This is a genomic window from Corynebacterium sp. MSK310 (genome assembly GCF_030227355.1).
Lineage (GTDB): Bacteria > Actinomycetota > Actinomycetes > Mycobacteriales > Mycobacteriaceae > Corynebacterium > Corynebacterium rhinophilum.
Genome location: NZ_JASPFZ010000003.1, coordinates 1 through 57,671 on the forward strand (window position 1 = coordinate 1; position 57,671 = coordinate 57,671).

The 57,671-nt window shown below is 58.8% G+C and carries 50 protein-coding genes, 4 tRNA genes and 1 pseudogene (1 of these 55 running past the window's edge); 34 read left to right on the top strand and 21 right to left on the bottom strand.

Annotated elements, in window-relative coordinates; genetic code table 11:
* Positions 1–132 precede the first annotated feature (132 nt).
* The 4 genes and pseudogenes from QP891_RS03580 to QP891_RS03595 all read right to left on the bottom strand — a co-directional run bounded on the left by QP891_RS03580 (position 133) and on the right by QP891_RS03595 (position 4,600).
* The gene (locus QP891_RS03580) at positions 133–267 is read right to left on the bottom strand and encodes a hypothetical protein (protein WP_023016690.1); all 135 of its coding nucleotides are present in this window, start codon (positions 265–267) and stop codon (positions 133–135) included.
* A 12-nt stretch (positions 268–279) separates the two neighbouring features.
* Positions 280–897, bottom strand: a complete 618-nt coding sequence (locus QP891_RS03585; protein ID WP_023028242.1) for a hypothetical protein — start codon at positions 895–897, stop codon at positions 280–282.
* 327 nt (positions 898–1,224) lie between these two features.
* Positions 1,225–2,442 (bottom strand): annotated as a pseudogene (locus tag QP891_RS03590) (IS3 family transposase).
* Between the two features lie 178 nt (positions 2,443–2,620).
* Positions 2,621–4,600, bottom strand: a complete 1,980-nt coding sequence (locus QP891_RS03595) for an FAD/NAD(P)-binding protein (RefSeq protein ID WP_237791547.1) — start codon at positions 4,598–4,600, stop codon at positions 2,621–2,623.
* Between the two features lie 262 nt (positions 4,601–4,862).
* On the opposite strand from QP891_RS03595, the gene QP891_RS03600 reads away from it, so the two are divergent.
* The 6 genes from QP891_RS03600 (at position 4,863) to QP891_RS03625 (ending at position 12,242) form a co-directional block, all read left to right on the top strand.
* Positions 4,863–7,277 carry an excinuclease ABC subunit UvrA gene (locus QP891_RS03600; protein WP_284770882.1) on the top strand — a complete coding sequence of 805 codons (2,415 nt, stop codon included), beginning with the start codon at positions 4,863–4,865 and terminating at the stop codon, positions 7,275–7,277.
* A gap of 76 nt (positions 7,278–7,353) precedes the next feature.
* On the top strand, positions 7,354–8,097 hold the full coding sequence (locus QP891_RS03605; RefSeq protein WP_284770883.1) for a hypothetical protein: 744 nt from the start codon (positions 7,354–7,356) through the stop codon (positions 8,095–8,097).
* A 95-nt stretch (positions 8,098–8,192) separates the two neighbouring features.
* Entirely contained in the window at positions 8,193–9,815 is a 1,623-nt protein-coding gene (gene menD, locus QP891_RS03610) for a 2-succinyl-5-enolpyruvyl-6-hydroxy-3-cyclohexene-1-carboxylic-acid synthase (protein WP_284770884.1), read from the top strand.
* Positions 9,816–10,259, top strand: coding sequence for a DUF3592 domain-containing protein (locus tag QP891_RS03615; protein WP_284770885.1), 444 nt, complete (start codon positions 9,816–9,818; stop codon positions 10,257–10,259). It abuts the gene before it with no gap.
* 67 nt (positions 10,260–10,326) lie between these two features.
* Entirely contained in the window at positions 10,327–11,526 is a 1,200-nt protein-coding gene (locus tag QP891_RS03620; RefSeq protein WP_284816955.1) for a glycosyltransferase family 4 protein, read from the top strand.
* 11 nt (positions 11,527–11,537) lie between these two features.
* Complete coding sequence (locus tag QP891_RS03625; RefSeq protein WP_023016699.1) at positions 11,538–12,242, top strand: demethylmenaquinone methyltransferase; 705 nt, start codon at positions 11,538–11,540, stop codon at positions 12,240–12,242.
* Positions 12,243–12,255: 13 nt separating this feature from the next.
* Here QP891_RS03625 and QP891_RS03630 read toward each other — a convergent pair whose 3' ends face one another.
* Complete coding sequence (locus QP891_RS03630) at positions 12,256–13,524, bottom strand: geranylgeranyl reductase family protein (RefSeq protein ID WP_284770887.1); 1,269 nt, start codon at positions 13,522–13,524, stop codon at positions 12,256–12,258.
* Between the two features lie 98 nt (positions 13,525–13,622).
* Between QP891_RS03630 and QP891_RS03635 the strand changes: the two genes are divergently transcribed.
* From QP891_RS03635 to QP891_RS03650, 4 genes are all read left to right on the top strand, one after another.
* A complete protein-coding gene (locus QP891_RS03635; RefSeq protein WP_284770888.1) occupies positions 13,623–14,627 on the top strand; it encodes a polyprenyl synthetase family protein in 1,005 nt (334 codons plus the stop codon).
* Positions 14,628–14,736: 109 nt separating this feature from the next.
* Positions 14,737–14,818 (top strand) — tRNA-Tyr (locus QP891_RS03640).
* A 170-nt stretch (positions 14,819–14,988) separates the two neighbouring features.
* The gene (locus QP891_RS03645) at positions 14,989–15,432 is read left to right on the top strand and encodes a hypothetical protein (protein WP_284770889.1); all 444 of its coding nucleotides are present in this window, start codon (positions 14,989–14,991) and stop codon (positions 15,430–15,432) included.
* 231 nt (positions 15,433–15,663) lie between these two features.
* Positions 15,664–15,960, top strand: a complete 297-nt coding sequence (locus QP891_RS03650; RefSeq protein WP_284770890.1) for a hypothetical protein — start codon at positions 15,664–15,666, stop codon at positions 15,958–15,960.
* A 1-nt stretch (position 15,961) separates the two neighbouring features.
* Here QP891_RS03650 and QP891_RS03655 read toward each other — a convergent pair whose 3' ends face one another.
* The 5 genes from QP891_RS03655 to QP891_RS03675 form a co-directional block, all read right to left on the bottom strand.
* Positions 15,962–17,539, bottom strand: a complete 1,578-nt coding sequence (locus QP891_RS03655) for a phospho-sugar mutase (RefSeq protein WP_284770891.1) — start codon at positions 17,537–17,539, stop codon at positions 15,962–15,964.
* A gap of 3 nt (positions 17,540–17,542) precedes the next feature.
* On the bottom strand, positions 17,543–18,202 hold the full coding sequence (deoC, locus tag QP891_RS03660; protein WP_284770892.1) for a deoxyribose-phosphate aldolase: 660 nt from the start codon (positions 18,200–18,202) through the stop codon (positions 17,543–17,545).
* An 11-nt stretch (positions 18,203–18,213) separates the two neighbouring features.
* The gene (locus QP891_RS03665) at positions 18,214–19,569 is read right to left on the bottom strand and encodes an MFS transporter (protein ID WP_284770893.1); all 1,356 of its coding nucleotides are present in this window, start codon (positions 19,567–19,569) and stop codon (positions 18,214–18,216) included.
* A 28-nt stretch (positions 19,570–19,597) separates the two neighbouring features.
* Entirely contained in the window at positions 19,598–20,323 is a 726-nt protein-coding gene (deoD, locus tag QP891_RS03670; protein WP_284770894.1) for a purine-nucleoside phosphorylase, read from the bottom strand.
* 92 nt (positions 20,324–20,415) lie between these two features.
* Complete coding sequence (locus QP891_RS03675) at positions 20,416–21,372, bottom strand: sugar-binding transcriptional regulator (RefSeq protein ID WP_284816957.1); 957 nt, start codon at positions 21,370–21,372, stop codon at positions 20,416–20,418.
* Between the two features lie 174 nt (positions 21,373–21,546).
* Here QP891_RS03675 and QP891_RS03680 point away from each other — a divergent pair.
* The 7 genes from QP891_RS03680 (at position 21,547) to rplA (ending at position 24,862) form a co-directional block, all read left to right on the top strand.
* Positions 21,547–21,622 (top strand) — tRNA-Thr (locus QP891_RS03680).
* 48 nt (positions 21,623–21,670) lie between these two features.
* A tRNA-Met gene (locus tag QP891_RS03685) sits at positions 21,671–21,742 on the top strand.
* Between the two features lie 137 nt (positions 21,743–21,879).
* Positions 21,880–21,952: transfer RNA gene (locus QP891_RS03690), tRNA-Trp, on the top strand.
* Positions 21,953–22,125: 173 nt separating this feature from the next.
* Complete coding sequence (secE, locus tag QP891_RS03695) at positions 22,126–22,458, top strand: preprotein translocase subunit SecE (protein ID WP_284770896.1); 333 nt, start codon at positions 22,126–22,128, stop codon at positions 22,456–22,458.
* 129 nt (positions 22,459–22,587) lie between these two features.
* Positions 22,588–23,475 carry a transcription termination/antitermination protein NusG gene (gene nusG, locus QP891_RS03700; RefSeq protein ID WP_284770897.1) on the top strand — a complete coding sequence of 296 codons (888 nt, stop codon included), beginning with the start codon at positions 22,588–22,590 and terminating at the stop codon, positions 23,473–23,475.
* A 170-nt stretch (positions 23,476–23,645) separates the two neighbouring features.
* A complete protein-coding gene (gene rplK / locus QP891_RS03705) occupies positions 23,646–24,089 on the top strand; it encodes a 50S ribosomal protein L11 (protein WP_023016714.1) in 444 nt (147 codons plus the stop codon).
* Between the two features lie 68 nt (positions 24,090–24,157).
* A complete protein-coding gene (gene rplA, locus QP891_RS03710; protein ID WP_284770898.1) occupies positions 24,158–24,862 on the top strand; it encodes a 50S ribosomal protein L1 in 705 nt (234 codons plus the stop codon).
* A 110-nt stretch (positions 24,863–24,972) separates the two neighbouring features.
* Here rplA and QP891_RS03715 read toward each other — a convergent pair whose 3' ends face one another.
* A complete protein-coding gene (locus tag QP891_RS03715) occupies positions 24,973–26,313 on the bottom strand; it encodes a cryptochrome/photolyase family protein (protein WP_284770899.1) in 1,341 nt (446 codons plus the stop codon).
* 286 nt (positions 26,314–26,599) lie between these two features.
* Here QP891_RS03715 and rplJ point away from each other — a divergent pair, with 286 nt between their 5' ends.
* The 15 genes from rplJ (at position 26,600) to tuf (ending at position 46,347) form a co-directional block, all read left to right on the top strand.
* Positions 26,600–27,121, top strand: a complete 522-nt coding sequence (gene rplJ / locus QP891_RS03720; protein WP_023025159.1) for a 50S ribosomal protein L10 — start codon at positions 26,600–26,602, stop codon at positions 27,119–27,121.
* Positions 27,122–27,209: 88 nt separating this feature from the next.
* The gene (gene rplL, locus QP891_RS03725; RefSeq protein ID WP_005276856.1) at positions 27,210–27,599 is read left to right on the top strand and encodes a 50S ribosomal protein L7/L12; all 390 of its coding nucleotides are present in this window, start codon (positions 27,210–27,212) and stop codon (positions 27,597–27,599) included.
* A gap of 173 nt (positions 27,600–27,772) precedes the next feature.
* Positions 27,773–28,051 (top strand): type II toxin-antitoxin system RelE/ParE family toxin, encoded by a 279-nt coding sequence (locus tag QP891_RS03730; RefSeq protein ID WP_284642670.1) that lies wholly within the window; start codon positions 27,773–27,775, stop codon positions 28,049–28,051.
* The gene (locus tag QP891_RS03735) at positions 28,026–28,361 is read left to right on the top strand and encodes a HigA family addiction module antitoxin (RefSeq protein WP_284770900.1); all 336 of its coding nucleotides are present in this window, start codon (positions 28,026–28,028) and stop codon (positions 28,359–28,361) included. Before QP891_RS03730 ends, QP891_RS03735 begins: the two co-directional genes overlap by 26 nt.
* Before the next feature lie 76 nt (positions 28,362–28,437).
* On the top strand, positions 28,438–29,451 hold the full coding sequence (pgfA, locus tag QP891_RS03740) for a cell envelope lipid trafficking protein PgfA (protein WP_284770901.1): 1,014 nt from the start codon (positions 28,438–28,440) through the stop codon (positions 29,449–29,451).
* 375 nt (positions 29,452–29,826) lie between these two features.
* Positions 29,827–33,321, top strand: a complete 3,495-nt coding sequence (gene rpoB / locus QP891_RS03745) for a DNA-directed RNA polymerase subunit beta (RefSeq protein ID WP_284816958.1) — start codon at positions 29,827–29,829, stop codon at positions 33,319–33,321.
* A 132-nt stretch (positions 33,322–33,453) separates the two neighbouring features.
* Positions 33,454–37,449 (top strand): DNA-directed RNA polymerase subunit beta', encoded by a 3,996-nt coding sequence (locus QP891_RS03750; protein ID WP_284770903.1) that lies wholly within the window; start codon positions 33,454–33,456, stop codon positions 37,447–37,449.
* 364 nt (positions 37,450–37,813) lie between these two features.
* Positions 37,814–38,428: an ECF transporter S component gene (locus QP891_RS03755; protein ID WP_284770904.1), complete on the top strand. Its 615-nt coding sequence runs from the start codon at positions 37,814–37,816 to the stop codon at positions 38,426–38,428.
* 13 nt (positions 38,429–38,441) lie between these two features.
* Positions 38,442–39,869, top strand: coding sequence for an ABC transporter ATP-binding protein (locus tag QP891_RS03760; protein ID WP_284770905.1), 1,428 nt, complete (start codon positions 38,442–38,444; stop codon positions 39,867–39,869).
* The gene (locus tag QP891_RS03765; protein WP_284770906.1) at positions 39,862–40,632 is read left to right on the top strand and encodes an energy-coupling factor transporter transmembrane component T family protein; all 771 of its coding nucleotides are present in this window, start codon (positions 39,862–39,864) and stop codon (positions 40,630–40,632) included. The genes QP891_RS03760 and QP891_RS03765 overlap by 8 nt, the downstream gene beginning before the upstream one ends.
* Positions 40,633–40,658: 26 nt before the next feature.
* On the top strand, positions 40,659–41,210 hold the full coding sequence (locus QP891_RS03770; RefSeq protein WP_284770907.1) for a nucleoside/nucleotide kinase family protein: 552 nt from the start codon (positions 40,659–40,661) through the stop codon (positions 41,208–41,210).
* Positions 41,211–41,473: 263 nt separating this feature from the next.
* The gene (gene rpsL, locus QP891_RS03775; protein ID WP_005276879.1) at positions 41,474–41,845 is read left to right on the top strand and encodes a 30S ribosomal protein S12; all 372 of its coding nucleotides are present in this window, start codon (positions 41,474–41,476) and stop codon (positions 41,843–41,845) included.
* Positions 41,846–41,851: 6 nt separating this feature from the next.
* Positions 41,852–42,319, top strand: coding sequence for a 30S ribosomal protein S7 (rpsG, locus tag QP891_RS03780; RefSeq protein WP_023025169.1), 468 nt, complete (start codon positions 41,852–41,854; stop codon positions 42,317–42,319).
* Between the two features lie 318 nt (positions 42,320–42,637).
* Positions 42,638–44,767, top strand: a complete 2,130-nt coding sequence (fusA, locus tag QP891_RS03785; RefSeq protein WP_023016729.1) for an elongation factor G — start codon at positions 42,638–42,640, stop codon at positions 44,765–44,767.
* Between the two features lie 389 nt (positions 44,768–45,156).
* Positions 45,157–46,347: an elongation factor Tu gene (gene tuf, locus QP891_RS03790; protein ID WP_005276884.1), complete on the top strand. Its 1,191-nt coding sequence runs from the start codon at positions 45,157–45,159 to the stop codon at positions 46,345–46,347.
* A gap of 541 nt (positions 46,348–46,888) precedes the next feature.
* On the opposite strand, the gene QP891_RS03795 is transcribed toward tuf, so the two are convergent.
* The 4 genes from QP891_RS03795 to QP891_RS03810 form a co-directional block, all read right to left on the bottom strand.
* The gene (locus tag QP891_RS03795; protein ID WP_284770908.1) at positions 46,889–48,589 is read right to left on the bottom strand and encodes an ABC transporter family substrate-binding protein; all 1,701 of its coding nucleotides are present in this window, start codon (positions 48,587–48,589) and stop codon (positions 46,889–46,891) included.
* Between the two features lie 146 nt (positions 48,590–48,735).
* A complete protein-coding gene (locus QP891_RS03800; RefSeq protein WP_284770909.1) occupies positions 48,736–50,619 on the bottom strand; it encodes an ABC transporter ATP-binding protein in 1,884 nt (627 codons plus the stop codon).
* Positions 50,616–51,608, bottom strand: a complete 993-nt coding sequence (locus tag QP891_RS03805) for an ABC transporter permease (RefSeq protein ID WP_284770910.1) — start codon at positions 51,606–51,608, stop codon at positions 50,616–50,618. Before QP891_RS03805 ends, QP891_RS03800 begins: the two co-directional genes overlap by 4 nt.
* Positions 51,609–52,592: an ABC transporter permease gene (locus QP891_RS03810; protein WP_284770911.1), complete on the bottom strand. Its 984-nt coding sequence runs from the start codon at positions 52,590–52,592 to the stop codon at positions 51,609–51,611.
* A gap of 347 nt (positions 52,593–52,939) precedes the next feature.
* Here QP891_RS03810 and QP891_RS03815 point away from each other — a divergent pair, with 347 nt between their 5' ends.
* Positions 52,940–53,638 (top strand): hypothetical protein, encoded by a 699-nt coding sequence (locus QP891_RS03815; RefSeq protein WP_284816961.1) that lies wholly within the window; start codon positions 52,940–52,942, stop codon positions 53,636–53,638.
* Here the strand turns inward: QP891_RS03815 and amaP are convergent.
* The 6 genes from amaP to QP891_RS03845 are packed head-to-tail and all read right to left on the bottom strand — an operon-like array spanning position 53,627 to position 56,913.
* Complete coding sequence (gene amaP / locus QP891_RS03820; protein WP_284770913.1) at positions 53,627–54,202, bottom strand: alkaline shock response membrane anchor protein AmaP; 576 nt, start codon at positions 54,200–54,202, stop codon at positions 53,627–53,629. The two genes, QP891_RS03815 and amaP, sit on opposite strands and share 12 nt — an antisense overlap.
* Positions 54,195–54,761 (bottom strand): DUF6286 domain-containing protein, encoded by a 567-nt coding sequence (locus QP891_RS03825; RefSeq protein ID WP_284770914.1) that lies wholly within the window; start codon positions 54,759–54,761, stop codon positions 54,195–54,197. Before QP891_RS03825 ends, amaP begins: the two co-directional genes overlap by 8 nt.
* Positions 54,754–55,884, bottom strand: a complete 1,131-nt coding sequence (locus tag QP891_RS03830; RefSeq protein ID WP_284770915.1) for an Asp23/Gls24 family envelope stress response protein — start codon at positions 55,882–55,884, stop codon at positions 54,754–54,756. Before QP891_RS03830 ends, QP891_RS03825 begins: the two co-directional genes overlap by 8 nt.
* Positions 55,884–56,078, bottom strand: a complete 195-nt coding sequence (locus QP891_RS03835) for a hypothetical protein (RefSeq protein WP_023025176.1) — start codon at positions 56,076–56,078, stop codon at positions 55,884–55,886. The genes QP891_RS03830 and QP891_RS03835 overlap by 1 nt, the downstream gene beginning before the upstream one ends.
* A 2-nt stretch (positions 56,079–56,080) precedes the next feature.
* Positions 56,081–56,428: a hypothetical protein gene (locus tag QP891_RS03840; RefSeq protein ID WP_284770916.1), complete on the bottom strand. Its 348-nt coding sequence runs from the start codon at positions 56,426–56,428 to the stop codon at positions 56,081–56,083.
* A gap of 5 nt (positions 56,429–56,433) precedes the next feature.
* Positions 56,434–56,913 (bottom strand): Asp23/Gls24 family envelope stress response protein, encoded by a 480-nt coding sequence (locus QP891_RS03845; protein ID WP_284816962.1) that lies wholly within the window; start codon positions 56,911–56,913, stop codon positions 56,434–56,436.
* A 711-nt stretch (positions 56,914–57,624) separates the two neighbouring features.
* Here QP891_RS03845 and rpsJ point away from each other — a divergent pair.
* On the top strand, positions 57,625–57,671 hold the start of the coding sequence (gene rpsJ / locus QP891_RS03850; protein ID WP_003848085.1) for a 30S ribosomal protein S10. 259 nt of this gene lie beyond the right edge of the window; the window shows 47 of its 306 coding nt (coding positions 1–47); it begins with the start codon at positions 57,625–57,627; the stop codon falls past the right edge of the window.

The window sequence follows — 57,671 nt, forward strand, 5'->3', positions numbered from 1 at the left end:
ATCCGCCCCCGTCCACCCCACCCGCGAGATTGACAAACTACATAGGAACACCCCCCTATTTGACGTGTTAAGTCTGATAAAAATCCGGTTCGCCTACTCGGATGAGTGACGAACCGGAGCGAATGTAATATTCTACTTATTTGAAAACAAAACTCGAAGGCCTTTTCCTTGGAGCTTTGGATTATCTTCCATTCGCTTTTTTAGACCAAGGGCATAGCCAATGCTGCCCCCAGCAAAAACTACAATTGCGATGATCCACAGTGGCATGAGGTTCTCCTTTTAGCAGTGGGTAGATACCCATGTCCAGAATACGGTTTCACCTGCAAATGCTAGTCCAGCAATCGCGGGGTTGACAGCTGCTAGAGCTAGTACTTTGCCCCAAGATGCAGCATGTCCTGCACCGACTAGGCCAACAACGTAAGGGCATACCTGTTCTTTGGAGATGCGCTCTTCCATGGAAGCCTGTAGGCCGGCGATCTGTTCTGGGCTTGCTTCATTAAGACGAGCTCGAAGTGCTTGTGCGCTTTCCTCTGCGGTGATTGTTTTGGCTGAACCGTCAGGGTAAGTAGTAGTCACTTCTCCGGTGTCATTATTGATGGTTGCGGTAACTTCACCGTATTCATCAACTGACAGTGTTTGAGTTGTGAGTCCATGAAGCTCGCCGCCGAGGAAAGCGGGAGTTTCGGCAGGATTTTGACTTACTGCACGTGTTTCTGTGAACGTTTGTGATGGTGGGGCTTGGACTGCCATCGCTGGTGTTTGAGCTGTCGACATAGATACAGCAATAAAAGCTGCCGCTAGGCCTTTCGCTACTTTATGCATTTTATACTCCTTGGGGAAAGATGATGTCGCTGTTTCCAGCACTTTTAGGATAGCGCGCTTTACACCTGGATACATAGATTAATGCCTATGTTAATTATCATAGTTTTGAAATTAATGAGTCAGGCTTGTGAAGAACAAGGTACACCCTATTGTTACGCCGGTTTGGGGCAGAATGTTTGCTGTAAAATAGGGCCACTTCGGCCATTGTTTTACACTTGCATAGTGGGATCTAGACTTTAGATTTGCAGAAAGTAGTGAGTGTGATGTCGGCGAGTAAAGATTCCGGTTCATGTGGGCAGCGGGTGGGCTATATCTATGTCTCGACGGGACCTGACCCCATTTGGTGGACACCTGATTGGGGTTGCCCGCAAATCGTGGACACGTAGTGGAGCTACCTAGTTGTTAGGCAGCGATTTTTTCTTCGTTTCTGGTTTGGGTGATGTGGTTTTCGAAATCGACAGGGCTGACCATCCCGAGGGCGGAGTGCCGGCGCCGACGGTTGTAGACCACCTCAATCCAGTAAGCCACAGCCTGACGCGCAGCAGCGCGGGTTGCCCAGCGCTTCCGGTCGTAGAACTCGGTTTTCAGCGTCGACCAGAACGACTCAGCCATCGCGTTATCGAAACACACCCCGGTACGCCCCACAGACTGGGCAACCCCTAGGTTGCGGCACACCTCCCAGAGCTGCTCGCTGGTAAATTGCGTTCCCCGGTCGGCGTGAAACACGAGACCGTCAGCAACGTCACCGCGCAGCGTATGCGCCATCCGAAGTGCTCGTTCGACCAGGGAAGTATCTTGCACGCTATCCATAGCCCAGCCCAGCACCCTGCGGGAATGACCATCGCGAACCACACATAAGTACAACCAGCCTTCACCAGTGCGCAGATAAGTAATATCTGACATCCGCACCCGGTTGAGCTCACCAGTATCAAACATGCGCTTGACCAGGTCAGGAAGCGTGGACTTGCGCTTGGCTTGGATCGTTGTCACTGGAACGAAAGCACGCGGTGAAATCCCTTCAATGCCCATCATGCGCATCCGCTTGGCTACAGTCTTGCGATTCACACTGATCTGGTAGCGCTCACCTAGTTCTGCGGTGATTCACAGGGCACCATAGACCTCGTCGGAGTCTTTTTCAGATCTGATGAATCTTGCGATCAACATCATCGTAAAATGATGCACGATCATCTTTACCGGATAAGCGTTTCTGCTGCATATGGGCCCATTTGTAATATCCAGACCGAGACACTTTTAACGGTCGTGCCATGCGCTTGATGCTGTAGCTAGCCTTCTTCTGCTGCATCAATTCGAACTTTTCTGCTCGCGTTGCTTCGCGGCGAAGAAGGCTGTCGCTTTTGACAAAAACTCGTTATCCATCTTGGCTTCTGCCAGCTCACGACGCAGACGAGCATTCTCAGCACGAAGATCCGCCTCGCTTAGCCCATCGGAGGATCCTCGGCGTTGACGCTCATTTTTCACCCATCGGCCTAAAAGGCCAGGTGCGACACCAATTTCTTTCGCTACATGAGCAATTGGGCGCTGCGATTCGATTACCAGGTTTGCGGCTTCACGTCGATACTCAGGTGTGTATTTCTGGCGTTGTTGACTCACAATGAACATCCTCTCTTACGGACACAAAATCCGCACTAATCGGGTGTCCACCAAATGGGGGTCAGGTCCGAACGCAGATAAACATAACCTGCCCCAGCATGGGGCTAGGAGTATGAATCCTGGGCTCCTCCGAACGGAACTGCTAACAGCGTAATGGGCAGGCGGTTGCCTGCCCCCTCGCTGATAGCTACGCTTGCCCCGCGAGGGCTACCTGGGCCGCGTGCACGGCGGCCTTATCGGCTTCCTGGATGAACCACGAATCCGTGCCCGGAATGGGCGGGGCCAGGGTGGTATCTGGGTACTCGGCGTGGGCGGGGATTCCTACGAGGTGTAGGCGCTCATCCACGGTGCCGTCGGCGTTGTGGACCTGGCGGGTATCGGGGTCCTCGGCAGGCGAGCCGGTAGGTACCTCGATGCCGTCGCTGGCGGTTTCCGTAAACGCGCGCACGCGGCCGGATTCCACGAGGGAGTGCATGAAGGAATCGTGCGGGGTGCGGCGGATATCGGGCTTGTGCACCCAGGCATCGAGAAGCGTCGTGCCCGGAATGCGCTTGCCGCCAGAGGCGCTGGAGCTGATGGTCCATTCGCCGGCGTCGGCATTCGTACCCAAGACGGGATTGCCGCCGACGAAGCTGACAATGCCGGCATCGACAAGCGCCAGCAATTGCTGCGTGCGGAAGGGCGGCGGGCCGGAGCACGTGGTCTGACCCAAGGAAATGGCCTTATCGAACATGTGGTGGCGCGACTCCAGGGTATAGCGGCCCTCGGCGCCCAGTACCTGGGTGGGTTTGCGGGAGAAACCGACCGACCACAAGGCGGCGCGCACCGGGCTATCCGGGCCCTTCTGGGCCTCTGCCAGGTCCTCGCACAGGCTCTGCACGATGTGCTCGGTGAGCTCCTGCTGGTTGGAAAAATCCTCCGTGAGCAGGTGCATCCAGCGCAACAGGCTGAAATCCTTGGTGGTGTGGTGCGCAATGACCTCATCGAGCTGAGCCAGGCCGTTATAGGCCACGCCCGCATCCACCGGAGTGGCATCGAGGGCAGCGATGATCTCCTCGCGGGAGGAGCGCAGGCTCTCCGGCTCGACGCGGGCGAGGGAATCGATATAGGCCTGGTAGGCATCGCGGGCAACCGCCGGCCACACCTCGGTGTCATAGTTGATGGAGCGCGCGCCCGTGCGGTGGGATAGCTCGGCGACGACCTTCTTCAGGCGCGGGATTTCCGCGGCCGGTGGCAGGGAGCCTTCATCGGATTGCGGCAGGAAGGGATAGCCGCGCCGGGAAGCAGCTGCAAAGGTGGGCTCGGTGCCGGTGGCCTCATAGCGCATGCCCCAAGGCTTGGAGGAATCCTCAACGAACTTACCGCCGCGGCCCACGGTAGACAGGATGAGGATATCGAAAAAGCCCATGCCAAGCCCGCGCACGAGGACTTTCTCATTGTCCTCGATGGAGTCAACGCCCTGGTCAATGGGATTATCAGCGCGAATCCAGCGCAGGCTGGGGTTATCTTCCAAGGTCTTAAGGATCCACCGCTCGTTTTCGGTATAACCCTGGTTTTGCCAGCCCGTGACCGCCAAGGTGGAGCCGGCCTCAACGGTGGTGTCGTTGTTGAGGTGCAAAATATCCGCGCCATCGCGGGATTCAATATCCACCACGCGGGCGTGGTGTTGCTTGACCTCAACCCACTCCGGCACGTCCTGCAGGACCGAGCGGAAGACCCACAGGATGTAGTGGCCGTAGAGCGCGCGCGGCAAATAGGATTCGGGACGCAATTTCTCCAGCTCTGCGCGGCCGAATTCCTCAAGCACCTGTGGATCGAGCGGGTGGGCAGCGGCGTAATCGCGGGCGCCGGCGGGCACGTTGGCATCGCCAAGCGTCAGGCGGATCCACTCGTAGATGGTGGGGCCTTCAACCACCGGAGCCTCCACAGTGGAGCCGGGTTCAGAAAACAGCGTCATGCCGTGTGCGAAGGTATTCATGCACAGGTACTTGGGCTGGTTGATATCCCAAATCTTGCCGCCGCCGTGCTGGGCATCATCGATGAGATGTAGCGTCAGCTTTTCTGGCGGGTGAGACACAGTATTGAGTTGTGCCACGAGGCGCTCGAGGACGGAAATGCCGCGGGGGCCAAGTCCAATCAGCGCGATGGATGAAGTGTTATCGGTCAACGCGGAGCCCTACCTTCTAGCTTATAGACCAAGCGGAATCGTCATAATAGACAATGAAGTCTATCAGTTGGGGCGCTGGCTAAATATGCACCGCCTGTGGCTCGGTGGCGGCAGGGCGCGCTCGCCAGCCGGAACACTCCGGGCGGGCGTGAAATTAATTCTTGGCAGGCGGAGCGGTAGACAGATCGGTAGGCAATGCGCGGCGAGGGTGGCGGGCCGAAGCGTTGCCTTAGGAAGCTGGTGCGCGGGTAGGATTGTGGTCATGACAATCAAGGTTCGCGATGCCCACTTACACAACCTGCGCAACGTCGATGTGGATATGCCGCGCGGCCAACTCGTGGCGGTGACGGGAGTCTCCGGTTCCGGAAAATCCTCTCTGGCCTTTGGCACGATCCACGGGGAAGGGCAGCGCCGCTACCTGGAATCGGTGGCGCCGTTTGCGCGCCGGCTCATTAGCTCCGCGGTGGACCCACAGGTAAGCCAGGTGGAGGGCTTGCCGCCCACGGTGGCGTTGCAGCAATCCACCTCCGGCGGCGGGGCGCGCTCCACGGTGGGCACGGTCTCCGCGCTATCTAATAGCGTGCGCTTGTTGTACTCGCGCGCCGGGGATAACCCTGAGGGGCTCTACTCGGATGCATTTTCGCCGAATACCCCAGAGGGCATGTGCCCGCAGTGCCAAGGTGCGGGCGTGGTGCACGAGCCCACCGAGCAATCGATGGTGCCCGATCCCACCTTGTCCATTGAGGAAGGCGCCATTAAGGCTTGGCCCGGTGCGTGGGCGGGCAAGAATTTTCACGATATCCTCATGAACTTGGGCTATGACCTGGATTCGCCCTGGCAAGACCTGCCGCAGGAAGACCGCGACTGGATCCTATTTACCGAAGAACGCCCCGTGGTCACCGTAAAACCGCTGCGCGGTGCGGACCAGATTCAGCGCAATTATGAAGGCACGTGGCGTTCGGTGGCCAGCTACCTCACCAAGACGCTGCAGGAGACCCAATCGGAATCGCTGCGCAAGCGCACGTTGTCCTTCATGGAATCCCGCGAGTGCGATACCTGCCACGGCCGGCGGTTGAACCCGCGGGCGCTCAAGGTGACGTATGCGGGAATGAGCATCGACAAGCTGGGCGCGCTGCCGCTGGACCAGTTCTATGAGGTGCTCAGCGCGCAGGAGCCGGAGGAGAATTCCGCGGAGGATCTGCTGCTCAAGCAGGTGCTTCCGGCGCTAACCTCCGCCCTGGAGCTGGGGCTGGCGCACCTGAGCCTAGACCGTCCCACCCAGAGCCTTTCGGCGGGTGAATTGCAGCGCATCCGGCTCGCCGCCCAGCTGCGTTCCGGCCTCTTCGGCGTGGCGTATGTGCTCGATGAGCCGTCTGCCGGCCTGCACCCCGATGAGCGCGGGGCGGTGTTGGAGATGTGCCGCCGGTTTATTGACGCCGGTAATTCGGTGCTGCTCGTGGAACACGATATGGACCTGGTGGCCCAGGCGGATTGGCTCGTGGACGTTGGCCCCTACGCCGGCGAGGGCGGCGGCAAGGTGGTCTATTCCGGCCCGGTCGAGGACTACGACGCCGATACCCCCACCGCCCGCGCCTTGGCGCAGCGAGAGCTCGCGCTTGCCGATGCCCCCCGTACCCCCTCCAACCACCTCCGCCTGCGCGGCATTTCCGCGCGCAGCATCGACGGGCTCGATGTTGATTTCGGGCTGGGGCAATTTACCGCTGTGGCCGGGGTCTCGGGGTCGGGCAAGTCGACGCTGGTGAGCACCGTGTTGGCAGAAACCCTCAAGGAATCTGCCACCGCCGTGGCCGATGAGGATAAAGATGACGCAGATGAGGGTGGCCACGAGTTCTCGCTTGCCGGGGTAGAGGGCCTGGATAAGGTCTCCCGGCTGGTGCAGATTTCCCAAAAGCCCATTGGCCGCACCCCGCGTTCCACGCTGGCCACCTATACCGGCCTTTTCGATAACGTGCGCAAGCTCTTTGCCTCCACCCCGGAGGCCAAGGTGCGCAAGTGGACGGTCTCGCGCTTTTCCTACAACGTCAAGCAGGGTCAGTGCCCCACCTGTGGTGGCGCCGGAAAAATCGAGGTAGAACTGGTCTTTTTGCCGGGTTCCTATACCACCTGCCCGCAATGTGGTGGTGCCCGCTTCAACGATGAGACCCTCGAGGTGACCTGGCACGGGCGCAGCATCGCAGAGGTGCTGGAGCTCACCGTGGACGAGGCCGCCGAGTTCTTTGCAGAGGAACCAAAGATCCACCGCGCCATCGCCACACTGCAGGCCGTGGGCCTGGGCTACCTCCGCTTGGGACAAGGCGCGCCTGAGCTTTCCGGCGGCGAGGCGCAGCGCATCAAGCTCGCCACGGAGCTGCAGCGCTCCCGCAATTCGCGGCGCGGGCACACGGTCTACATGCTGGACGAGCCCACCACCGGCCTGCACCCGGCCGATATTGCCCTGCTCAATGCGGAGCTGCACAAGCTTGTCGATGCCGGGCATACCGTGATCGTCATCGAGCACGATCTGAATGTTCTGGCGAGCGCGGACCGCATCATTGAGATGGGCCCTGGCGCCGGCGCAGACGGCGGGCAGATCATCGCCGATGCCACCCCAAGCCAGCTGGCCGCGGAAGATACCGCGACCGGCCGGGCGCTGCGGGCGCGTCAACGTCAGAGCTAGCATCCTCCCTGGTTCAACGCTGGCATCTGGGAGATTCCCTGGGATCTCACAGGAAAATGATGTACATCTGGTAGGCATGACAAATAATGGCTTTGGTGAAAACGGTTCCAATGGCCGAAAAGGCTCTCATAATGATGACCGCGGCACTGACGAGACCCGCCAGTGGTCTGGCCCGGCCGAGGATGCCACGCTCCAGATAGGCCGCGTCCCAGATAATGCGGGCGGTAATGCCCGCAACCAGCGCCCACAGCAGTATTTTCCGGGCGCGCAGCAGCCGCAGAATGAGACGCGGCAATTCGACGCGAACGCCGATTACCAGCAGAATTACCAACAAAACTACCAACAGCCCGGCGGGCAGTATGGCCAGCAGTACGGTCAACAACAGTATGGCCAGCAACAATACGCCCAGCAGCAGCATGAGCCGGTGCCGTCGGACTATGACCCAGATCAGCGCGGCAAGGGAAAGAAAAACAGCGGGATGGCCGGGGTCTTTGCCGCCATCGCCGTCGTTGCCATCCTGGCGGCGGGCGCCCTGTTCTTCATGTGGCGCAATGCCGCGAGCGATGCCGATAAGCCGGCGCCTGAACCGGTGACGGAAACCACGACTACGCAGGTGCCCACCACGGTGACCGAGACCGAGGATGCGGGCCCTGGCATTTCTGAGCGCCTGCGCAATCTGCCGAACCTGCAGGACGATCTCCCCGAAGATATTCCTACCGAGCTGCCACCGGAAATCCAGGACCGCCTGGAAGAAGGCGATGACCTCGACGTGGAGCGCCTCTTGCGGGATCTCTTTGGCAATAGCGGCAACCAGCAGTAGGGCTAGCACGTAGTAGCGGCGGCGCGGTACGGTGTGGCGGGATTGCCATTTGCCGATTGCCGGCCGCTGCGGCGCAGTAGGTAAAATCTGGCAGCATGAATGAATCGATGCAGCTGGCTGAACAGGTGGCCGCCCAATTGGCGCGCCACCTTACCGATGTGGTGTTGTGCCCGGGATCCCGCAACGCACCGCTGTCGCTCGCGCTCCTGGCGCGCGAGGATATCCGGGTGCATACGCGCATTGATGAGCGCGGCGCTGCGTTTACTGCCTTAGGAATGGCGCGCGTGCAGCACCGCCACGTCGGGGTGGTGATGACTTCCGGCACGGCCGTGGCCAATACGCTGCCCGCAGTGGTTGAAGCGCACTATTCGCATACCTCGCTCGCCATAATCAGCGCGGACCGCCCGGAGCGGCTAATCGGCACCGGTGCCTCCCAAACCATCGTGCAAGATGGCATCTTCGGCGTCTATGCGGATACCTCTCAGGTCAACGCGGAAGAGGATATCGCCGCTCTTGCGGAGCGATTTGAGCACGATCTTCAGGTGCACATCAATATCGCCTTTGACGCGCCGCTGGTAGGAGATAGCCTGCCGGAACCTGTAGGTGGCGATGGCACTCGCGCGGCTACCCCGCGGTTTTATGACCACGGCGAGGTCGCGGTGGACTTGAGCAAAAATACCCTCGTCATCGCCGGCGATGAGGCCTGGGAGGTCAAGGGCTTAGAAGACGTACCGACCATCGCGGAGCCCTCCGCGCCGGGACCGTTCCACCCCGTGCACCCGGCCGCGGCGCACATTTTCCGCAAAGCGCAGGTCTCTGCGAATGACTACGTGGTCAATACCAAGGTTGAGCAGGTCATCGTGGTGGGCCACCCCACGCTGCACCGCGGGGTGCTCGCGCTGATGAATGACCCGGATATCGAGCTCGTGGTGCTCTCGCGCACGGCGGACTTTACCAACCAGCGTGGGGATAACGCGCGGCTTGGCACCACCGTCAAGGTCACCGGGGAGCCAAGCCGCGAGTGGCTCAAGATTTGCCAAGGCGCGACCGACATGGCCGGCGAGGCCGTGCGCGCAACATTGGAGGAAGAAGAGCTCGGGTTTACCGGTCTGCACGTAGCGGCGGCTGTAGGCGATACGCTTGCGGTCAATGACACGGTGGTCCTCGGCGCCTCGAATCCGGTGCGCGATGCCTCCCTCATCGGTATGCCCTTCGATGGCGTGGATACCTACGCCCCGCGCGGGGTGGCGGGCATCGATGGCACCGTCTCCCAAGCCATTGGCGTCGCCCTAGCTACGCAATCGCTGGACCCCACCAATTGGCGCGCCCCACGCGTGATGGCCTTGGTAGGGGATGTGACCTTCCTGCACGATGCCAATGGGCTATTGATCCCGGAGGACCAGCCGCGGCCAGAAAACCTCACCATCGTGGTGGCCAATGACAATGGCGGTGGTATCTTTGAAACCCTGGAACAAGGCGCGCCCGCGCTTCGGGATGCCTTCGAGCCGGCCTTTGGAACGCCGCATGGGGTGGGCATCGACAAGCTGGCAGAGGCTTATGACGCAGACTACCGCCTGGTGACCACCCCGCAGGAGCTGCTGGATACCCTGGCAGAGCTCAAGGAATACTCCACGGGCATCACCATCGTGGAGGCGCAGACCACCCGTGCCACGCGCCGGACGCTGCAGGATAAGCTCACGCAGAAGGTGGGCCAGTAAGTGGCCCCGCGCTATACGCCCGCGGTTTTTCGGCGCCGGCTGCACCAGCTCGTGTTGGCCATTTATGTGGCGCTGATCGTGGGCTCGGTGGGCCTCGTGGTGGGGCCATTCCTCAATGACCGCGCCATTTCCGCACAGCCTAACCGGGCCTTGGCAACGGTCAAGGACGTCGGCGTGCTGCGCACCACCGTGGATTTTCAAGATAGTGACGGGATCTACCATGCCCCGCGGCAAGGATTGCTCTATCCCACCGACCTGGGCGAGGGACAGCAGGTATGGGTGCAGTACGCCGAAGATAACCCGGATTTGGTGAAGGTAGAAGGCCGCGAGTGGACCTTGGCGGTCATACCGGCGCTGTCCGTGGCCATCGTGTCGACGCTTGGCGCAGTGGGGTTGTGGCGGCTTATTAACCTGACCACCCGCCGCGCTGAAAAATCCCGCTGAAAAATAATTTACCTAGATTTTTCATTGGATTCACCAAAGGCCGAGAAAAATAAGCCATTATGGTGGCATGCGAGTTGCAATCGTGGCCGAATCGTTCCTTCCCAATGTCAATGGCGTGACAAACTCGGTGCTGCGCGTTTTGGAGCACCTGCACGAAACCGGACACGATGCGATTGTCATCGCCCCCGGTGCCCGCGAGGGCCAAGAAGAAATCCCCGATTATTTGGGCTTTCCCATCTACCGCGTGCCCACCGTGCGCGTGCCGCTGGTGGATTCGCTGCCGGTGGGCGTGCCTACCACGGCCGTGGATGACGCGCTGCGGAAGTTCAAGCCCGATATCATCCACCTAGCCAGCCCGTTTGTGTTGGGTGCAGCGGGCGCATTTTCGGCCCGCCAACAGCGCATTCCGGCAGTGGCGCTCTATCAAACCGATGTCGCCGGGTTCGCCACCAAGTACCACGCCTCCGCATTGGCCTATGGCGTGTGGGAGTGGCTGCGTACCATCCACAATTCCTGCCAGATGACCCTGGCACCGTCCTCGCTAACCATCCGGGACTTGGAAAAACACCACATCAAGCACGTGCGCCACTGGGGCCGCGGCGTCAATGCCGAGCTATTCCATCCCGAAAAGCGCTCTGCATCCCTGCGCCGCAGCTGGGACCGGAGCGGAAAGAAGAACATAGTCGGCTTCGTCGGCCGCTTGGCCGCGGAAAAGGGCGTGCACCGCCTATCGGCACTCAATGACCGCGAGGATATTCAGCTGGTTATTGTCGGTGACGGCCCCGAGCGCCCGCTATTGGAGGCGCAGCTTCCCAGCGCCGTGTTCACCGGCGCGCTGAGCGGTGAGGAGCTAGCGCAGGCCTATGCCTCGTTCGATGTCTTTGTGCACGCCGGCGAATTTGAAACCTTCTGTCAGTCCATCCAAGAGGCCCAAGCCTCTGGCGTGCCCACCATCGGCCCGCAGGCAGGCGGGCCCGTGGATCTTATCCAGGAAGGCTATAACGGCCTGCTTTTAGACGTGGATAGCTTTGTCGAGGACCTGCCCAATGCCGTCGATGCACTCTTAAACCCAGAGGTGCACGCGGAATTGCGGGATAATGCCCGCGCATCCATTTCTTCGAAGACGTGGACCGCGCTGTGCGAGCAGCTGGTGGGCTACTACGAAGAGGTGCTGGAAGATACCCGGCGGGTGCCGCTGACCATTTTGGGGCAGCGCCCGGAGCTGCCGCGGTGGGCGGCTCGTGCCCTTGGGGCCCGCGTAGCCTAGACTAGGCATTTGTGTCTAAGGCAGATCTGGATAAAAAGCCCTTCGACGTCGCGCGCATGTTTGACGCCGTCGGCGAAAAATACGACCTCACCAATACCGTCTTGTCCTTTGGGCAGGACAAGCGCTGGCGCAAGCGCACCCGCGAGCGCCTGAACCTGCAGCCGGGGGAGAAGGTCCTCGACCTCGCGGCCGGAACCGCGGTATCCACAGAAGAGCTGTCCAAATCCGGTGCATGGTGCGTAGCCTGCGACTTTTCGCGCGGCATGCTCGCCGCCGGAAGCGAGCGCGACGTGCCCAAGGTGGCTGGCGATGGCATGAAATTGCCTTTTGCGGATAATACGTTTGACGCCGTCACCATCTCCTATGGCCTGCGCAATATCCACGATTACGAGCTGGGGCTGCGGGAAATGGCGCGCGTGACCAAGCCGGGCGGGCGCCTGGCGGTGGCGGAATTTTCCACGCCCATCGTCCCGGTATTTGGCACCGTGTACAAGGAATACCTCATGCGCCTGCTGCCCCCGGTTGCGCGCGTGGTCTCCTCCAACCCGGATGCCTATATTTACCTCGCGGAATCCATCCGCGCTTGGCCTGGACAAGAGGAGTTGGCGGCGGCCATCAACCGCAATGGTTGGGCCAACGCGGGCTGGCAAAACCTCACCCTGGGTATCGTTGCCTTGCACTCGGCAACGAAGCCGCTTGCCGATGCCCCACAGTAACCCCTGAAGCTCCCTAGACCGCCGCAGTGGAGGCCCACAGGGGCGTATCGCGCCGGACGGTGCCAACGGTGCGGCCGGCCGTGCGCCACAGGCGGGCGATAAGGTCGCGGTCCTCCTCCGTGATGAGGTTGCCCATAAGGCGGGCTGCCGCGGGCATCAGCAAGCGGCCCACCGGACCGCGCAGCGCCAACGGGCCCGCCACGGGCAGGAATTGCGGGTAGGTCAACAGGCGGGCGGCCGTGCGCGCAAGCAGGAAGGATTCGCCGTAGTGCTCGCGCAGGGTAGCTGGCCACGCGAGGGTGAAATCTTTCGGCCCGAGCATGCCCACCGCGAGCGCTGCGGTCTCGAGGCCGTAGTCGATGCCCTCGCCGTTTAAGGGGTTGACGCAAGCGGCGGCATCGCCAATAAGCATCCAATTGGCCCCCGCCACATTAGAGACCGCCCCGCCCATGGGCAGCAGGGCAGAGGTGACGTGTTCGATGTCCCCAAGGCCCCACTCCGCGCGCTGCTGGGCGGCGTAGAATTCCAGCAACTTTTTGGTATTAATCTTGGCCGGCCGCTGCGCGGTCGAAAGCGCGCCGACGCCGATATTGACCTGCCCAAGCTCTGCTCCCAACGGGAAAATCCACCCGTAGCCGGGCTGGACGGAATCGTCTTCGTCTTTTAATTCCACGTGCGAGTGCATCCACGGCTCGGTTGCCTGAGGGGAGGCGGCATAGGAGCGCGCGGCGATGCCATAGACCTCATCGCGGTGCCAGGTGCGGCCCAATTGCTTGCCAAAGGCAGAACGCACGCCATCGGCCACGATGAGCCATTTCGGCCGAATAATCTGCTCGCCAATGCGAAACGAGGTCACCCGGTTGCCCTCCATCACCGGGGCGCTCGCGGGGGTACCGGATATGAGCGTGGCACCTGCGGCGGTGGCGGCCTCTACCAGCTGCGCATCAAGCCTAAAGCGCGGCAGGGCAGTGCCTGCCTGCGAAGGGTAGGTCTGCGGCCACGGGGCGGTGACGTCCCCGCCGTAGCCGTGCAGTTTAAGCCCGCGATTGCGGTAGGAGGCGTTAACGGTAATGCCGAGCTTATCTAGCTGGTGCATTGCCCGCGGGGTGAGGCCATCGCCGCAGGTTTTATCGCGGGGGAAGGCGGATGAATCAATGAGGACAGTCTCATAGCCAGCGCGGGCGGCGTGGGTGGCCGCGGCACTTCCTGCGGGTCCTGCACCGATGATGGCGACTTCGACAGGGCGGGGGGAATCGATCTGTTCCGACATAGGGACTATCATTGCACTAGTTCAACCCCTCAAGTGTGTTAAGGGGGCTGGTTTGGACTACGGTAGATAAACGATTATCTCTGGCTTTTAATTGCAAGGAACGCTATTTAATGACTCACGGCCACTCGCATGCCACTCACGTGGATCTTGGTGATCCACAGCTTAATGAACGCATTGGCGCGGGCATGGAAGCAGTAGAAGAAAAGCTGCGCAGTGAAACTGACCGCGGCCAGGACTTCTTGAAGGACAAGGTAAGCCATCTGTCCAAGGCAGGTGGCAAGCGCTTTCGTCCGATGATGGCACTGCTTGCCTCTGAGTACGGCACCAAACCGGGCTGTGAAGAGGTTATTAAGTCCGCCACCGTTGTGGAGATGGTGCACGTTGCCACCCTGTACCACGATGATGTGATGGATGAGGCGGACCGCCGCCGCGGCGTGGAATCCGCCAACTCCCGGTGGAATAACTCCGTAGCCATCCTTGCCGGCGATGCCCTCCTCGCACACGCCTCCCGCCTGATGAGCCAACTAGATACCCATACCGTAGGCCACTTCGCGGATACCTTTGAAGAGCTGGTGACCGGCCAGATGCGCGAGACCATTGGTGCTGGCGAAGCCAACCCCGTGGACCACTATATGGCCGTTATTCAGGAAAAGACCGCGGTGCTTATCGCCTCTGCCGGCTACCTCGGCGCGTACCACTCGGGCGCTTCTGCAGAATACGCTGCTGCGTTGAGCCGCATTGGCGGTGCCATCGGCATGATTTTCCAGATTGTGGACGATGTCATCGATATCTTCTCCGATCCAGAAGAGTCCGGAAAGACTCCGGGCACCGACCTGCGCGAGGGTGTCTTTACCCTCCCCGTCCTCTACGCCTTGGAAGAGGACGGCGAGGTGGGAGACCAGCTGCGTGAGCTGCTGACAGGCCCCCTAGAAACCGATGCTGAGGTCGAGCGTGCCATTGAGCTCCTGCGCCAGTCTGGCGGCCGTCAGCGGGCGCTAGAGGACATTAACGCCTACCTCCGCACGGTAGAAGAACAGCTTTCCGTACTGCCGGAAAATTCCGCTAGCCAAGCGCTGCGCCAGCTCGCGGATTACACCGTTCGCCGCGTGGGCTAGCTGCTTGCCTGCACCCCTCCTACACACCCCATTTCTCCCCGCTGCGCTGGCGATTTGGAGGTAGGTGGGTGCTTCATAGTAAAGTACATACACGCACCACAGAGTGCATGCCAGGTTGCCCGAGCGGCCAAAGGGAGCGGACTGTAAATCCGCCGGCATTGCCTTCAGAAGTTCGAATCTTCTACCTGGCACAACACAGAGCCCCACAAGCACAAGCTTGTGGGGCTTCGTCGTTTTCTCCTGCAAGGCGGATCTGAAAGCTCAATGGGACGCGGCACACCTTGAATAGGACTAACAGATGCTCGTGATAGCCCAGAATAAGGTTAGTTTTCAGTACGTGAACGATTGATAAGGTGTCTGCATGCGGTTGAATAAGCTTGCTATCAGTACTGTTTGCTTACCTTTAATGCTCGTAGGTTGTGGTGTGCAAGACCCTGAGCCCTCTGCAGAATCTGAGGCACCGAATAATGGCGATACTTCTCTGGAGGGTTTTGAGCCCCGTCCCTCAGACGCTCCAATACTTGGGAATGTTACGGCTGAAGGGGAGTGCGATCCGCAAGTGGTGAAAATGGATAACGAGAAGAATACGCCCCACATTCACTATGAAGGTCAACCCGGTGATGAATTAACCATCAAATATATGAATGGCGACGAAGTTGTGCAGGAGGATAGCGTTGAACTGTCCAGCACAACAACTAGTATCCAAACTGGATCCAGTACCTATAACGGGGATTTGGACCGTGCTGAAATCGTTGCCAAAGGTCGCTCTGGTACCGATGGCACGTGTCATATCACCATTAAATAGTTGATATTCGCTGTTGAGGGAATTCTCTACTCTTGATCTCTTAGCAATCGATAAACCCAGATCCCGGAGTATCGGAATATTGAACATCTCTTGTGCTTGTTCAAGTAGTCGGTTTGGCTCGTCTAATGCTTTTTGAATCGGCTTTTCGTGCCCATTGAGAAGTATCAGGCACCGTCTCATCTTGGGAGAGAGGAGTCTTCCAGCGTTTTATTTTCGCATACGATGAAGGGCATGGAAGAAAGGCGGCTAACAACACTATTTTTTGGCAATGTAGTGCTTGAATCCCAAATCTCGGGTACGTTTCCCAAAATGTACGCTGCGGATATGCGGTCTTATTGGATAAGGCCGAGCAGAGATGGTGCCATTGCTGTTCCACTAGATGATCTTCGCGGACAAATTACTGCGGATAGGGCTAAGGCACTTTCTGAGAAAATCTTTGAATCGGTTGCCTTAGAACTAGAGAAGAATTATGCAGGAGGCAAAAGCCAAGCAGTACAAGAGCTTACTGCTTGGCTTTTGCAAGAGTAGCTTAGAGCCCAAAGTAATCGCGCAGATCGGCCGCGATGGCATCGAGGCGACCGGCGTCGGGGGACTCTAGGTAGCACTTGAGCTTGGGCTCGGTGCCGGAGGGGCGAACGATGACGCGGTCATCGTTCTCGGTGAAGAGCTTCGAGCCTTGGGCGAACTTTTCCACCTTGGACACTGGGGAGCCGGCGAGCTCGGTCGGCGGGGTAGCAGAGACCTTGTCCATTGCTTGGGTAATCAGGCTCAAGTCCTCGACGCGGAAGGTCAGAGGCTGCGTGTGCAGGGCGCCGACCGTGGCGTAGATATCATCCAAGCGGTCCAGGAGGCTGCTTCCGGCTGCCTTGCATTCGGCGGCGAGGCTGGCAAGCACCACGGAGGTGGAGATGCCGTCCTTATCGCGCACTGCGTTGGGATCGGGGCAGAAACCAATAGCTTCTTCGTAGCCGAAGGCCAGTTCCGGGGTGCGGGCGATCCACTTGAAACCGGTCAGGGTTTCCTCGTGGCCGAGGCCGTAGTGCGCGGCGATGCGCCCGAGCAGGCGGGACGATACGAGGGAGTTGGCGAAGTTGCCGGTAGCGCCGCGGCGAGCGAGGTAATCGCCAAGCAAGGCACCGGTCTCATCGCCACTGAGCTGGCGCCAGGTGCCATCGGTGGGAACGGCGGCGGCGCAGCGATCGGCGTCAGGGTCATAAGCGATAAGGATATCGGCACCGATTTTCTCGGCATGCTGAATACCAAGGTCTAGGGCGCCGGGCTCTTCCGGGTTGGGGAAAGAAACCGTGGGGAAATCGGGGTCAGGAGCAGCCTGTTCCGGCACCAGCGAGACATTAAAGCCGCAGCGAGACAGCAGTTCCTTACCCAGTTCGGCACCCACGCCGTGCATGGCGGTCAAAGCGATGGTGATATCGGTATTTTCACCGACCAACGCGGCTGCACGGTCGAGGTACTCCGCGCGGGTATCGACGTCCTCGATGTGATCGGAGGTGAGCGGGACCTCATCGGCATAGGGGGCCTTAGCGATGACGGCGGCGATTTCCTTATCGGCCGGGGAGATGAGCTGCACGCCCTCGCCCGGGCCGGTGGCAACGCGGCCACCCAGGTACACCTTGTAGCCATTATCGGCGGGCGGGTTGTGGGAGGCGGTAACCATAATGCCGGCGTCCGCGCCCAAAGAACGCACCGTGAAGGCGGTCAGCGGGGTCGGATTCTGCGCAGGCAGGACTAAGGCCTTTCCGCCAGCGGCGGAGATAACCTGCGCGGCATCGCGCTGGAACTGCGCGGAGCCGTGGCGGGCATCGCAGCCGATGACAACGACCGGGGTATCGACCTGCTGCTTGAGCCAGGTAATAAGACCGTAGGTGGTGCGAATGACCACGGCGCGGTTCATGCGGGATTCGCCCGCGCCCACGGCAGCGCGCAGGCCCGCGGTACCAAAGTTCAGGGGGCCCGCGAAGGCGGCGGCGAGTTCTTCGGAGTTATCTTCCTCGATCCACGTGAGCACCTGACGGGCGGTGTCCGCATCCGGATCGTGTTCGGCCCAAGTGCGGGCGTAGTCGATATCGAAGGTCTTATCCACAGACATGGCTTAAAGCTCCTCGAGGATCTTGGCAGAGGAGGACAGCCCCAGGCGGCTGGCGCCGGCCTCGATCATGGCGAGGGCATCCTCGGCGGTACGGATGCCGCCGGAGGCCTTCACGCCCAGCTTGTCGCCTACGGTCTCGCGCATGAGCTTGACTGCGTGGGTGGAGGCACCGCCGGCGGGGTGGAAACCTGTGGAGGTCTTTACAAAGTCCGCCTGAGCGGCAGCGGCGGCCTGGCAGGCGAGGACAATGGCGGCATCGGAAAGCGCGGCAGACTCGATGATGACCTTGAGCACCTCGCCTGGGATGGCATCGCGCACGGCCTGGATTTCTGCCTGCAGCTCCTCGGCGCGGCCCTCGATGGCCAGCGGGATGTTGATGACCATGTCTACTTCCTCGGCGCCATCGGCAACCGCGCGGGCTGCCTCAGCAGCCTTGATTTCCGGCTTGACGGCGCCGGAAGGAAAGCCCACGACCGTGGCGACGTGGAGGGACTCTGGGGTCTCGAGCGGCAGGGCGGAAGGGGAGACGCACACGGCATAGGTGCCAAGCTCGGTGGCCTCTTCTACCAAGGTGCGGAACTGCTCCGGGGTGGCCTCTGGCTTGAGCAGGGTGTGGTCGATGTAGGAAGCAACGTCTGAGCGGGTGAGGTTCTGGGAAGTCATGATTTTCTCCTTTAGGAAACTGGGGCGGGTTCGTTTTTAGCCATCTTCAGATCTGAAATGATGTACAGCGCGGAACCGAAGAGGGCGATGACGGTGAGAATGAGCAGGGTGGTGGTGTAGCTGGTGGACTCCATCAGCTTGGCGGTGTACGCAATGCCCAGCGGGATGGCGATATTGATGGTGAGGTTATAAAAGCCGATGGCGATACCGGACTTGGCTGCGGTGATATTGCGCAGCGCAGTATTGACCAGTGGTGCATACATCAGGGAAAAGCCGCTGGCAAAGGCAATGATGGTGATAACAAGCACGGCCACGTGAACCTGTGCAAAGAGCGCGGCAATGAATAAGGAACCTGCAACCAAAGCAAAAGCGGTATAGATGGTGGATCGAGACGAGAGCACCGTGCCGATCTTGCCGGATAAAACACCGACGAGCACGGCGCAGGCATAGCCAGGAATGAGCAACAACGAAGCACGGTCAAGGCTCATGCCGTGCAGGTCTTGGGCTGCATAGGGAAGCAGGAAGATAAAGCCCAGCTGGGTGGAATAGACAAAGAGCACCATGACGATGGTCCACACGTAGCGTCCATTGGTAAAGAATTCCGGGGTGACCACGGGGTTCTTTGCGTTCTTGATGTGCACGATGAACAGGACTAAGCCAATGGCTGCCAAGACGAGCCAGTACCAGGCGTAATCCTGCATAAACATGATGAGAGCGCTGGCGAAGACGGCGACAAAGAACAGGCCAAGTGCGTCCAGGTGGCCCTCCACGGCCTCATCTTCCGGCACATTTTTAATGATGGGCGGAATGGTGAGCAGGAGGATAAGTGGGATGAGGAACATCGCCGTCCAGGACACGTAAGTGGAGATGACCCCAGAGGTCAGCGCACCAATGAGCAGGCCGGCCTGGAAGGCAGCGGTGGAAAAGCCGAGGTAGGTCTTTTGATCATCCTCACTCAAGTGCTTGGTCACGTAGATGACATAGAGCGTCTCAGCGGCGGCCAAACCGGTGGTCTGAATCAAACGCCCAGTCAACACCATGGCCCACGAACCGGAGAAAATGAAAGCCAGGATGGAACCCACGGCCACAAACCCGATACCGGTCAGCATGAGCTTCCGAATAGAGATGGAGTCCGCCAAGGCGGCGTAGACGACGGCACCGATACCAATGATGACGCCGGCCAGCGAGGCCTGCAGCGAAGCGGTCTTATCGGAGATCTCCAGCGCTTCCGCGATCGGCATGGTCATCGTCTTGAATCCATTGTCAATGATGAGAGAGAAGACGAAGACGAAAAGGAGGATAGGGACGGCCGCCTTGGGGTTAACCTGGGTGCGATCCCCCGGCATGGCCTTAACTTTTTTCAGCATGGAAGTTGTCCTTTGTGGGAAGAGGAGCTTAGTCGACTGCGTTAAGCGGCAAGGCGAGTTTCATCATGGTGTGGAATGCACTCTGGCGGTCCTCGGCAGAAAGCTGGGTGCCGTTGACCACATTGTCTGAGACGGTGAATAGGCCCAAGGCGTCGACACCGGCCTCGGCGGCGGTGGCATAGAGTGCGGCGGATTCCATTTCCACACCAAGCACGCCCATGTGCGCCCAGCGGCCGTTGACGGTCTTATCCATGTGGTAGAACATGTCAGAACTTAGGATATTGCCCACGTGGATCGGGGTCTCCTGGCGCTCGGCCTCATCTACCAGCGCCTTGAGTAGCTTCCAAGATGCGGTGGGGGCGTAGGTGCCCGGCAGGTCATACTGTGACAGGAAGTTGGAATCGGTAGAAGCAGAAGATGCCACGATGACATCGTGCAATTCGATGTCTTCTTGCATAGCACCGATGGAGCCGACGCGGATGAGCTTTTTCGCACCGAACTTATGGATCAATTCCCAGGAGTAGATACCGATAGAGGGAATTCCCATACCGGTGCCCATAACGGAGATGGGCTTGCCGTTGTAGGTGCCGGTAAAGCCCAGCATGTTGCGGATTTCATTGAATTGGACGACATCTTCCAAGAAGGTATCCGCGATGAATTTGGCGCGGAGGGGATCGCCGGGCAGCAAAACGGTCTCTGCGATGGGGGTGCCGTGCGGGTTGATGTGCGGGGTGGAAATCTCAGTCTGAGACATGGAGTACTCCTCAACGTGGACTGGTGGACTGTGTCACCAGTCAGTTTAGCCCCCGCGGCACCAATGTCAATGAAATAATTAACAAATGTGCATTAATGGTGAGGAAGGCGACTCTCTGTAGAGTTCACCAGTTTGTGCGCCGTGGTTTGATCCGTGACTAGGTGGGTGGCAAGGCCCATATCCAAGGCGACCTGTAGTGCCTCGGCCTTATGAGCACCGCCGGCTACTAAGACGCGGGTGGGACGCGTTGCTAAATCGCTCAGGCTAATGCCAACGGTGCGCTCATCCACCGCCTGGCTGGCAACGTCGCCTTGGGTGGTGAAAAAGCGCGAGCATACATCTCCCACAGCATTGGTGAGCAATTCTTCCTCTTCGCTTTCGGTGAGATATCCCAAATTAAGTGCGAGCGATTCTTTCTTCATCGCGCCGACGGTAAATACCGCCACGCTTACTGATGCCCCCATCTGCAAAATCTTGGCAATATGCCTATCGCGGGAGACCCACTCTTTGGCCTCGACGGAATCGAAGATCACCGGGAGGGGAAGCAGGTGGGCCTCGGCATTAAAGGCCTGGGTAAATGCCTGCATAGTCTGCAGATCCTTGGTGGAGCGCTCCGAGCGAGAATGCCCGCCCTTGAGCTGGATGATGTCCACACCCTCCAGTGGCCGCTTGCGCAAATGGGAGGCCACCGCGGACATGGTTTCGCCCCAGGACAAGCCCACCGAGGTGTGATCGGTAATGAGCTCTTCCAATAGGGCGGCGCCAGCGCTGCCTAAATCCGCGAGCAGGGATCCGCCGGGAGGGGTGGCGGTGACGCGGGCATCGGCAAGCGAAAAGCGCTCGCAGAGCGCAGAAACCAGCTCATCGGACTGCTCGCGGGGATCGGTAATACTCACGGTGACAAAGCCGCGCTCGGCGGCATGAGTGAGTAACTTGGAGACCGTCGGCCGGGAAATCCCCAGGTGAGCCGCCACCTCCGCCTGCGAGAACCCGGAGTTGTAGTAGAGCTTCGCGGCGTCGATAGAAAGACAGTCTTTATGATCCAGCATGTCTTTCATTCAAACACACCGGGTGGCGAGGACCAGCATCGAATAAGCCCCGGAAATTTCTTCACTTATGGGTGCTGACGTGGCGATTTGTGCAAAGTGGAGGTGTCAGGTTACATTATTGAAGTCCGCAACGGAGAGCACAACGAAATATTGATGTGCTTGATGCTGGGATGTGCCCCCTTAGCTCAGTCGGCAGAGCGTTTCCATGGTAAGGAAAAGGTCGACAGTTCGATTCTGTCAGGGGGCTCCATTCATGTCTGGAGGAAATATCTTCCTGCAGGATGAAGGTGTTCACCATGGCGGTGTAGCTCAGTGGTAGAGCAAGCGACTCATAATCGCTGTGTCGCGAGTTCAATTCTCGCCATCGCTACCGGGAAAGAAAAGCGCCATTACGGCGCTTTTTTACTACCGTGCCTATGGCCTTAGCGGTGTACTGGTTTCCGTGAGGAATTAGGTATCTGGTAAGGTCATCGGCGCGTGACGTTCTAGAGTCACGAAAAATAAAATAGGGGCGTGGCGCAATTGGTAGCGCAACGGTCTCCAAAACCGTAGGTTGCAGGTTCGAGTCCTGTCGCCCCTGCAAGGATCCCCGGCATCTGCTTTCCAGATGGCGGGGATATTTTTGTCACAGATGCGGCTCACCCGCCCTGGCATGCTTTCCTGCCCGTGCACCTTTTGCTAGGGTTGACAAAGTTATGTCTGGGCGGAGGTTCATGCCTAGAAAAAGATTTCACTTCCCAAGGAGGGTTAGCTGTGAGCGATGAGCAGCAGCCGAAGGACTCGGCGGCCCCGCGTCCTACCGGTAAGCGCCAGCTTTCTGGTGCGGCTTCCACGACCTCCACGGACTCGGCGAAGAAGAACGTGGTCCGCGTTGAGGATAAAAACAGCACCGAGAGCCCGGGTGGCGGCGTCGCCGCATTCCCCGGCGAGGTTGTCTCTGAAATGAAGAAGGTGGTCTGGCCCACCCGTGGAGAGATGCTGCAGTACACCCTCATCACGTTCGCCTTCTTGATCGTCATCACCGCGCTTGTTTGGGGCGTCGATACCCTGGCTGGCCTCGGAGTTGAGAAGATTCTGACTAATTAGCTAGAATGACCCCACAATCTTTTATCCCGCTGTTTCCGCACTCCGGAACGGCGGGATACTTTTTGCCCACACGCGCCGCGGGTAGGCTGGTTCTACAACACGCGCCGATGACATTTTGGAGTACCACTCATGAGCGACGAAAATAACGTCGAAAACCCAGGAACCTCCCTAGAGGAGGCCATGCAGTCCAACGTGCAGGAGCAGGCTGCAGAGCACGCCAGCGCAGTCGAGGACGCCCAAGAGGAGGCCGCAGCACCGGCTCAGGCTGACATCGCTGGCGCAGAAGACGCTGCGCTTGCCGATGCCCCCGCGGCGGAGGCCGAGTCCGCCGAAGAGAGCGCCGCCGAAACCGAGGAAGAAGCTGAGGACGCCGCTTACCGCAAGCGCCTGCGCGAATTCACCCGCGAGCTGAAGAAGCAGCCGGGCCAGTGGTACATCATCCAGTGCTACTCCGGCTACGAAAACAAGGTGCGCACAAACCTCGACATGCGTGCGCAGACCCTTGAGGTGGAAGACTCCATCTTCGAGGTCGTCGTCCCCATCGAGCAGATCATGGAAAACAAGGACGGCAAGAAGAAGATTGTAAAGCGCAAGCTGCTGCCGGGCTATGTTCTGGTACGTGCTGAGCTTAACGATGCCGCCTGGTCGGTCATCCGCGAAACCCCCGGCGTGACCTCCTTCGTGGGCAATGAAGGCAACGCGACGCCGGTGAAGACCCGCGACGTGGCTAAGTTCCTCATGCCGAATGAAGCTCCCGCCACCAAGGGCGAGGCCGCCCCGAACGAGCAAGAGGGCGAGCAGGTCGTTGAAATGCCGGAGAAGGAAGTGGCCAAGAAGTACGCCCACGACTTCGAGGTGGGCGAGGCCGTTACCATCCTGTCCGGCCCGCTGGCTGCCGTGTCCGCTACCATCTCCGAAATTGACCCGGAGACCGGCAAGATGCAGGGCCTAGTCTCCATCTTCGGCCGCGAAACCCCAGTGGAGTTGTCGCCGACGGAAATCGAGCGCATTTCTTAAAAAATGATTTTGTGCAGGGCGTACGGTGTTCTAGACTGGAACGCCGTGCGCCTTTTGCGTGCGCACACGTAAATCGTTTCATCCTCCGGTGGCCCACTGAGGTGAGCATCCGGACGGGCCGCGTTATTCATCGTGACGCAGGTTCGGTACCACAGGAAAGAGGTAATTCGATGGCTCCAAAGAAGAAGGTATCTGGCTTCATCAAGCTGCAGATCGAGGCTGGCGCCGCTAACCCGGCACCGCCAGTTGGCCCGGCACTGGGTGCCCACGGCGTCAACATCATGGAATTCTGCAAGGCTTATAACGCCGCTACCGAGAACCAGCGTGGCAACGTGGTTCCTGTTGAGATCACCGTCTACGAAGACCGCTCCTTCGACTTCAAGCTGAAGACCCCGCCGGCAGCCAAGCTGCTGCTGAAGGCCGCTGGCGTCCAGAAGGGTTCCGGTGTTCCGCACACCGATAAGGTCGGCACCGTCACCTGGGATCAGTGCAAGGAAATTGCACAGACCAAGTTCGAGGACCTCAACGCCCGCGACATCGAGGCCGGCGCACACATCATCGCTGGTACCGCCCGCTCCATGGGCCTTAACATCGATGGCGCACCGGAGAAGTAAAAACTTTATGTGGTAGGGCCAGCTTCGGCCCGCCAAATACCACGCCAATCCAGAAAAGGAATTGTTAAATGAGCACCAAGTCTAAGGCTTATAAGGCCGCTGCGGAACTTGTAGATAAGTCCCGCCTGTACCGTCCGATCGAGGCCGCAAAGCTGGCCAAGGAGACCTCCTCCAAGAACTTCGACGCCACCGTTGACGTCGTCTTCCGCTTGGGCGTTGACCCACGCAAGGCTGACCAGCTGGTGCGCGGCACCGTTTCCCTGCCTAACGGCACCGGTAAGGACGTTCGCGTCGCCGTTTTCGCAGAGGGCGAAAAGGCTACCGCAGCTCAGGAAGCTGGCGCTGACATCGTCGGCACCTCCGAGTTGATCGAGCAGATCAACGAGGGCAACCTGAACTTCGACGTTGCCATCGCTACCCCCGACCAGATGGCCAAGGTTGGCCGCGTCGCCCGCGTCTTGGGCCCACGTGGTCTGATGCCTAACCCGAAGACCGGTACCGTGACCAATGACGTTGCTAAGGCAATTAGCGAGGTTAAGGGCGGTAAGATCTCCTTCCGCGTGGACAAGGCTGCAAACCTGCACGCCATCCTTGGTAAGGCTTCCTTCGATGCTGAGAAGCTCGCTGAGAACTACGGCGCCCTCATGGATGAGATCCAGCGCCTGAAGCCCGCTTCCGCTAAGGGCATCTACATCAAGCGTGCCACCATCTCCACCACCTCCGGTCCAGGCATTCCTGTGGACGGCTCCGTGCAGAAGGGCTACACCGACTAAGACGGTGATAGCGCATAGCGCGTGAATGAAGACCCCGAGGATTTTCCTTGGGGTCTTTTGCATCGTTCAACAGGCCTTGCGGTGTGAACGAAAAGTCTAGGTATTGAGCGTTAGTCTGCGCCTTTGATCTCGGCGTAGGCATCTAGGGCCGCCTGTCGCGACTGCCTGAGATCCACGATGGGTGGGGCGGATAACGTGGGAGCCCAGCGGCGGATATAGGCGCCTTCGGGGTCGAAGCGCTGTGCCTGGGTTTCAGGGTTGAAGATGCGGAAGAAGGGCGCGGCATCATCGCCGCAGCCGGCCACCCATTGCCAGTTAAATGGGTTGGACGCGGCATCGGCATCCACCAGGGTGTCCCAAAACCATTCCTCGCCTAGGCGCCAATGGATTCCCAGGTTCTTGGTAAGAAACGAACCCACCACCATGCGCACGCGGTTGTGCATGTAGCCGGTGTGCCAGAGCTCGCGCATACCGGCATCGACAAGTGGGATGCCCGTCGTACCCTCCTGCCAATCCTTTAGCCGCGGGTCATCCCAGGACCAGTCGAAGCGGTTGAATTTTTTCCGCACGTTGCGGGTGGCCAGATCGGGCAGGTGGTAGAGCCGGTGCCAGGCAAAGTCGCGCCACAGCAACTCGGACTGAAATTTCTCCGCGTCGGGCTCCTCGGCGGCGGCCACCCAAACTTCGCGTGGGGATACCTCGCCAAAGCGCAGGTGCGGCGATAGCAGAGAGGTGGCGTTGTGCGCGGGTATATCGCGTTCTCTGGCATAGTGAGTTAAGTCGAGCTGGGCTAGGCGTTCGCGCGCACCTGCCTCCCCTGGCGTCCAATACTGGGCGAGCGACGCAGCCCACTGCGGTTCAGCGGCGCTGGGATCAGGCCAGCTGCTGCTTGCCGATGCCCCCATCTCCCGCCGCGACAGCAATTCCGGCACGGGCAGCGGTTCGTCATCAGCGAGTTGGGACCGCGCGGCGGCCCCAAAGGGAGTAAAGACCTTATAAGGCTTGCCCTGGCCATTAGTTACCTTCCATGGCTCCACGAGGGTGAAACCGGGGTAGGAGGTGGCGTTAATTCCGGAATCTGCGAGCGCTGCTTTTACTGTGGCGTCGACTTCGCGCAGCGGGCCGTGGTAGCGGCGGGTCCAGGTGACGGTATCGGCGCCAATCTCCCGGGCGGTGCGGGGAATGACGGCGCGGGCATCCCCGGTAGCGCGGAGAAGCTTCACTCCGCAGGTTGCGAGGTCCTGTGCAAGGGCATAAAGCGAGCGCTCCCGCCACCAATTGCTGGCACCACCGAGTGGTCGGGTCCCGGGGTAGGCGGGCTCATCGAGAACTATCGCCACTAACTCTGGCTTTGAACCATCTTTATCATCGGTGGCGGCTTGCGCTGCGCGGGTGAGAGCCTGGTTATCGGATAAGCGCAGGTCATCGCGAAACCACATGAGGGAAGTCATAGTAGATAGCCTACGTGGCTGGGCAATTTGGGAATACGAGGAAAGTACGGTAGTATCGATTGTGAAGTTTGAACGGCCTTGCGGCCGAGTCAAAGTTCACCGAAGACCGTTGGTCATCCATTAAGGATTGAAAGTTCTCCACCATGGAGGCGGCCCACGCAGGAGACACTTTGCGCATTCCGCGGCATTTCTCATGTCGCACGCCCTGTGCTCTTGCACGGGGCTTTTCTTTTTGGAAGGCCCCGGCGGAAAATAAAAGAGATGTTTTGGAAGGAGGCGAGAGACAATGGCAAACCCAAAGAACACTGCAGACTTGGCAGAGCTGAAGGAGAAGCTGGCCGATTCTAGCTCCGTCGTTTTGACTGAGTACCGCGGCCTGACCGTATCCCAGCTGCAGGAGCTGCGTAACAACCTGGGCTTTGACGTTGACTACTCCGTCGCCAAGAACACCCTCTTCAAGATCGCTGCCAACGAAGCTGGCATCGAAGGTCTTGATGATTTGCTGACTGGCCCGACCGCAATTGCGTTCATCAAGGGCGAGGCAGTAGATGCTGCGAAGGTCATCACCAAGTTTGCTGATGACAACAAGGCACTCGTCATCAAGGGTGGCTACATGGACGGCGACGCATTGTCTGCGGAGCAGGTTCAGGCCATCGCCAAGCTGGACAACCGCGAGACCACCCTCGCAAAGCTGGCTGGCGCTATGAAGGGTTCTATGGCGAAGGCAGCCGCTGTCTTCAACGCTCCTGCAACCAAGGCGGTTCGCACCGTTGTTGCTCTGCAGGACAAGAAGGAAGCAGAAGCTTAAGTCGTCACAAAAGACGCACACATAAAACACCGTGCCTGTTACCCCATCACCGGGGAACAAGCACACAACACAGAAAGGACTTGCCATCATGGCTAAGCTCACCAAGGACGAGCTCATTGAAGCTTTCAAGGAAATGACCCTCATCGAACTGTCTGAGTTCGTTAAGGAATTCGAGGACGTCTTCGACGTTGAGGCTGCTGCACCGGTTGCCGCTGCTGCACCGGGCGCCCCGGCTGAGGGCGGCGCTTCCGCTGCTGAGGAGCAGACCGAGTTCGACGTCGTTCTGACCGACGCTGGCGCTAAGAAGATCGGCGTTATTAAGGCTGTCCGCGAGCTCGTTTCCGGCCTGGGCCTGAAGGAAGCTAAGGAAATGGTTGAGGGTGCACCTAAGGCCATCATCGAAGGCGCTTCCAAGGACGACGCTGAGGCTGCTAAGACCAAGCTGGAAGAGGCTGGCGCTTCCGTCGAGCTCAAGTAATTTAACTGAGCTTCACGCTTTCGAAGCCCCCACTCTTACCGCGCTAAATGCGGTGGGAGATGGGGGTTTCTCCCGTTTTGCGGGTTCCTTGAGCTTAGTGGGTCGTTGCGACGACTCTAATAATGATTGTCTCAGCGGTAGACTCAAGTTTCAAAGTGTGACACTATAGGATTGTGGAATTTAGGAGAGATAGCTTAGAGCTGTTTCACATTAATGGTAAATCGCCCAAGTACGTACCTCCTGAATTGCGGAAAGTATTACGCCGGAAGTTGATCATGATTGATCGATCTGCGACAGTTTCTGATTTAAGAGTTCCGCCAGCGAATCACCTGGAAAAGCTTAGAGGTCAGTTCGAAGGCTTTTATTCGATTCGAGTAAATGCACAGTGGAGGATAATTTTCCGGTGGACAGAGAAGGGAGCTATCGATGTTGACTTCATCGATTACCACTAATGGGTCTGAAGGAGCACTGGACATAGTCCCTGTGCCGCACCCAGGTGAGGTATTAAGCGAAGAGTTTTTAACGCCTTTAGGTATTACTCAATATCGCTTGGCGAAGGACGTTTTTAGCAGCAAATCCCAGATTTCGAAGCTTGTCCGAGGGCGAATTGGATTGAGCGCGGATATGGCTTTGCGTCTTTCGGCATATTTTGGCAATTCCGCCGAATTCTGGTTGGGATTGCAAGAAGAATATGACCTTTGGTGCGCTCGGCGCACGACGGACACGAGCGGCATTATTGCCTGGGATAAGCACATGGCGTAGGAATCTTAGGTTTAGTCCGCTCGAGCCCGCCTGTAGAAACTAGGATTTGGGGGCTAGCGCTGTAGAATTAGCCCCCATGCTGCCCAAGTCCCGCATCTTTTCCGTCCTTTTACTTGGCCTCGGCGTAGCGCTGGTGGCCGCCGGAGTAGCGGCGCCGGCGTTTTTGGATTTCTCGCCGCGGTTGCCGTTGGAACTCAAAAACACCGCGTGGACCCTTAAGGATGACTCCGCGGATTCCCAAGTGGTCAATAAGGATGGCACGTCGCCTTATTCTGGGCCGATGACCTACCAGATTAATGCGAGCATCCAAGAGCCTTCAGATGAAGATACCGCGACGCTGCGCATAGGGGAGACGCGCCTGCGCGGCGATGGTCAGGGCATCGACGATTTAAGCCAGGCGCAGGTGTGGACCTATCCCATGGACCGCCTGAGCGGTGAGGCAGAGGCAGAAGCCAGCCTGAGCCACACTTTGGCTAGCCCCGAAGATCAGGTGGCCATCGACGGGTACTGGCTGAAATTCCCAGCGGATGCGGAGAAAACGAACTACCCGGTTTTTGACCCCACCCTGCGCAAGGCGGTGGACGCGGTCTTTGAAGAAGAAACTGACATAGAAGGCCGCACGGTGTATCGCTATCACCAGGAAATTGAACCAACGAACGTAGCGCAGCTGTATGCCGCCGATGGCAATACCACCTCCTTCCCCAAGGAAGATGGGGGTCAAGAACCTGGTTATTTGATGCACTCGGGCAGCCGAGACTTCTACGTCGACCAAGCCACCGGCTTGGTGGTGGGCATGGATATGGATATCGATGACTACTACGCGGATCGCGAGGGGGTAGGGCGCGAGCGAGCCTTTGTCTTTAATGGTTCCACTTCACAGGAAAGCCGTGCGGCGCTCATCGCGGAAGCAGAATCATTCCCACGCAACCACGTGGCGGAGATCGCGCGCTGGGTAGCCCTAGGAATCGGTATCTTGCTTACCTTTATTGGGGTCATTGGGGCACTTGGAATATATGACCGTAAAAACAAGCATGTACGCCGTCGCGGAAAGAAAAACGTCACCCAAATAGCTAGGCAAAGTTCCAGCTAAGAGCCTTAAGTGTGGTTCGGGTTGCGGTTGCATGAGTTTTTAGTGGTACGGTGCTTGTGGTTGCCGCGATAGACGCGGTGCAGCATTACTGCCGCGTTGGCGCAGCGGCGAGCGAGAGCTTGCCCCCGAACGCGGAATGAAAAAGCCTTAAGAGTGGTGTGTCTTTACATACCTGAGTTTTTCCTATACACTAATTCGTTGCGCTGGAATCTGGATCTTCGGTGCACATTTAGCCTTTCGGGTTGGTGATGGCAAAACCGACTTGACAAGGTGATTTTGTGCATTCTGAACCCAGACACTCCACAGCAGACCGAATGCTAAAATTACCAGCGGTTTTGCTGCTCGTCGGCCAGGGCGAGTAGCAATCCGCGTGAGGTGCTGGAAGGACCCATCTTGGCAGTCTCCCGCCAGACCAAGTCAGTGGCCAATATCCCCGGAGCCCCGAAGCGATACTCGTTTGCGAAAATTAGCGAGCCTATCGCCCTGCCGGGCCTCCTTGACGTACAACTCGATTCCTTTGCTTGGCTCGTCGGCTCGCCGGAATGGCGCGAGCGTGAGCAGGCTGAGCGCGGCGATGACGCACGCGTGACGAGTGGCCTTGAGGATATCCTCGAAGAGCTCTCGCCGATTCAGGACTACTCGGGCAATATGTCCCTGTCCTTGTCGGAGCCTCGCTTCGAGCCGGTGAAAAACACCGCCGATGAGTGTAAAGAAAAGGACATCAACTACTCCGCGCCGCTGTACGTGACCGCAGAGTTTATTAATAACGACACCCAAGAGATTAAGTCGCAGACCGTCTTCATCGGTGACTTCCCGATCATGACGGATATGGGTACCTTCATCGTGAACGGTACCGAGCGCGTCATCGTCTCCCAGCTGGTGCGTTCCCCGGGTGTGTACTTCGATCGTTCCATCGATAAGTCCACCGAACGCCCGCTGCACTCCGTGAAGATTATTCCTTCCCGCGGTGCTTGGCTGGAGTTCGACGTGGACAAGCGCGATACCGTCGGCGTGCGCATTGACCGCAAGCGCCGCCAGCCGGTAACCGTCCTGTTGAAGGCACTGGGTTGGACCGAGGAGCAGATCAGGGAGCGCTTCAGCTTCTCTGAGCTCATGATGTCCACCCTAGAATCTGACGGTGTATCCAACACCGATGAAGCGCTGCTGGAGATCTACCGCAAGCAGCGCCCGGGCGAGCAGCCTACCCGCGAGTTGGCGCAGTCCTTGTTGGATAACTCCTTCTTCCGCGCTAAGCGCTATGACCTTGCCAAGGTTGGCCGCTACAAGGCCAACCGCAAGCTGGGCCTTGGCGGCGACCACGACGGTCTGATGACCCTGACTGAAGAAGACATCGCCGTCACCCTGGAGTACTTGGTACGCCTGCACGTTGGCGAGCGTGAGATGAAGGCACCAAACGGCGAGATGATCTCGCTGAACACCGACGACATCGACCACTTTGGCAACCGTCGTCTGCGCACCGTGGGTGAGCTCATCCAGAACCAGGTCCGTGTTGGCCTGTCCCGCATGGAACGCGTCGTGCGCGAGCGCATGACCACCCAGGACGCCGAGTCCATCACGCCGACGTCCCTGATTAACGTGCGCCCGGTCTCTGCTGCTATCCGCGAGTTCTTTGGTACTTCGCAGCTCTCGCAGTTCATGGACCACAACAACTCCCTGTCTGGCCTGACCCACAAGCGTCGCTTGTCCGCACTGGGCCCAGGTGGTCTGTCCCGTGAGCGCGCCGGCATTGAGGTGCGAGACGTGCACGCTTCGCACTACGGCCGCATGTGCCCGATTGAGACCCCTGAGGGTCCAAACATTGGTCTGATTGGTGCGCTGGCGTCCTACGCCCGCGTGAACCCCTTCGGCTTCATCGAGACCCCGTACCGCAAGGTCGTTGACGGCAAGGTTACGGACCAAGTGGAATACCTCACCGCTGATGAGGAGGACCGCTTCGCCATTGCTCAGGCCGAGGTTGAGCAGGACGAGGAAGGCCGTTTGATTGGCGAGCGCATCGAGGTCCGCTTGAAGGAAGGTGACATCGGAGTGACCGATGCCTCCGGTGTGGACTACGTTGACGTTTCCCCGCGCCAGATGGTCTCCGTTGGTACCGCCATGATTCCGTTCTTGGAGCACGACGATGCTAACCGTGCCTTGATGGGTGCGAACATGCAGAAGCAGGCGGTTCCGCTGGTTCGTTCCGAGGCCCCACTGGTGGGTACCGGTATGGAGCAGCGCGCTGCCTACGACGCTGGTGACGTCGTCATCACGCCAAAGGCCGGTGTGGTTGAAAACGTTACCGCTGACGTCATTACCATTATGGACGATGAGGGTCAGCGCGATACCTACATCCTGCGTAAGTTCGAGCGCACCAACCAGGGCACCAACTACAACCAGACCCCGCTGGTGTCCATGGGACAGCGCGTAGAGGCCGGCCAGGTTTTGGCCGATGGCCCAGGTACCCATAATGGTGAGATGTCGCTCGGCCGCAACCTGCTGGTTGCGTTCATGCCGTGGGAAGGCCACAACTACGAGGACGCCATCATCCTTAACCAGCGCATCGTGGAGGAGGACATCCTGACCTCCGTCCACATCGAAGAGCACGAGATCGATGCTCGTGACACCAAGCTGGGCGCCGAGGAAATCACCCGCGAAATTCCAAACGTCGCTGAGGATGTCTTGAGCGACCTCGATGAGCGCGGCATCATCCGTATCGGTGCTGACGTTCGTGCCGGCGATATCCTAGTGGGTAAGGTCACCCCGAAGGGTGAGACCGAGCTGACTCCGGAAGAGCGCCTGCTGCGCGCCATCTTCGGTGAGAAGGCCCGCGAGGTGCGCGATACCTCCATGAAGGTTCCGCACGGTGAGGTGGGCAAGGTTATTGGCGTTGCTCGCTTCTCCCGCGATGATGACGACGACCTGGCACCTGGCGTCAACGAGATGATCCGCGTGTACGTGGCACAAAAGCGCAAGATCCAGGACGGCGATAAGATGGCCGGCCGCCACGGCAACAAGGGTGTTGTGGGCAAGATCCTGCCGCCAGAGGATATGCCGTTCATGGAGGATGGCACCCCGGTGGACATCCTGCTGAACACCCACGGTGTGCCGCGTCGTATGAACATCGGCCAGGTGCTTGAGTTGCACTTGGGCTGGCTGGCTCACGCTGGTTGGAAGGTCGACACCGAGGATCCGGCTAACGCCGAGCTCCTCAAGACCTTGCCGGAAGAGCTTTACGATGTCCCTGCGGACTCCCTGACCGCCACCCCGGTCTTCGATGGTGCTACCAACCACGAGATCGAGCGCCTGTTGGCATCGTCCCGCCCGAACCGCGACGGCGACGTACTGGTCAATGAGCACGGTAAGGCCACGCTTTTCGATGGCCGCTCGGGCGAGCCGTACAAGTACCCCATCTCCGTGGGCTACATGTACATGCTCAAGCTGCACCACCTGGTTGATGAGAAGATTCACGCTCGTTCCACTGGTCCTTACTCCATGATTACCCAGCAGCCACTGGGTGGTAAGGCTCAGTTCGGTGGCCAGCGCTTCGGTGAGATGGAGGTGTGGGCAATGCAGGCTTATGGCGCTGCCTACACCCTGCAGGAGCTCTTGACCATTAAGTCCGATGACGTGGTGGGCCGCGTGAAGGTCTACGAGGCCATCGTGAAGGGCGACAACATCCCAGATCCGGGCATCCCTGAGTCCTTCAAGGTGTTGCTCAAGGAGCTGCAGTCCCTGTGCCTGAACGTGGAAGTTCTTTCCACCGACGGCACTCCGATGGAGCTGTCTGGCTCTGATGACGATGACATGGATAGCCCATCGCTTGGCATTAACTTGTCCCGCGATGAGGGCTCTTCCGCAGACATCGCCTAAATAGATTCTCGGTCCACTGCGGAATGCATGGTTCCGGTGCCTAACACCGGGACCGCCGCGGGCGGGCAATAAAGATTAATTCATTAAAAGCCATCAATTCCTCAGATGACGAGGATGAAAGGGAGACATTACGTGTTTGACGTAAATCTCTTCGACGAGCTCCGCATCGGTCTGGCCACTGCTGACGATATCCGTCGCTGGTCTAAGGGCGAGGTTAAAAAGCCCGAGACCATTAACTACCGCACGCTGAAGCCGGAAAAGGACGGCTTGTTCTGCGAGCGCATTTTCGGACCTACCCGTGACTGGGAGTGTGCTTGTGGTAAGTACAAGCGCGTCCGTTACAAGGGCATCATCTGTGAGCGTTGCGGCGTAGAGGTCACCAAGTCCAAGGTGCGCCGTGAGCGCATGGGCCACATTGAACTGGCCGCTCCGGTAACCCACATCTGGTACTTCAAGGGCGTTCCTTCCCGCCTAGGCTACCTGCTGGACCTGGCTCCGAAGGACCTTGAGCGCATCATCTACTTCGCTGCCAACATCATCACCTCGGTTGATGAAGAGGCTCGCCACAACGACCAGTCCACTCTGGAAGCAGAAATGCTGCTGGAAAAGAAGGACGTTGAGGACGATACCGAGTCCGAGATCGCAGAGCGCGCTTCCAAGCTCGAGTCCGACTTGGCAGAACTGGAGGCAGCCGGTGCGCGTGCCGATGCCCGCAAGAAGGTACAGAACGCTGCCGATAAGGAAATGCAGCACATCCGCGAGCGCGGCGAGCGCGAGGTCGCGCGCTTGGATGAAATCTGGAACACCTTCCTGAAGCTTGCTCCGAAGCAGATGGTCATCGATGAGACCATTTACGAAGAGCTGGTTGACCGCTACGAGGATTACTTCACCGGCGGCATGGGTGCAGAAGCCATCCAGACCTTGGTACGCAATTTCGACCTCGAGGCAGAGGCCGAGGAGCTGCGTGAGATCATCAACAACGGCAAGGGCCAAAAGAAGATGCGCGCGCTTAAGCGCCTCAAGGTTGTTGCCGCATTCCTGAACTCCGGCAATGACCCGGCAGGCATGGTGCTGGACGCAATTCCGGTTATCCCGCCTGAGCTGCGCCCGATGGTGCAGCTGGACGGTGGCCGCTTCGCCACCTCGGACCTGAATGACCTGTACCGCCGCGTTATCAACCGCAATAACCGCCTGAAGCGCATGATCGACCTGGGTGCACCAGAGATCATCGTGAATAACGAGAAGCGCATGCTGCAGGAGTCTGTGGACGCGCTCTTCGATAACGGCCGCCGTGGCCGTCCGGTTACCGGCCCGGGCAACCGCCCGTTGAAGTCTCTGTCTGACTTGCTCAAGGGTAAGCAGGGGCGTTTCCGGCAGAACCTGCTGGGTAAGCGCGTGGACTACTCCGGTCGTTCCGTTATTATCGTCGGCCCCCAGCTGAAGCTGCACGAGTGTGGTCTGCCGAAGCTCATGGCACTCGAGCTGTTCAAGCCCTTCGTTATGAAGCGCTTGGTCGAAAACGACTACGCCCAGAACATCAAGTCTGCAAAGCGCATGGTGGAGCGCCAGCGCCCAGAGGTGTGGGACGTGCTGGAGCAGGCCATTTCTGAGCACCCTGTGATGCTCAACCGTGCGCCTACGCTGCACCGCCTGGGTATTCAGGCCTTCGAGCCGAAGCTGGTTGAGGGTAAGGCTATTCAGCTGCACCCGCTGGCCTGTGAGGCCTTCAACGCCGACTTCGACGGTGACCAGATGGCAGTTCACCTGCCGCTATCCGCAGAAGCACAGGCAGAGGCTCGCGTGCTGATGCTGGCTTCCAACAACATTCTGTCCCCGGCATCCGGTAAGCCGCTGGCTATGCCGCGTCTGGACATGGTGACCGGCCTGTACTACCTCACCATGGACAAGGCAGAGGACGAGATCGGCGGCAACGGTCGCTACCGCGAGGCTGGCGAGGACTACCCGGCAACCGGCGTCTACTCCTCCTACGCTGAGGCCCTGATGGCGTATGACCGTGGCACGGTTGGTCTGCAGGCGCCGATCAAGGTCCGCATCGATCACCTGCGTCCGCCAGAGGACATCGAGGCAGAGCTCTTCCCAGATGGATGGTCCAAGGGCCAGGCATGGTTGGGCTACACCACCATCGGCCGCATCATGTTCAACGAGCTGCTGCCGTGGAACTACCCGTACCTTGAGGGCATCATGGTCCGCAAGGGCGGCGGCACCGACGGCAAGGTGCTCATTGGTGACGTGGTCAATGACTTGGCCACCAAGTACCCAATGATCACCGTGGCCCAGGTTCTGGACAACATGAAGGACGCTGGCTTCTACTGGGCAACCCGTTCCGGTGTGACCATTACGATGTCTGACGTGCTGGTGCTGCCGAATAAGACCGAGATCCTCGAGTCTTATGAGAAGGAAGCAGAGCGCATCGAGCGTAAGTACTGGGAGCAGGGTGCTCTCACGGAGCGCGAGCGTTATGACCGCCTGGTTGAGCTGTGGAAGGATGCTACCGACACCGTTGGTGAGGCCGTCGAGAACATCTACCCGGATTACAACCCAATTCCGATGATTGTGAAGTCGGGTGCTGCCGGTAACATGCGTCAGATCTGGACGCTGGCCGGTATGAAGGGCATGGTTGTGAACTCGCACGGTGATTACATCACCCGTCCTATTAAGACCTCCTTCCGCGAAGGCCTGTCCGTGCTGGAGTACTTCAACAACTCCCACGGTTCCCGTAAGGGTCTGGCCGATACCGCGCTGCGTACCGCTGACTCGGGTTACCTCACCCGCCGTCTGGTGGACGTCGCTCAGGACGTCATCGTCCGCGAAGAGGACTGTGGCACCCGCCAGGGCGTGCGCGTTCCTATCGGCGAGGTTTCCGGCGACAAGGTCGTCCTCTCCGAGCTGTGGGAGACCTCCGCTTCCGGTCGCGTGCTTGCCACCGATGTCAAGGATGAGAACGGCGAAGTCGTCGCAGAGGCTGGTGCAGACTTGACCGAGGAGCTTACGCAGAAGCTTCTCGATGCCAAGGTCACCGACGTCAAGGTTCGCTCCGTGCTGACCTGCCAGACCCCGGCTGGTGTCTGTGCTAAGTGCTACGGCAAGTCCATGGCATCCGGCCAGTTGGTCGACATCGGCGAGGCCGTCGGCATCGTGGCTGCACAGTCCATTGGTGAGCCTGGTACCCAGCTGACCATGCGTACCTTCCACCAGGGTGGTGTCGGTGGCGACATTACCGGTGGTCTGCCGCGTGTGCAGGAGCTCTTCGAGGCCCGTAACCCGAAGAACCGCGCACCGATTGCCTCCGTGGACGGCACCGTGTCCTTGTCCGATGAAGGTAACTTCTGGACCATGACCATTACCCCGGATGACGGCTCTGATGACGTGGTTTACGAGAAGCTGTCCAAGCGCCAGGGTCTGGCCCAGGTGCGTCGCCCGATGGAGTCCAACCCGGATGCGATGATCGAGCGTTCCTTGCGGGACGGCGACCACGTTGAGACCGGTGACCGGTTGATGCGTGGTGCGGCTGACCCGCACGACGTGCTCGAGGTTCTGGGCCGTCGCGGCGTGGAGCAGCACCTCATCAACGAGGTGCAGGCCGTGTACCGCACCCAGGGTGTGGCTATCCACGACAAGCACATCGAGATCATCATCCGCCAGATGCTGCGCCGCGGTACCGTCATCGACGCCGGTACCACGGAGCTGCTGCCGGGTAACCTGATCGACCTTTCTGAGGCCAAGCAGATGAACGCTGCACAGGTCGCAGAAGGCGGCGAGCCGGCACAGCTGCGCTCGGAAATTATGGGTATTACCAAGGCCTCCTTGGCTACCGAGTCCTGGCTGTCCGCAGCTTCGTTCCAGGAGACCACGCGTGTGCTTACCGATGCCGCTATTAACAAGCGCTCCGATAAGCTCATCGGTCTCAAGGAGAACGTCATCATCGGTAAGCTGATCCCGGCCGGTACCGGTATCTCGCGCTACCGCAATATCTCCGTCAAGCCGACCGAGGCTGCGCGCAACGCCGCATACTCGATTCCGACTTACGGCGATTCCATCTACGGCGATGATGGCTTCGGTGAATTCACCGGCGCTTCCGTCCCGCTAGATGAGGACTTCACCTTCTAAGTCCTAGAGCGCGTGTGCCCCGCGGTACCGCGTCCAGTCAGAGCCCCCGCTTCCGTGCGTAACGGTAAGCGGGGGCTCGTGTCGTTGAGGTTCGTTGTCGCGGTTGCGTATGCCAATTCGGCCGCGGAATCGATTGCGGGGACTGGTATATGTGCCTGCTAGTATGAGTAAAGCCTGTGGCCCAGATAAGTAAAATATGGGCCTTGGACTACTTGATTTACACCATTACACGGGAGCTTTCAGAATCTGTGGGCCCGCGGGCGCACAAGCCGCACAGGCACAGAAATGAAGGCTGAGATACTGCGATATAACGCGGTGAACCGTTGAACCTGATCCGGGTAATTCCGGCGAGAGGGAGAAAACAATGACTGCTAATACTGCTGGGGCCGCAACACCAAAGCGCAACTTGGACTGGCGCGTGGTGGATATTGTGGTGGCATCCGTCTTGGGTGTTGCCTGTGGTTTCGTATTCTTGGGCTGGAATGCCGTGGGCTATGCCTGGTACGAGGCCATGGATGCGCTCACGCCGGGGCTTGGTGGCTTGGCCACCGGTATCTGGCTGCTTGGTGGCATTCTGGGCGGATTGGTCATCCGCAAGCCGGGTGCAGCGGTGTACGTGGAGGTTCTCGCCGCTACCGTGTCTGCCGTCTTGGGTTCGCAGTGGGGCATTAGCACCCTGTACTCGGGCCTGGCGCAGGGTATTGGTGTGGAAATCATCCTCGCTATCTTCATGTACCGCCAGTTCAACCTTGGCGTTACCATCCTGGCCGGTATGGCAGCAGGCTGGGGTGCCTTCGTCCTAGAGCTGTTTACCTCCGGTAACCTCGCGAAGTCCTTCGAGTTCAATGTGATCTACTTGGTCACGTTGACCATTTCCGGTGCCATCTTGGCCGGCGCCCTGGGCTTTTACCTGGTGAAGGCATTGGCTAAGACCGGTGCCCTTGACCGCTTTGCAGTAGGCCGCGAACAGCGCGCTTAGGGCTTAGACCGCTGTGACTGATTTTTCACACTTCACGGGAAATGCCACAAAAATCTCGGCTCGCGGCTATGGGTGTACCCACGCTGGGCGCTCCCAACCGGCGCTGCAGGACATAGACCTCGTCATCGATCCCGGTGAGAAGATCCTGCTTTGCGGGGACTCCGGTTCCGGAAAGTCCACGCTATTGGCGGCGATGGCAGGTGTCTTGGGCTCCGATGAGGAAGGCACGCGCACCGGCGAGATTACCTTGGAGGATTCTGCGGGCACGGTGGAAGAGCCGGGGCGGACCATTCCGGTGGGGTTGGTTCTCCAGGATCCGGATTCGCAGGTCATTTCCGCGCGCGTGGGCGATGATATCGCCTTTGGCTGCGAGAACCTGGCGTATCCGCGCGAGGAGATCTGGCGCAGGGTGCAACAGGCTCAAGACCTAGTTGGCCCCTATGTGGACCTGGATTTTCTCACCGAGCATCTGTCCGGCGGGCAAAAGCAACGCTTGGCGCTCGCCGGGGTTATCGCCATGGGCGCGGGCGTGGTCCTATTGGATGAGCCGACCGCTAACCTGGATCCGGAAGGCGCGCAGGACGTGGTGCGGGCCGTCGGCAAGCTAGTGGAGCACACCGGTGCCACCTTGGTGGTAGTCGAGCATCAGCATGCGGCGTGGGAAAGCGTGCTGGACCGCGCGGTAGAGCTGAAGGATGGGCGCATTATTTCTGATGGCCCCTTTGCTGACGTCGCCCGCAAGCGCCAGGTCACCGGTCTCCCGCGGGCGCGGTCGCTGGGAAGCGATGCGCTCGCAGAGTCCACTGCGGCGCTGTGGAGCAAGGACTTGGTCACCCGCTATGGGCCGCCGCGGTCTATCTCCCTGCCGGCGGGCGCCTCGACCGTCATCACTGGCCGCAATGGCGTGGGAAAATCCACGTGGCTGATGACAATGGCGGGGCTGTTGCCTGCCGAGTCCGGGGAAATCGGGGTTGCTGATTTCATCCGCCGCGGCGTGAAGGGCCCTCCTTCCCGGTGGAAATCCCGCGAATTGGCTGACCGCATTGGCTTCGTATTCCAAAATCCGGAACACCAATTTGTCTCGCGCACCGTGGAAGAAGAACTGCGGGTCGCTCCTAAGGTCATGCGCGTTGATCCCCCAGAAAAACGCATCGCGCAACTGGTGGAATCGTTGCGCTTGGGGCATTTGCTGAAGGCCAATCCCTTCACGCTTTCCGGGGGCGAAAAACGCCGGCTTTCGGTAGCAACGGCTCTGGTCACCGCGCCGGAGGTGCTGCTTTTGGACGAGCCGACCTTTGGCCAGGATCCCGGCACCTTTGTGGAATTGGTGGGCCTTTTGCGCCAATTGGCCGATGACGGCACCACCATTGCCTCCATTACCCATGACCCACAATTCATGGCGGCCTTGGGCGATTATCAGGTGGAGGTGCGCGGTGCCTAATCTCTTGCGCAATGTAAACCCGCTGACCCGCATCTTCTTGATGTTCGTCTGGGTCACGCCGCTGCTTGCCTCCATCGACTGGGTATCGGCGGCGATATCGCTAAGCCTGACGCTCATCTTGGCGCCGCTGTGTGGCGTTTCCTGGGTGCGCTTGTGGAAGGCCGGCTGGTTCTTATTCCTCATCGCCCCGCTCTCGGGCATTTCCATGCTGCTCTATGGCGCGCCCGGTGGAGAGGAGTACTTCAGCTGGTGGCTTATTACGGTGACGGAAAATTCGGTCACCTTGGCCATCGCGATCACGCTGCGTGTGCTCGCGGTCGCGCTACCAACGGTGGTGCTCGCACGCGATATCGATCCCACCGAGCTTGGCGATGCCCTCTCGCAGATCCTCCGCCTTCCCTCCCGCTTCGTCATCGGCGCCGTGGCCGGCGTGCGCATGATGACGCTCTTGAAATCGGATTGGCAATCGCTCAGCATGGCGCGCCGAGCCCGTGGGCTCACGGATGAAGGGCGCTTCAAGCACTTGCTCACGATGTCCTTTGGCCTGTTGGTGATTGCCCTGCGCCGCGGCGGCAAGCTCGCGACGGCGATGGAAGCGCGCGGTTTCGGGCGCACCCCACCCGGAGGAGGGGAGCGGACCTGGGCCCGAGAATCCAGGTTGCACGCCCGCGATGGGTGGGTGATGGCCTGCGGCCTCGCCCTTGCTTGTGTACCGGTGGTAACTTCGGTACTTACTGGGGCCTGGAGATTCTTTGGCCTTTAATCCGCGAAAGCAGTGATTCAAGCACTATGGACATTGATGCCGAACAAGAGCGCCTCTTGGAGGACATCGTTAAGCTAGCAGCCTCGCGAAAGCGTGCGTTTAAACCCATCACGGTGCTTATCGATGGCCCCTCGGGCTCCGGCAAAACCTGGACCTCCGCCGCCTTGGCGGATCGCACCAATTGGCGGGTGGTTCACCTCGATGAATTCTATCCCGGCTGGCATGGCCTGGAAAAGGGCTCCGAGATGGTGGGCGAGCAGGTCTTGCGCACCATGAACCCTGGCTATTGGCGCTGGGATTGGGAGGCCAATTGCCCCGGGGACTGGGCAAGCCTCGACGTTCGTGATGACCTCATTGTTGAAGGCGTTGGCTCCGTGACCGCGGATAATATCGCGGCGGCGAAAAAGCGCGGCGCGGTGGTGACCGTGCGCATCGATGGCCCCCGCGAGCAGCGCTATGAGCGCGCGATTGCGCGGGAGCCGGCCTACGAGAAGTGGTTTAGCACTTGGGAAGAGCAGGAGAAATCCTACTTTTATGATAAGGCCGCAGAGCCGGACCTGACGTGGGAGTGGGAGTAGCTCCTCCGCGCCGCCGGCAGGATACATTCCCTGTTTTGTATTCATAGCGCTGGCTTTGCTAGTCTTATCTCTAGTTCACTATGTATTGTGCACCCTGTGTGAATATGGCGCGCAAAGAACATAGTGAAAAGTCTGATCCTTAACAAGGCACCCGCCTTGGGAAGAGTTCTGGACATGCGGAAGCGCCCCGGGAAAGAGCGCCTATTTTTGCATGTTTGGTTCCCTTCTTAAGAAGTGGTGCAATTCGACAGAAAGACTGTTTAATGCCAACTATTCAACAGCTGGTCCGCAAGGGCCGCCAGACCAAGCGCAAAGAGGTTTCTACCGCTGCGCTGAAGGGTTCCCCGCAGCGTCGTGGCGTGTGCACCCGCGTGTACACCACCACCCCGAAGAAGCCGAACTCCGCTCTTCGTAAGGTTGCTCGTGTGCGCCTTACCAGCGGTATCGAGGTTTCGGCCTACATCCCAGGTGAGGGCCACAATCTGCAGGAGCACTCCATGGTCCTCGTTCGCGGCGGCCGTGTAAAGGACCTTCCAGGTGTTCGTTACAAGATCATCCGCGGCTCCCTGGATGCCCAGGGCGTCAAGGACCGTAAGCAGGCTCGTTCCCGTTACGGCGCAAAGAAGGGACAGTAATAAACAATGCGTAAGAATGCTGCTCCGAAGCGTCCTGTAGTAAAGGACCCGGTATACAACTCCGAGCAGGTAACCATGCTCGTCAACAAGATCCTCCAGGACGGCAAGAAGTCCACCGCAGAGCGCATCGTCTACGGCGCGCTTGAGGCTTGCCGCGAGAAGACCGGCACCGACCCGGTTGGCACCCTGGAAAAGGCCCTGGGCAACATCCGCCCAGACCTCGAGGTTCGCTCCCGCCGCGTGGGTGGCGCTACCTACCAGGTGCCGGTCGAGGTTCGCCCGGACCGTGCCAACACCCTGGCACTGCGTTGGATGGTGACTTTCACCCGCCAGCGTCGCGAGAACTCCATGATCGAGCGTCTCTCCAACGAGATCCTGGATGCCTCCAACGGCCTCGGCGCTTCCGTGAAGCGCCGCGAGGATACCCACAAGATGGCTGAGGCTAACCGCGCCTTCGCTCACTACCGCTGGTAATTTTCAGCACCTGCATCATTGGCCTAAGCAACGAGAAACGAGTTTCGCGCTGATTTCCGGGTTTCCCGGCGGCGACACAAAACTTCATATCTCTTGCTTGGGCCATTTTGGTGGCACCGGGTGTGATTTAGACCAGCGCAGCTGGCCTAGTCCAGCGCATTCGCTTTATGTCCAGTACACTGAAGCGATGGAAGTCTAGGAGCCACTGGGCACCTAGCACGGCCACTCAATGGCAAACTTTTCAAGAACTTATCCATGCAGGCGTCTTAGCCAGGTTTCTGGTCACGGCGTCGACGACTATTAAGTTGGGGTATAAACGTGGCACAAGAAGTGCTCAAGGATCTGAACAAGGTCCGCAACATTGGCATCATGGCCCACATCGATGCTGGTAAGACGACCACTACCGAGCGTATTCTCTTCTACACCGGTATCAACCGTAAGGTGGGCGAGACCCACGACGGTGCATCCACCACTGACTGGATGGCACAGGAGAAGGAACGCGGCATCACCATTACCTCCGCTGCTGTGACCTGTTTCTGGAACAACAACCAGATCAACATCATTGACACCCCGGGTCACGTTGACTTCACCGTTGAGGTTGAGCGCTCCCTGCGTGTCCTCGATGGCGCCGTCGCCGTCTTCGACGGTAAGGAAGGCGTGGAGCCACAGTCCGAGCAGGTGTGGCGCCAGGCTGCTAAGTACGACGTTCCGCGTATCTGCTTCGTCAACAAGATGGACAAGCTGGGCGCAGACTTCTACTACACCGTTGACACCATCGTTGAGCGCCTGGGCGCTAAGCCGCTCGTTATGCAGCTGCCTATCGGCGCTGAGGATGACTTCGACGGCGTTGTTGACCTGCTGAACATGCAGGCCATCACCTGGCGCGGCAAGGTCGAGACCGGTGCAGAGCCAACCTACGAGGAGATCCCCGAGGACCTCAAGGAAAAGGCTGAGCAGTACCGCGAGCAGCTGGTTGAGGCCGTTGCAGAGTCTGACGAAGAACTCATGGAGAAGTACTTCGGCGGCGAAGAGCTTTCCATCGACGAGCTGAAGGCCGGCATCCGCAAGCTGACCATCAACTCTGAGATTTACCCGGTCTACTGTGGTACCGCTTACCGCAACAAGGGTGTCCAGCCACTGCTGGATGCTGTTGTGGACTTCCTGCCTAACCCGCTGGACGTGGGCGAGGTTATCGGCCACGCTGTGGGCGATGAGGACCAGCAGCTTACCCGTAAGCCTTCCGTTGAGTCTTCCTTCTCCGCACTGTCCTTCAAGATTGCAGCTCACCCGTTCTTCGGTCAGCTCAACTTCGTGCGCGTGTACTCCGGCCAGGTCACCCCTGGTACCGAGGTCATGAACTCCACCAAGGGCAAGAAGGAGCGCATCGGTAAGCTCTTCCAGATGCACGCCAACAAGGAGAACCCGGTGGAGCAGGCTGACGCCGGCAACATCTACGCCGTTGTTGGTCTGAAGGAAACCACCACCGGTGACACCCTGTGTGACAAGAATGACCAGATCATTCTTGAGTCCATGGACTTCCCGGACCCGGTTATCAAGGTCTCCATCGAGCCGAAGACCAAGGCCGACCAGGAGAAGCTGGGTAACGCCATCCAGAAGCTCGCTGCCGAGGACCCAACCTTCACTGTTGAGTTGGATGATGAGACCGGCCAGACCGTCATCGGTGGTATGGGCGAGCTCCACCTCGACGTGTTGGTTGACCGCATGAAGCGCGAGTTCAAGGTCGAGGCAAACATCGGTAACCCACAGGTTGCTTACCGCGAGACCATCCGCCGCAAGGTGGAGTCCATCGACTACACCCACAAGAAGCAGACCGGTGGTTCCGGCCAGTTCGCAAAGGTTATCTGCACCATCGAGCCGTACAACCCGGACCCAGAGACCTTGGAAGAGGGCGAGTCTGCAACCTACGCGTTCGAGAACGCCGTTACCGGTGGCCGCGTGCCGAAGGAATACATTCCTTCCGTCGATGCTGGTATCCAGGACGCTATGCAATACGGCTACCTGGCTGGCTTCCCGATGGTCAACATCAAGGCAACGCTCGAAGACGGCGCTTACCACGACGTTGACTCCTCGGAGATGGCCTTCAAGCTGGCCGGCTCCCAGGTATTCAAGGAAGCTATGGCCAAGGCAAAGCCGGTTCTGCTGGAGCCAATGATGGCCGTTGAGGTTGTTACCCCTGAGGAGTACATGGGTACCGTTAACGGTGACATCTCCTCCCGGCGTGGCCAGGTCTTCGCCATGGAAGACCGCTCCGGCGCCAAGGTCGTCAAGGCCAAGGTTCCGCTGTCTGAGATGTTCGGCTACATCGGGGACCTGCGTTCTTCCACCGCAGGCCGCGCTAACTTCACCATGGTCTTCGACTCCTACGCTGAGGTTCCTTCCTCCGTGGCTCAGGAGATCATCGAAGAGCGCACCGGCGGCGCGAACTAATAGCGACGCCCCGCCCGTTCAGCGGTGGTTAAGGGCTGGTAGTCTCTGCCAGTAGATGCCAGCCTCACCGCTGAATGTGGCAACTGGGCTGGGTAGCGGCGGGCTGAGTTTGCAGCTAACACCATTGGTTGTGAATTGAGCCGGCCGTTACCCTCCCAGGATCCTTTATTTGAGACTCTTGTTGAGGGAAATGGCCGCGAAGATACGCGGGGTTACCTCCTATAATGGCGGTTTGAAAAAACCGCGGGATAAATCTAGGATCGTGTAACTGGCACGTAAAGAAAGCGTCATTAGCGCTTTGTCCCAGACAATGGGTCAGGTGCCAATGACAACTGTCAACCACGTGGCTGCGAAGGTCGTAGCCACCATATAGTCCAGGAGGACATACAGTGGCAAAGGAGAAGTTCGAGCGTACGAAGCCGCATGTGAACATCGGCACCATCGGACACGTCGACCACGGCAAGACCACCACCACCGCAGCGATCACCAAGGTTCTGGCTGACCAGTACCCTGAGGAGAACCAGGCATTCGCGTTCGACATGATCGACAAGGCTCCTGAGGAGAAGGAGCGCGGTATTACCATTAACATCTCCCACGTGGAGTACTCCACCCCGAAGCGTCACTACGCACACGTTGACGCCCCGGGCCACGCCGACTACATCAAGAACATGATTACCGGCGCAGCTCAGATGGACGGCGCTATCCTGGTTGTTGCTGCAACAGATGGCCCGATGCCGCAGACCCGTGAGCACGTTCTGCTTGCTCGCCAGGTTGGCGTTCCTTACATCCTCGTTGCACTGAACAAGTGCGACATGGTTGACGATGAGGAAATCATCGAGCTCGTGGAGATGGAAATCTCCGAGCTGCTCGCAGAGCAGGACTACGATGAGGAAGCTCCTATCGTTCACATCTCCGCTCTGAAGGCACTCGAGGGTGACGAGAAGTGGGTACAGTCCATCGTTGACCTGATGGATGCCTGCGACAACTCCATCCCTGACCCGGAGCGCGCTACCGACCAGCCGTTCCTGATGCCTATCGAGGACATCTTCACCATTACCGGCCGCGGTACCGTTGTTACCGGCCGTGTTGAGCGCGGTCGTCTGAACGTCAACGAGGACGTTGAGATCATCGGTATCCAGGAGAAGTCCCAGAACACCACCGTTACCGGTATCGAGATGTTCCGCAAGATGATGGACTACACCGAGGCTGGCGACAACTGTGGTCTGCTTCTGCGTGGTACCAAGCGTGAGGACGTTGAGCGTGGCCAGGTTGTTATCAAGCCGGGCGCTTACACCCCTCACACCAAGTTCGAGGGTTCCGTCTACGTCCTGAAGAAGGAAGAGGGCGGCCGCCACACCCCGTTCATGAACAACTACCGTCCTCAGTTCTACTTCCGCACCACCGACGTTACCGGTGTTGTGAACCTGCCTGAGGGCACCGAGATGGTTATGCCTGGCGACAACGTTGAGATGTCCGTTGAGCTCATCCAGCCTGTTGCTATGGACGAGGGCCTGCGCTTCGCTATCCGCGAGGGCTCCCGCACCGTCGGCGCTGGCCGCGTTACCAAGGTTCTCGACTAATCGAGGCTTCGTAACCGCTCAGTAGAGCATTAAGAGTCCGCTGCACCGCATGCCGGTGTGGCGGACTTTTTTGATTTCTACGCGCGCCTTGAGTTGGAGAGGTCGTTGGCTACAGGCAGTGCTGTACGTTAGTGGCTTTTTCTGCTCTCCGAGGGAACTGTAGGCCCAGCTTAAGACCTGTTCACGCAGTTAGAGGCCTGAATGCAGCGATATGGCTGTGCCAGGGTAGAGGCCATCTCGGAGGCTTTTAGCTGGAGCCGCCATTGGCGCGGGCCGCTCCTAGGTAGGAGTCGCAATGTGTTGGCTCTAGGGCATCCGTGTAGTGGCGAGTCCGATAAGCTGCCGGACGGTCTGCGCAAACGGCTAATGGGCCGCCATCGCGAGCCTGTCTCGCTGCCCTCGCCTGGGCAGCGAGTTTGCCCCCTTAAGTTGGGTTCTGTTGGGGGTTTGCAGGGTCCAAACACACCCAAACACAAAGGAAGGCCTTCCACTACCTGCAGGCAGGTAGTGGAAGGCCTTTACCTGGTGAGAGAAGTAGTTATTACTTCTCCCAGCCGATGTTTTCCTTAGGGATGACGGCGAATCCAGGGGCGCCCATGTTGGCGATGCCCTTCTTCAGACCGACCATCTGGGGGCCGTTGGCGAACGGAAGCAGTCCGTATTCCGCGAAGGCTTCGGACTCGAGCTCGTTGATGCGCTCGATCTGCTCATCGCGGGTCGGCAGCTTCTGCATCTCTTCAATCTTCTTATCGAATTCCTCGGTACCAGTGCCGGACTTGTTGAGGGTGGAGTCGCTGGCGTAGGTCTGACCGAAGAATGCCGGGCCGAATGGGTCACTTGCGGCGATACCGGAGAGGAAGAGGTCAAAGTCGCGCTCGTTGCTGATCTTGGAGAAGTCAGAGCTTGGGTGCTCCTCAATCTTCAGCTCAATGCCAGCGTCCTTCAGCATCTTCTGGACGGCGGTAGCGGTGGACTTGGAGACCTCGTCATCGCCGATAAGAACGTAGCGCAGAGACAGCTTGTCGCCGTCCTTGGCGTAGTAGCCATCATCGCCCTCAGAGTAGCCGGCGTCCTCCAGCAGGCTCTTGGCCTCTTCAACGTCGTACTCGAGAACCTCAGAAAGGTTGTCCTTGTAGTCTTCCTGGGTTGGGTACAGGGTCAGGGAGCCAGGCATTTCCTCTTCATAGCCCAGGCCGTTGTAGCGGATCTCTGCGAGCTGGTCGCGGTCGATGGCTGCAAATACTGCGTGGCGAACATCTTTATCAGCCAGCTGTGGGGCCTTGGAATTCAAGGTGAATAGGACGTTGGCCGGGCGGGTGGCTGCGCGGACGTCGATGGAATCGCCCATGTCGGCGGCGATGGTGAGGTTGTTCTTGCTGCCCACGCCGGCGGCGTCGATTTCGCCAGCCTGGAAAGCGTTGATGGTTGCCTGGGACTCCATCGCGCGGTAGCTGACCTTGTCCAGCTTCGGCTCATCACCCCACCACTTTTCGTTAGGCACGAAGGACACGGTGCCGCCGCGGAAGTCGGAGTTTTCCACCTTGAATGGGCCCGCGCCGTACTGTGGGTTGAGCTTGCCCAAGTATTCCTGGTCAAATTTCTCGGCGGTATCGATCGCTGGGTGCAGGATGTCGTTGAAAAGTCCCTGCCACCATGGGTATGGGCTCTCGAAGGTGACCACGGCTTCCTTGTCGTTCTCACCCTTCTCCACGGATTCGATTAGCTCGTAACCGTCGGTGGAATTGACCTGGACGTCCATGTCCTTGCCGTTGTTGAAGCGCCAGGTGTTCTCGAAAGCGGTCCAGTCAATGGGGGTGCCATCGTTGAAGGTGGCGTCATCGTTGATGTCGTAGGTCACGACGGTCTTATCGCCCTCGGTGGACTCGTCTACCGAATCCAGGTACGCGGGGTTTGGGGTGTAGTTACCCTCGCCGTCATAAAGCGCCATTTGCGGGTTGTACCAGCCCCATACGGTGCTGGTATCGGTGGTCATGTTGGCGTGTAAACGGTTCTGCTGCTCGGTCAGCTCCCCAAGGGAGAGGGTGAGCTCACCGCCGTCCTTAATCTCATCGCGTTCTTTTTCGTTGTAGTCACCGGACGGTTTGACGTCGATTTCGAGACCGCCGACAGCCTTGTTGGAGGAGTCGCCACCGTCACCAGAACCCGAGCAGGCGGTGAGTGCGAGCGCGGTGGCGGAGAGAGTGGCAACCGTTGCTATACGGAAGCGACCGAACTTTTTCATGGGGATTACTCCTTGCGTGAGATGAAGACGAAGTTGGCATAGACGGTCGAATAGGTAACCGTCTACTGCAACCATGTGAATTACTTTACAATATTTATATTTGTGTCCGCAATCACTTTATGGAAAGAGTGCGGGGCTCGAGGGAGCTAGGCCCGGGACTTTTCCCTGCGTGCGCGGGCAACCTTGGGATCCGGATTCGGGATGGCATCCAGAAGCTTCTTGGTGTAGTCATCCTGCGGGTTATCGAAAATCTCATCCGTCGAGCCGGACTCGACGAACTTGCCCTTGTACATCACCGCAACGCGGTCCGAAAGGTGGCGCACGACGGAAAGATCGTGGGCGACGAAGAGATAGGACAGGCCCAGCTTTCGCTTGAGGTCCTCGAGGAGGTTAATGACACCCGCTTGGATGGACACGTCCAAGGCGGAGACTGGCTCATCCAGCACAAGGACCGAAGGGCGCGTGGCCAGGGCGCGTGCCAAGCCGATGCGCTGGCGCTGGCCGCCGGAGAAGTGGCTAGGGAAGCGGTCCAGCTGCGAGGAGTCGAGGCCGACCAGGTTCATGAGCTCGTTCACGCGGGCATCGACATCGCCATCAAAGCCCAGCGAGTTGAGCGGCTCCGCAATGACTTCGCGTACGGTCAGGCGGGGGTTCAGCGAGCTCATTGGGTCCTGGAAGACGATCTGGATGTCTTTGCGGGCCTCGCGGCGCTCGGACCCACTCATGCCATTGGCATCCTTGCCATTGAGGACAACGGCACCGTTTTCAGGGTCCAGATCCATGATCTCCAGCAACGTGGTGGTCTTACCGCAGCCAGATTCGCCGACGATGGCCATGCACTCGCCTTCGCGGATATCGAAGGTGAGGCCGTCAACGGCCTTGACGGTGCCTACCTTGCGCTTAATCAACGCGCCCTTGGTTAGCGGGAACTGCTTACGCAAGTCGTTCACGGCGAGGGTGGTCTTGCGATCCCCGCGGGGAACGTCGGCCAAGATGTCATCGGCAAGCTGCGGCGGCTTGAACATCAGCTCGCCGTCGATCTTGCGGTCGTGGATCTCCGGCGCGCGGAGGCAAGCGCTGCGGTGGGATACGGATTCATCCTTGAGCGGAAGCAGCTTCGGCTCGCCGGACAGGCAAGCCTCCTGCGCTACGGGGCAGCGCGGGGCGAATTGGCAGCGATCCTTTAGGTTCACCAAGACCGGTGGGTTGCCCTCAATGGGGGTCAGGGGCTCCGAGGCCGAGGAATCAGGGCGCGGCGTAGAACCAAGTAGTCCTACAGTGTAGGGCATGCGGGGGTTGGAGAAGATGGTATCGACATCGCCGTGTTCTACCGGTTGGCCGGCGTACATGACCATGACATCGTCAGCGGTTTCTGCCACCACGCCCATATCGTGGGTAATCATGATGGTGGCGGCGCCGGTTTCGCGCTGCGCCAGACGGATGACGTCCAGGATTTGCGCCTGGATGGTGACGTCGAGGGCCGTCGTCGGCTCATCCGCGATGAGCACGCGCGGGTTATTCGCAATCGCAATGGCGATGACCACGCGCTGGCGCATACCGCCGGAAAACTCGTGCGGGAAGGACTTCAGGCGCAGGTGGGGCTCGGGGATGCCCACCAGATCCAGCAGCTCGGTGGCTTGCTTCAGGGCTTCTTTCTTGCCGATGTCCTGGTGGGCCTGAATGGCCTCTACCAGCTGCGATCCAATATCGAAGACTGGGGTCAGCGCGGAGAGCGGATCCTGGAAGATCATGCCGATGCCATTGCCGCGGATGCTCGACATTTCCTTATCAGAAAGCCCGAGGAGCTCGCGGCCATCGAATTTCACGGAGCCTTCAACCTTGGCGTATTCCGGCAGCAGACCCATGATGGACATGGAAGTCACGGACTTACCGGAACCGGATTCGCCGACGATGCCCAGGGTGCGGCCGGGGTGCAAATCAAAGCTCACACCGCGCACCGCAGAGACGGTACCTGCTTCAGAAGGAAAGCTGACGCGTAAGTCATTGACGGACAAGATAGGCGAAGTCATAGTTTACCTCCGGAATTGGAGTTGGGATCGAGTGCGTCGCGCAGACCATCGCCAATAAATGCCATGGAGACGGTCAGCAGCGTCAAGGTAGCGGCGGGGAAGTAGAACTGCCATGGGGCGGATTGCAGGGAGGCAGTACCGCCCTGCAGCAAGGTACCGAGGGAGACATCGGGAAGCTTCACGCCCAAGCCCAGGAAGGACAGTGCGGTCTCAGAGCCCACGGTGCCCACAACGCCGAAGACGAACTGGATGATAAGCAGCGAACCAATATTTGGAATGACGTGGCGGACGATGGTGCGCATCTTGGATACGCCCATGTAGCTTGCAGCGCGGACATAGTCCTGCTCGCGGACGGTAAGTGCTAGGGACCAAATCACGCGGGCCTGGTACATCCAGCCGAAGGCGATAAGGACGACCATCAGAAGCTTCCAGTCACCGCCGGAGTCTGCCACCACAAGGGCGATGAGCAGGAAGGTTGGGATGGAAAGCAGGAAGTGGATAACCGCGAGGACGGCCTTTTCTGCAAGTCCGCCCCACAGGGCTGCGGCGCAGCCGACGAAGGCCGAAATGACCAGCGTGGCGAAGGACACCACGATTGCAATGGTCAGGGACCTGCCCAGGCCGTGGATGGTTTGGGCATAGAGGTCATTGCCGGAATCGTTGGTACCAAACCAGTGCTCGGGGCTCGGTGGCTCAGATAGGGCGAGGAAGTCCGGTTCCGTGTAGTCCCACTGGGCAAAGAAATTGCCAAAAAGGGCGGCAAAGATGAGAAAGCCCAGGATGATGACGCCAACGGTGGCTAGCTTGTTGCGGAAGAAGCGGCGAATATACAGCTTGTACCGGGAAGTACCGCGGGGGACCTCCGGCAACGTGGCCATGCGCTCGGCTTCCTCATTGCTTAACGGATCCTCAGAGACGACCTCGGTGCGCGTAGAAACCTCGCCGCGGGGCTGTTTCTTGGACATCTTTGGTTCTTTGGGATTTGTCATTTAGCTCACCCTTACTCGTGGATCCAAGGCGACAACAACGAGGTCTGCCAGAACGGCAGACACGGCCGTCATCGCGGCGCCGAATGCCGCTACGGCTACCGCGCCATTGATGTCGTTCTTACTAATGGTCTGGATGAAGTACTGGCCCATACCGTTCCAGCCGAAGATGCGCTCCGTCATCACGGCACCGGTGAAAATGCCGGGTACGGAGAATGCGACGGAGGTGGCCACCGGGATGATGGAGGTGCGCAGTGCGTGCTTGCGGATGGCCTGCTGGCGGGTAAGTCCCTTTGCGCGTGCGGTGCGGACATAATCCGCATCGAGGTTATCGAGCAATAGCGTGCGCTGGGTCATGTGGTAGCTGGCGTAGCTGATGATCACCAGGGAAATCGTGGGCAGGACGAGGTGCTGTGCGGAATCTAGGAGCTTGGGGAAGAATCCCTCGACCCCTAGGGACTTGGAACCGACGACGTAGAAGATCTTTTTGCCGGTCAGATCGTTGATTTCCAGCGCGGCCCACACGACGGCGATGGAAGCAACAACCACGTGGGTATTCATCGCAATGATGGAAATTCCCTGCCACACGCGGTCACCGGTCTTGTACTGGCGGGAGGCGGTGTATACACCAACCGCTACACCAATAACGATGGACAGGATGGTCGCAAGCAAGAGTAGCTGCGCGGACACCCAAATGCGGTAGCTGATCTCCTCGTTCACCATCTCACCTACCGGAGACTGACCCCAATCCCACTTCGTGATGATGTTGGTCAGCCAGGTCCACCAGCGCTCCAAAAGTGGGGTTTCTGGGCTGAGGTTATAGGGCTCGAGGAGGTTATTGATTTCCTCATCTGAAAGTGGTGGACGGCGCTCGGTGTAGTTCGAACGCGGGTCCAAAAACGAGGCTGCCAAGAAATAAGCCAAGTTAGTGGCTAAAAAGATCATGAGTAACCAGCCCAAGATCTTTTTGATCAAATACTTTGTCATGGGGAAATTCTCCGTGCGCGGTTAAGCAGGAAACAGTGCGAATAAATATGAAGCCAACGATGGAGTCGTTGTATGTGACCAATCTAATAAGATATAAGCAAGGGCACAATTCACATAGCCCCGTGATGTACATCGCCAATCAACCAATAGGTATTTTTTCAGTGTAGACACTTAAGGCGCTAAAAAGAAAAATGGGATTCAGCTGCAGATTTAAAAACCTAAATTGTTCAACAGTTATAAGAAACGATTAACTGAAAATAAGTGACAACGGGGGTAACCAATCAGCCCGAGTGGGGTGATCCTCCGCGGCTGTATTAGGGCGGAAGGGCTCGGTAGGCTAGTTGCTTATGGAAGATCCCACTCGCATTGACCCGACCTTGGCAGCGCTGCGCAAGGCGTGGGAGGGGCAACCCGATTTGAGCCTGCCTACGCTTTTTGCCTTATTGGCCAACCGGGGCATCGGCTGGGGCGTGAGCGACGCGGAGTTGGTCGCTGAGTTGGAGCGACAGGCCGAAGTTCATCCGCCGTTATTGCCCCTTGAGGATGGTCGCGTGGGCACAGGTGAGTGGCTCGTGCTTAGCGATGCCCCCACCTGCCGCATCACCGCCGATGCCTCCCGCATCATTGTTCGCCGCGCGAATACACAGCCGGTTGTGTGGGCATATAGTGCGATTAGGCCAACAGGGCCTGGCCGGCCCTTCGTGGTTACGGATACTGAGGGCTTTGAACACCGCCTTGGAATCGTCTCCAGTATCATGCGTCTGTCTGAACAGCTACCAGAACTCAGCGGTCTTAAACGCTACGAGTTGGGAGACTTTGTCTATGTTCTTCGATTCGAGGACGAGATTGCAGTTCTAGACCACGGATTGCATCTCTTTCATAAGGGAAATCGGCGGGTGGTGGCCCACGATTATGCGTGGAAAAGGATAGAAAAATGCCGCCCTGGCGAGGAGCTGAAAGTACTCCTCGAGGGCGGCGATTATGCGTGGCTCGGTAAGGTGGTTGAGGTCCTTGCTGCAGAGACCCCAAACCCCTTATTCAGCTAAATCCTTCATCGGCTTAACCTTGGTGAAGTGCAGCTTATAGCTGGTATCCAGGTCAGCATTCGGGAATGCCTCACGGAAGTCGCGTTCATTAGTTTCCACAGCGTTGGTCAAGCGCTCCAGCGGCGTATCTGGGTTAGCAACCACCGTGTACTGCAGCGTTGGGCGGGCGCGGTCGTACGCAACCAAGCGGTCCACGCGTTCCACACCATCTCGCGAGTCCAGATCCTTGGCCACCGCGGTGGCGATGGCGTTCATGGATGCAGAGATTGCGCCTTGTTCATTGGAGGCTGCGGAGTCCACATTATTAAACCGGCGGTGACGCAGGTTCACGACGATGAGCCACAAGCCAATGATGAGCAGCAGGGCAGAGGCACCAGCCAAGACCCAGACCCACCAACTATTTTCGCTTAAAGTGCGCCACGTATCGTGGTCTACCCACTCGGCCAAGTACTCAGCAAATTCCACATTGAAGTTAATGAGGATTGGCCATACGCCTAGCGCGATGAGGATAATTCCGAGCAGGCCGAGGAGGATTCGGTCAAAGGTAGCAAGCTTTTTAGACATGATTATCCATCTCCGGAATCTTCTCTACGGCTACGGTGACCTTTGGTGGGTCTGCAAGGACCTCTAAAGCGCTGTTGACAGCCTTTTCCACGCGCCCAGGCAAATCGGAGTCTTGCTCATCGCCATTGACGGTGACCTTCGCGCTCTTGGTATCAGCCGAAGTCTGCGCGGAAGCGACTCCCGGAACACGGCGTGCTGCAGCAGAGCTCAATCGTGCGACATCAACTGGCCGCATCCACATGGAAGCGGACTCAGAAGTGATCTGAGTGTGGGTATTGCGACGGGTCTTTACCGCAGCGAATACAAAGATGAGACCAACCACGATGGAACCCACGCCCGCCCAGATCATCCACGTCTCTAATTGCTCGGTGGCAATAAGATCGAGGACCGGCTGGACCCACGATTGGGCATTAGCGTCCGCGCCGACAAGCCAGGTTTCGCGTACCCCCACAACGCCAATGACAAGCAGCACAAAACCCAGGATTACGGTCCACGTGCGAACTGCAGGAGACGCCTTGGGCTGCTGCCCGAAATGCTCAGGCAAATTCATTTCAGCCATTATTGCCTCCTTGCTCGTGGTACGGGGTAATGGAAATAGCACGCAGCGGCTCGGGCCGTGGCGCATAGACGTGCAACGGGCGCTGGCTAGCTGGCGATACCTCGATGCGCTTTAGCGATTCCTGGCGCGGGGCCTGAACCTTGCGCAGTGACGCGGGTCTAGCGGTTCGCACGCGCTGCTCGCTACGGGAATTATCGATCTCGATCTTGCGCAGTGGCTGCGGGCGCGGCGGCTGCACTTTACGAAGGGGAGCCGGGCGGGCAACGCGAACGCGCTTTTTCTGTTCAGTATTGTCGATCTCGATTTTGCGCAAAGGCTGCGGACGGGGGACAGAGACCTTTGCCTTTTTGACAAAGGGGCGTACCTGTCCGCTCGGAAGCAACCTGCCAGGGCGCGGAGCGCGAACGCTTCGTACGTGCTCTGGGCGCGGTTCGACGATACGGCGTAGTTCGTGATCTTCTGGAGCGCTAATTTCTAGCAGCTGATGGTCCGGAAGATCAGCGGAAATACTGCGCACCGGTGCCTCCCGCGGCGTATCGACGGAGCGCACTGGCGTGTCACCAGAGGGCACCGATACTCCGCGAACCGCAACTTCCTTTCCAGAAGAAATTTCGCGGATTTCCGCCTCTTGCGGGGTGTCGACATTGCGGACTGCGGCTTCTTCCGGAGTCTCGATGCTTCGCACTTCGACCGAGTCCTGAGTAACAGGCTGGGTCACGGTAGAAGGTGTGACCTCAGGGGTAAAAGCTGAAGCGGCAGGACGCTGCGCAAGCTGTTCTGCGGTAACGCGAGTACCCGGAATCGATTCACCGACGGTGACATTAACGCGGGTGGTGGAATAGCCGGTATGGGCAGCAATAGCCTCTGAAATGGCGGCACGCGTACTTTCCGCGACTGCGGTAACCGGAGATGGCCACACCACAGCGATGGTCGCGCTCACGGCGGCGACCTCACGCTCTGGATCCATCTGTACCGAAACCCGTGGATAACCGCGTCCGCCAATGCCAGCAAGCTTGGCATCTAAATCTTTTGTGCCAGGCACGCTAGCAATTGCGGCGGTCACGATTCGTTCCATGGTCCGCAGCGAGAAACGCGTGTGGCCCTGAGTGGAACCTTCTGACATTAGCCTTGGCCTTTCTCCTTGCCAATGAGGCCATTCCACACGGCGCTGAGGTCGATCCGGCCATCAAAGTGGGAACCCAAGAGGCCACCGACGGCAGCAAGCAGCACGGCGAGCAGCGTCCAACCCCAACCTAAGTACAAAAAGAAGGCAAGTAGCAGGCCGATAACAATGCCCAATGTGGTGTAATTTTTCATATCTAATCCTTCGAGGGAGCAGCGGATAAGCCATCTACGGCGTCAGAAAACTCAACGTCGACGCGTTCTAGCTCCGTACATGCCTTGCGGGCTGCCGAGCGGATTTCTTCCGCTAGGCGGTACAGATCAGGCTGCGCACTGATATCAACACGGACGTTGATTTGCAGGTGGCGATCGTCGCGGGGATCGGGCCGGCGCATGCCGGTAACCCTTTCGCCCGGGAAGAGTAGGCTCACCGAGCCGTAGGATCCGCCGTCAAGGCCCGCGACACCGTTGAGCTTTTGCACCGCTTCCGCAATTGCGTGAGCGTGGCTTACCTCGAGCTCAAATTGTGCTCGGGGTTCAGGCATTGTTCTTATGCCTGGCCCTGGTTCAGTGCAGCCTGCTCCTCAGACTCGGAGTCTTCCTTCGGCAGCTTGACGTTGTGAACAACAACGTCAACGCGCTCTACGGTCAGGCCGGTCATGCGCTCGACAGCGTTCATGATGTTGCGGCGGATTGCCTCAGCCAGCTCGTGGATAGCAACACCGTACTCAGCGGTGATGGCAATCTCGATCTTTGCGGAGCCGTTTTCTACCTCTACGTCAACACCCTGGCGTACGTCCTCGGATGCACCGAAGGACTCGCGGATGGTGCCCATCATGCGAGCGCCGCCGCCACCGAGGGAGTCAACGCCGGAAACCTCGCGGGCTGCAATGCCGGCGATCTTGGAAACAACGACGTCATCAATGGTGGTGGTGCCGTACTGAGTCTCCAGGTTGTTGTTTACCTCGCGCTCTTCAGAAGCGGCAACGTTGTTCTCAGAGCGCTTTGCAGGAGTGTTGTTCTCAGACATGGTCTTTAAGGCCTTTCCCTAAATATTGACTTGCATGGTCGCAATACGAAATTGAAGGACCAAGAACCAACGGTTCAAAATCCTTCCTTGAGCATACCTACCGCCCAAGCTGAAGTGGGGTCTGTGACAACAATATTTACCAAAACGTGATTATTGGCACTATTGCCAGGTTGGTTTGAAAAACACCAGCCCATCGTGCTTAAATACTTAGGTTGCTTTAACAGGGCAGCGCGAACCGATAACGGACCGTCTTAAATACGGTGCGCATCGGGGAGACGCTGAGCTGGTAAAGCGAACATGACACCTTCGTTGTCACCGTGACTCAGGGCTTTCCTGAAACACAGACTGGAAGGTCATCCGATCGGGCTAGGTCCGCGCTAGAGCAGAGGCACCCCGAGACGATGGACCGGAGAAGGGGCATGGCAAATAAACAGCGGCAGTTAGCGAATAGGACACTCTCCACGTGTAATGCGTGAAAACCGTCCTCTTCACAATACTTTGACTACGGGTCTTGTACCCCGTCAGGAGCACTGCAGACTGGCATTTGCCATGTGCTGTATCTCTTGGTTGTCATGACAGTCAGACCACTGGCGTTGTGTCAGGCCCCAGGCCCGGACAACGTTATAGAGAAATCGAGAAGCAATTTCCCACCGCTTCACGCCCCGGAAACGCCGGGAATGTGAAAGTGGGGAAGCGAGGAAGAGGATAAGCGTGGCGGGACAAAAGATCCGCATTCGGCTGAAGGCCTATGACCACGA

Coding starts and splice junctions, on each gene's coding strand:
- QP891_RS03580 (WP_023016690.1), bottom strand. CDS start 267: ATGCCACTGTGGATCATCGCAATTGTAGTTTTTGCTGGGGGCAGCATT.
- QP891_RS03585 (WP_023028242.1), bottom strand. CDS start 897: ATGTATCCAGGTGTAAAGCGCGCTATCCTAAAAGTGCTGGAAACAGCG.
- QP891_RS03600 (WP_284770882.1), top strand. CDS start 4,863: ATGACAATCAAGGTTCGCGATGCCCACTTACACAACCTGCGCAACGTC.
- QP891_RS03605 (WP_284770883.1), top strand. CDS start 7,354: ATGACAAATAATGGCTTTGGTGAAAACGGTTCCAATGGCCGAAAAGGC.
- menD (WP_284770884.1), top strand. CDS start 8,193: ATGAATGAATCGATGCAGCTGGCTGAACAGGTGGCCGCCCAATTGGCG.
- QP891_RS03620 (WP_284816955.1), top strand. CDS start 10,327: ATGCGAGTTGCAATCGTGGCCGAATCGTTCCTTCCCAATGTCAATGGC.
- QP891_RS03630 (WP_284770887.1), bottom strand. CDS start 13,524: ATGATAGTCCCTATGTCGGAACAGATCGATTCCCCCCGCCCTGTCGAA.
- QP891_RS03635 (WP_284770888.1), top strand. CDS start 13,623: ATGACTCACGGCCACTCGCATGCCACTCACGTGGATCTTGGTGATCCA.
- QP891_RS03645 (WP_284770889.1), top strand. CDS start 14,989: ATGCGGTTGAATAAGCTTGCTATCAGTACTGTTTGCTTACCTTTAATG.
- QP891_RS03650 (WP_284770890.1), top strand. CDS start 15,664: ATGGAAGAAAGGCGGCTAACAACACTATTTTTTGGCAATGTAGTGCTT.
- QP891_RS03655 (WP_284770891.1), bottom strand. CDS start 17,539: ATGTCTGTGGATAAGACCTTCGATATCGACTACGCCCGCACTTGGGCC.
- deoC (WP_284770892.1), bottom strand. CDS start 18,202: ATGACTTCCCAGAACCTCACCCGCTCAGACGTTGCTTCCTACATCGAC.
- QP891_RS03665 (WP_284770893.1), bottom strand. CDS start 19,569: ATGCTGAAAAAAGTTAAGGCCATGCCGGGGGATCGCACCCAGGTTAAC.
- deoD (WP_284770894.1), bottom strand. CDS start 20,323: ATGTCTCAGACTGAGATTTCCACCCCGCACATCAACCCGCACGGCACC.
- QP891_RS03675 (WP_284816957.1), bottom strand. CDS start 21,372: ATGCTGGATCATAAAGACTGTCTTTCTATCGACGCCGCGAAGCTCTAC.
- nusG (WP_284770897.1), top strand. CDS start 22,588: ATGAGCGACGAAAATAACGTCGAAAACCCAGGAACCTCCCTAGAGGAG.
- rplK (WP_023016714.1), top strand. CDS start 23,646: ATGGCTCCAAAGAAGAAGGTATCTGGCTTCATCAAGCTGCAGATCGAG.
- rplA (WP_284770898.1), top strand. CDS start 24,158: ATGAGCACCAAGTCTAAGGCTTATAAGGCCGCTGCGGAACTTGTAGAT.
- QP891_RS03715 (WP_284770899.1), bottom strand. CDS start 26,313: ATGACTTCCCTCATGTGGTTTCGCGATGACCTGCGCTTATCCGATAAC.
- rplJ (WP_023025159.1), top strand. CDS start 26,600: ATGGCAAACCCAAAGAACACTGCAGACTTGGCAGAGCTGAAGGAGAAG.
- rplL (WP_005276856.1), top strand. CDS start 27,210: ATGGCTAAGCTCACCAAGGACGAGCTCATTGAAGCTTTCAAGGAAATG.
- QP891_RS03735 (WP_284770900.1), top strand. CDS start 28,026: ATGTTGACTTCATCGATTACCACTAATGGGTCTGAAGGAGCACTGGAC.
- pgfA (WP_284770901.1), top strand. CDS start 28,438: ATGCTGCCCAAGTCCCGCATCTTTTCCGTCCTTTTACTTGGCCTCGGC.
- QP891_RS03755 (WP_284770904.1), top strand. CDS start 37,814: ATGACTGCTAATACTGCTGGGGCCGCAACACCAAAGCGCAACTTGGAC.
- QP891_RS03770 (WP_284770907.1), top strand. CDS start 40,659: ATGGACATTGATGCCGAACAAGAGCGCCTCTTGGAGGACATCGTTAAG.
- rpsL (WP_005276879.1), top strand. CDS start 41,474: ATGCCAACTATTCAACAGCTGGTCCGCAAGGGCCGCCAGACCAAGCGC.
- rpsG (WP_023025169.1), top strand. CDS start 41,852: ATGCGTAAGAATGCTGCTCCGAAGCGTCCTGTAGTAAAGGACCCGGTA.
- QP891_RS03795 (WP_284770908.1), bottom strand. CDS start 48,589: ATGAAAAAGTTCGGTCGCTTCCGTATAGCAACGGTTGCCACTCTCTCC.
- QP891_RS03800 (WP_284770909.1), bottom strand. CDS start 50,619: ATGACTTCGCCTATCTTGTCCGTCAATGACTTACGCGTCAGCTTTCCT.
- QP891_RS03805 (WP_284770910.1), bottom strand. CDS start 51,608: ATGACAAATCCCAAAGAACCAAAGATGTCCAAGAAACAGCCCCGCGGC.
- QP891_RS03810 (WP_284770911.1), bottom strand. CDS start 52,592: ATGACAAAGTATTTGATCAAAAAGATCTTGGGCTGGTTACTCATGATC.
- QP891_RS03815 (WP_284816961.1), top strand. CDS start 52,940: ATGGAAGATCCCACTCGCATTGACCCGACCTTGGCAGCGCTGCGCAAG.
- amaP (WP_284770913.1), bottom strand. CDS start 54,202: ATGTCTAAAAAGCTTGCTACCTTTGACCGAATCCTCCTCGGCCTGCTC.
- QP891_RS03825 (WP_284770914.1), bottom strand. CDS start 54,761: ATGGCTGAAATGAATTTGCCTGAGCATTTCGGGCAGCAGCCCAAGGCG.
- QP891_RS03830 (WP_284770915.1), bottom strand. CDS start 55,884: ATGTCAGAAGGTTCCACTCAGGGCCACACGCGTTTCTCGCTGCGGACC.
- QP891_RS03835 (WP_023025176.1), bottom strand. CDS start 56,078: ATGAAAAATTACACCACATTGGGCATTGTTATCGGCCTGCTACTTGCC.
- QP891_RS03840 (WP_284770916.1), bottom strand. CDS start 56,428: ATGCCTGAACCCCGAGCACAATTTGAGCTCGAGGTAAGCCACGCTCAC.
- QP891_RS03845 (WP_284816962.1), bottom strand. CDS start 56,913: ATGTCTGAGAACAACACTCCTGCAAAGCGCTCTGAGAACAACGTTGCC.